This window comes from Herbidospora cretacea (assembly GCF_001570605.1).
Lineage (GTDB): Bacteria > Actinomycetota > Actinomycetes > Streptosporangiales > Streptosporangiaceae > Herbidospora > Herbidospora cretacea.
In genome coordinates this window covers 285220-334857 of sequence record NZ_BBXG01000003.1, presented here as the reverse complement: position 1 = coordinate 334857, position 49638 = coordinate 285220, and the positions used below count along the sequence as shown (strand labels likewise).

44 protein-coding genes are annotated in these 49638 nt (G+C 70.6%); 20 read left to right on the top strand and 24 right to left on the bottom strand.

The features are described from left to right. Positions 1 to 63 precede the first annotated feature (63 nt). The 3 genes from AW270_RS07335 to AW270_RS07325 are packed head-to-tail and all read right to left on the bottom strand — an operon-like array spanning position 64 to position 2359. Positions 64 to 510, bottom strand: a complete 447-nt coding sequence (locus tag AW270_RS07335; protein ID WP_061292008.1) for a hypothetical protein — start codon at positions 508 to 510, stop codon at positions 64 to 66. Between the two features lie 2 nt (positions 511 to 512). Continuing rightward, positions 513 to 1625: an ATP-dependent DNA ligase gene (locus AW270_RS07330; protein WP_245674600.1), complete on the bottom strand. Its 1113-nt coding sequence runs from the start codon at positions 1623 to 1625 to the stop codon at positions 513 to 515. Further along, complete coding sequence (locus AW270_RS07325) at positions 1622 to 2359, bottom strand: pyrimidine reductase family protein (RefSeq protein ID WP_061292006.1); 738 nt, start codon at positions 2357 to 2359, stop codon at positions 1622 to 1624. Before AW270_RS07325 ends, AW270_RS07330 begins: the two co-directional genes overlap by 4 nt. 128 nt (positions 2360 to 2487) lie before the next feature. On the opposite strand from AW270_RS07325, the gene AW270_RS07320 reads away from it, so the two are divergent. Further along, positions 2488 to 2889, top strand: a complete 402-nt coding sequence (locus AW270_RS07320; protein WP_061292416.1) for a hypothetical protein — start codon at positions 2488 to 2490, stop codon at positions 2887 to 2889. Here the strand turns inward: AW270_RS07320 and glgX are convergent. Continuing rightward, positions 2886 to 5009: a glycogen debranching protein GlgX gene (gene glgX, locus AW270_RS07315; protein ID WP_061292004.1), complete on the bottom strand. Its 2124-nt coding sequence runs from the start codon at positions 5007 to 5009 to the stop codon at positions 2886 to 2888. The genes AW270_RS07320 and glgX overlap by 4 nt on opposite strands. A 103-nt stretch (positions 5010 to 5112) precedes the next feature. Further along, entirely contained in the window at positions 5113 to 6108 is a 996-nt protein-coding gene (gene ligD / locus AW270_RS07310; RefSeq protein WP_061292003.1) for a non-homologous end-joining DNA ligase, read from the bottom strand. Between the two features lie 84 nt (positions 6109 to 6192). Between ligD and msrB the strand changes: the two genes are divergently transcribed. Beyond that, positions 6193 to 6603, top strand: a complete 411-nt coding sequence (gene msrB, locus AW270_RS07305; RefSeq protein WP_061292001.1) for a peptide-methionine (R)-S-oxide reductase MsrB — start codon at positions 6193 to 6195, stop codon at positions 6601 to 6603. Here the strand turns inward: msrB and AW270_RS38545 are convergent. Genes AW270_RS38545 through hemG form a run of 3 tightly spaced genes read right to left on the bottom strand, consistent with a single transcriptional unit; the run spans position 6578 to position 9281 of the window. Further along, a complete protein-coding gene (locus AW270_RS38545) occupies positions 6578 to 7138 on the bottom strand; it encodes a hypothetical protein (protein ID WP_157521747.1) in 561 nt (186 codons plus the stop codon). The two genes, msrB and AW270_RS38545, sit on opposite strands and share 26 nt — an antisense overlap. A 39-nt stretch (positions 7139 to 7177) precedes the next feature. Continuing rightward, positions 7178 to 7879 carry a hydrogen peroxide-dependent heme synthase gene (gene hemQ, locus AW270_RS07295; RefSeq protein WP_061291997.1) on the bottom strand — a complete coding sequence of 234 codons (702 nt, stop codon included), beginning with the start codon at positions 7877 to 7879 and terminating at the stop codon, positions 7178 to 7180. After that, on the bottom strand, positions 7845 to 9281 hold the full coding sequence (gene hemG, locus AW270_RS07290) for a protoporphyrinogen oxidase (protein WP_063819123.1): 1437 nt from the start codon (positions 9279 to 9281) through the stop codon (positions 7845 to 7847). Before hemG ends, hemQ begins: the two co-directional genes overlap by 35 nt. A gap of 70 nt (positions 9282 to 9351) precedes the next feature. Here hemG and AW270_RS07285 point away from each other — a divergent pair, with 70 nt between their 5' ends. Further along, on the top strand, positions 9352 to 10326 hold the full coding sequence (locus AW270_RS07285; protein ID WP_169807268.1) for a DUF4349 domain-containing protein: 975 nt from the start codon (positions 9352 to 9354) through the stop codon (positions 10324 to 10326). Here AW270_RS07285 and AW270_RS07280 read toward each other — a convergent pair. Both AW270_RS07280 and hemE read right to left on the bottom strand, forming a co-directional pair. Further along, on the bottom strand, positions 10309 to 11070 hold the full coding sequence (locus AW270_RS07280) for a hypothetical protein (RefSeq protein ID WP_061291992.1): 762 nt from the start codon (positions 11068 to 11070) through the stop codon (positions 10309 to 10311). The genes AW270_RS07285 and AW270_RS07280 overlap by 18 nt on opposite strands. A 10-nt stretch (positions 11071 to 11080) precedes the next feature. Beyond that, positions 11081 to 12118, bottom strand: coding sequence for a uroporphyrinogen decarboxylase (gene hemE, locus AW270_RS07275; protein ID WP_061291990.1), 1038 nt, complete (start codon positions 12116 to 12118; stop codon positions 11081 to 11083). A 546-nt stretch (positions 12119 to 12664) separates the two neighbouring features. Here hemE and AW270_RS07265 point away from each other — a divergent pair. Together AW270_RS07265 and AW270_RS07260 are read left to right on the top strand one after the other, a co-directional pair. Further along, complete coding sequence (locus tag AW270_RS07265) at positions 12665 to 13267, top strand: DUF3000 domain-containing protein (RefSeq protein WP_061292414.1); 603 nt, start codon at positions 12665 to 12667, stop codon at positions 13265 to 13267. Beyond that, a complete protein-coding gene (locus AW270_RS07260) occupies positions 13264 to 14490 on the top strand; it encodes an HRDC domain-containing protein (protein ID WP_061291986.1) in 1227 nt (408 codons plus the stop codon). Before AW270_RS07265 ends, AW270_RS07260 begins: the two co-directional genes overlap by 4 nt. A gap of 326 nt (positions 14491 to 14816) precedes the next feature. On the opposite strand, the gene AW270_RS38540 is transcribed toward AW270_RS07260, so the two are convergent. Both AW270_RS38540 and AW270_RS07255 read right to left on the bottom strand, forming a co-directional pair. After that, positions 14817 to 15413 (bottom strand): hypothetical protein, encoded by a 597-nt coding sequence (locus AW270_RS38540; protein ID WP_157521746.1) that lies wholly within the window; start codon positions 15411 to 15413, stop codon positions 14817 to 14819. 194 nt (positions 15414 to 15607) lie between these two features. Further along, on the bottom strand, positions 15608 to 17155 hold the full coding sequence (locus AW270_RS07255; protein ID WP_061291984.1) for an alpha-amylase family glycosyl hydrolase: 1548 nt from the start codon (positions 17153 to 17155) through the stop codon (positions 15608 to 15610). 79 nt (positions 17156 to 17234) lie between these two features. On the opposite strand from AW270_RS07255, the gene AW270_RS07250 reads away from it, so the two are divergent. From AW270_RS07250 to AW270_RS07240, 3 genes are read left to right on the top strand one after another with little or no spacing between them, the layout of a single operon-like run. Beyond that, a complete protein-coding gene (locus tag AW270_RS07250; RefSeq protein ID WP_061291982.1) occupies positions 17235 to 18371 on the top strand; it encodes a Gfo/Idh/MocA family protein in 1137 nt (378 codons plus the stop codon). Next, complete coding sequence (locus tag AW270_RS07245; protein ID WP_082801368.1) at positions 18368 to 19417, top strand: DUF993 family protein; 1050 nt, start codon at positions 18368 to 18370, stop codon at positions 19415 to 19417. The genes AW270_RS07250 and AW270_RS07245 overlap by 4 nt, the downstream gene beginning before the upstream one ends. Further along, positions 19414 to 20244 carry a sugar phosphate isomerase/epimerase family protein gene (locus tag AW270_RS07240; RefSeq protein ID WP_061291980.1) on the top strand — a complete coding sequence of 277 codons (831 nt, stop codon included), beginning with the start codon at positions 19414 to 19416 and terminating at the stop codon, positions 20242 to 20244. The genes AW270_RS07245 and AW270_RS07240 overlap by 4 nt, the downstream gene beginning before the upstream one ends. Here AW270_RS07240 and AW270_RS07235 read toward each other — a convergent pair. After that, positions 20195 to 20914: a sugar phosphate isomerase/epimerase family protein gene (locus AW270_RS07235; protein ID WP_061291978.1), complete on the bottom strand. Its 720-nt coding sequence runs from the start codon at positions 20912 to 20914 to the stop codon at positions 20195 to 20197. The genes AW270_RS07240 and AW270_RS07235 overlap by 50 nt on opposite strands. Next, a complete protein-coding gene (locus tag AW270_RS07230; RefSeq protein ID WP_061291976.1) occupies positions 20911 to 21891 on the bottom strand; it encodes a LacI family DNA-binding transcriptional regulator in 981 nt (326 codons plus the stop codon). The genes AW270_RS07235 and AW270_RS07230 overlap by 4 nt, the downstream gene beginning before the upstream one ends. Before the next feature lie 103 nt (positions 21892 to 21994). On the opposite strand from AW270_RS07230, the gene AW270_RS07225 reads away from it, so the two are divergent. The 4 genes from AW270_RS07225 to AW270_RS07210 are packed head-to-tail and all read left to right on the top strand — an operon-like array spanning position 21995 to position 26422. Then, complete coding sequence (locus tag AW270_RS07225) at positions 21995 to 23194, top strand: thiolase family protein (protein ID WP_061291974.1); 1200 nt, start codon at positions 21995 to 21997, stop codon at positions 23192 to 23194. Beyond that, entirely contained in the window at positions 23161 to 25182 is a 2022-nt protein-coding gene (locus tag AW270_RS07220; protein ID WP_061291972.1) for a 3-hydroxyacyl-CoA dehydrogenase NAD-binding domain-containing protein, read from the top strand. The genes AW270_RS07225 and AW270_RS07220 overlap by 34 nt, the downstream gene beginning before the upstream one ends. A gap of 11 nt (positions 25183 to 25193) precedes the next feature. After that, positions 25194 to 25796: a LysE family translocator gene (locus AW270_RS07215; protein WP_061291970.1), complete on the top strand. Its 603-nt coding sequence runs from the start codon at positions 25194 to 25196 to the stop codon at positions 25794 to 25796. A gap of 20 nt (positions 25797 to 25816) precedes the next feature. After that, positions 25817 to 26422 carry a DedA family protein gene (locus AW270_RS07210; RefSeq protein WP_061291969.1) on the top strand — a complete coding sequence of 202 codons (606 nt, stop codon included), beginning with the start codon at positions 25817 to 25819 and terminating at the stop codon, positions 26420 to 26422. Here AW270_RS07210 and dxs read toward each other — a convergent pair. Continuing rightward, entirely contained in the window at positions 26419 to 28296 is a 1878-nt protein-coding gene (gene dxs, locus AW270_RS07205; protein WP_061291967.1) for a 1-deoxy-D-xylulose-5-phosphate synthase, read from the bottom strand. The two genes, AW270_RS07210 and dxs, sit on opposite strands and share 4 nt — an antisense overlap. Positions 28297 to 28420: 124 nt before the next feature. Here dxs and AW270_RS07200 point away from each other — a divergent pair, with 124 nt between their 5' ends. The 4 genes from AW270_RS07200 to AW270_RS07185 all read left to right on the top strand — a co-directional run bounded on the left by AW270_RS07200 (position 28421) and on the right by AW270_RS07185 (position 32168). Then, positions 28421 to 29194: a neutral zinc metallopeptidase gene (locus AW270_RS07200; protein ID WP_157521745.1), complete on the top strand. Its 774-nt coding sequence runs from the start codon at positions 28421 to 28423 to the stop codon at positions 29192 to 29194. A 99-nt stretch (positions 29195 to 29293) separates the two neighbouring features. Next, entirely contained in the window at positions 29294 to 30142 is an 849-nt protein-coding gene (locus AW270_RS07195; protein ID WP_061291961.1) for a neutral zinc metallopeptidase, read from the top strand. Between the two features lie 51 nt (positions 30143 to 30193). Further along, the gene (locus AW270_RS07190; protein ID WP_061291959.1) at positions 30194 to 30673 is read left to right on the top strand and encodes a MarR family winged helix-turn-helix transcriptional regulator; all 480 of its coding nucleotides are present in this window, start codon (positions 30194 to 30196) and stop codon (positions 30671 to 30673) included. A 73-nt stretch (positions 30674 to 30746) separates the two neighbouring features. Next, positions 30747 to 32168: an MFS transporter gene (locus AW270_RS07185; protein ID WP_245674598.1), complete on the top strand. Its 1422-nt coding sequence runs from the start codon at positions 30747 to 30749 to the stop codon at positions 32166 to 32168. On the opposite strand, the gene AW270_RS07180 is transcribed toward AW270_RS07185, so the two are convergent. From AW270_RS07180 to AW270_RS07155, 6 genes are all read right to left on the bottom strand, one after another. Then, positions 32116 to 33336, bottom strand: a complete 1221-nt coding sequence (locus AW270_RS07180; protein WP_061291958.1) for an ROK family transcriptional regulator — start codon at positions 33334 to 33336, stop codon at positions 32116 to 32118. The two genes, AW270_RS07185 and AW270_RS07180, sit on opposite strands and share 53 nt — an antisense overlap. A gap of 43 nt (positions 33337 to 33379) precedes the next feature. Next, the gene (locus AW270_RS07175) at positions 33380 to 34633 is read right to left on the bottom strand and encodes a sugar ABC transporter permease (protein WP_061291956.1); all 1254 of its coding nucleotides are present in this window, start codon (positions 34631 to 34633) and stop codon (positions 33380 to 33382) included. Next, entirely contained in the window at positions 34630 to 35406 is a 777-nt protein-coding gene (locus AW270_RS07170; RefSeq protein WP_061291955.1) for an ATP-binding cassette domain-containing protein, read from the bottom strand. The genes AW270_RS07175 and AW270_RS07170 overlap by 4 nt, the downstream gene beginning before the upstream one ends. A gap of 89 nt (positions 35407 to 35495) precedes the next feature. Next, positions 35496 to 36623: a sugar ABC transporter substrate-binding protein gene (locus tag AW270_RS07165; protein WP_061291953.1), complete on the bottom strand. Its 1128-nt coding sequence runs from the start codon at positions 36621 to 36623 to the stop codon at positions 35496 to 35498. A 301-nt stretch (positions 36624 to 36924) separates the two neighbouring features. Next, positions 36925 to 39663 (bottom strand): aconitate hydratase AcnA, encoded by a 2739-nt coding sequence (gene acnA, locus AW270_RS07160; protein ID WP_061291951.1) that lies wholly within the window; start codon positions 39661 to 39663, stop codon positions 36925 to 36927. Between the two features lie 158 nt (positions 39664 to 39821). After that, positions 39822 to 40538: a metal-dependent hydrolase gene (locus AW270_RS07155; protein WP_245674597.1), complete on the bottom strand. Its 717-nt coding sequence runs from the start codon at positions 40536 to 40538 to the stop codon at positions 39822 to 39824. A gap of 344 nt (positions 40539 to 40882) precedes the next feature. On the opposite strand from AW270_RS07155, the gene AW270_RS07150 reads away from it, so the two are divergent. From AW270_RS07150 to AW270_RS07135, 4 genes are all read left to right on the top strand, one after another. Continuing rightward, positions 40883 to 41608 (top strand): PadR family transcriptional regulator, encoded by a 726-nt coding sequence (locus AW270_RS07150; protein WP_061291947.1) that lies wholly within the window; start codon positions 40883 to 40885, stop codon positions 41606 to 41608. An 11-nt stretch (positions 41609 to 41619) separates the two neighbouring features. Next, positions 41620 to 42099, top strand: coding sequence for a DUF1707 SHOCT-like domain-containing protein (locus AW270_RS07145; RefSeq protein ID WP_082801366.1), 480 nt, complete (start codon positions 41620 to 41622; stop codon positions 42097 to 42099). A 24-nt stretch (positions 42100 to 42123) separates the two neighbouring features. Continuing rightward, on the top strand, positions 42124 to 43209 hold the full coding sequence (locus AW270_RS07140; protein WP_061291943.1) for a HesA/MoeB/ThiF family protein: 1086 nt from the start codon (positions 42124 to 42126) through the stop codon (positions 43207 to 43209). 234 nt (positions 43210 to 43443) lie between these two features. Next, positions 43444 to 44049, top strand: coding sequence for a DUF6879 family protein (locus tag AW270_RS07135; protein ID WP_061291942.1), 606 nt, complete (start codon positions 43444 to 43446; stop codon positions 44047 to 44049). Here the strand turns inward: AW270_RS07135 and AW270_RS07130 are convergent. The 3 genes from AW270_RS07130 to AW270_RS07120 form a co-directional block, all read right to left on the bottom strand. After that, positions 44003 to 45412, bottom strand: coding sequence for a sugar porter family MFS transporter (locus AW270_RS07130; protein ID WP_061291940.1), 1410 nt, complete (start codon positions 45410 to 45412; stop codon positions 44003 to 44005). The genes AW270_RS07135 and AW270_RS07130 overlap by 47 nt on opposite strands. Positions 45413 to 45694: 282 nt before the next feature. Then, positions 45695 to 48154 (bottom strand): polynucleotide kinase-phosphatase, encoded by a 2460-nt coding sequence (locus tag AW270_RS07125; protein ID WP_061291938.1) that lies wholly within the window; start codon positions 48152 to 48154, stop codon positions 45695 to 45697. Beyond that, positions 48151 to 49536 carry a 3' terminal RNA ribose 2'-O-methyltransferase Hen1 gene (locus AW270_RS07120; protein WP_061291936.1) on the bottom strand — a complete coding sequence of 462 codons (1386 nt, stop codon included), beginning with the start codon at positions 49534 to 49536 and terminating at the stop codon, positions 48151 to 48153. The genes AW270_RS07125 and AW270_RS07120 overlap by 4 nt, the downstream gene beginning before the upstream one ends. Positions 49537 to 49638 lie beyond the last annotated feature (102 nt).

Here is a 49638-nt window from a genome sequence, read left to right as displayed (position 1 = left end):
CCCGCACCGCCCCGCTCCGGGCGCTCACCCCCGCTCCCGCACCGCGCCGCGACGACGGACCTCTCACGCCCAGAACCGGAACCGCATGATCTGGCCCTGGACGTCAGGGTCGGCGAACTCCGGTCTCAATGCGTCGCGCACCGACCACCACTCGGCCCGGACGTTCCATTCGGCCCCGGCCCGGCCGAGGTCGAACTCCTCGTAGGTCTCGCCGTCCTCCAGCGTGTAGGCCGACAGCATGCCCGAGACGAGGTGGATACGGCCGGTCCAGCTGCGCTCCGCCGGCTCACCCGGGTCGGCCGACCAGTGTTCGTAACGCAGATGAAAGGGACCTGGGCCGTATTGGAGAAGCAGGATGGCGTTCGGGCCCACGGTCAGCCAGCTGGGCTCCTCCTGCGACCACTCGACCTCCCAGACGCCGGGCTCGTTGCCGCCGTCGCCCACGCCGGTGAGGCCGTAGATGGAGTCGACCGGAATGACGTCGGATAACGCGGAGATCAGTTCCGGCATCGCTACCGCGCCAGGATGTCGTCGAGGTTGTAGGCCACCGGCACCTCCAGCTGCTCGTACGTGCACGACTCGGGGGTCCGGTCGGTGCGCCACCGGCGGAACTGGGCGGTGTGGCGGAACCGGACGCCCTCCATGTGGTCGTAGGCCACCTCGATCACCAGTTCCGGTTTCAGCGGGATGAACGACAGGTCCTTCTTGGCGTTCCACCGCGAGATCGCCCCGGGCAGCCGCTGGCCCTCGGGCCCGCCGCCGACCCCGGCCGAGGCCCACGAGGCCCACTCGCCCCACGGGTGGTCGGCCGGGTCGGTGACCTTGTAGGGGGCCAGCTCGGCCACCAGTTCCTCGCGCCGCTTCATCGGGAACGACGCCGACACCCCGACGTGGTGGAGCTTGCCGTCGTCGCCGTAGAGGCCGAGCAGGAGGGAGCCCACGATCGGCCCCGACTTGTGCTCCCGGTATCCGGCCACCACGACGTCGCAGGTCCGTTCGTGTTTGACCTTGAACATCACGCGTTTGTCCGGCTCGTAGGGCAGGCCGCCCGGTTTGACGATGATCCCGTCGAGCCCGGCCCCCTCGAACATCTCGAACCATTCGAGCGCCTGCTCCTGGTTGACGGTGATCGGCGTCAGCCGGATCGAGCCGCCCGCCTTGGCGGTGACCTCGACCAGGCGTTCGCGCCGCTCGGAGAAAGGCCGGCCGGTCAGGTCGTCGTCGCCGACGGCGAGCAGGTCGAAGGCGATGAACGAGGCGGGCGTCGCCTCGGAGAGCATCTTCACCCGGGACGCGGCCGGGTGGATGCGCTGCTGGAGCGCCTCGAAGTCGAGGACCGGCCCGCGCATCACCACGATCTCGCCGTCGAGCACGCACCGCTCGGGCAGCTCGCGCTTGACCGCCTCGATGACCTCGGGGAAGTAGCGGGTGAAGGGCCGCTCGTTGCGGCTGCCGAGGAACACCTCGTCGCCGTCGCGGAAGACGATGCACCGGAAGCCGTCCCATTTCGGCTCGTAGAACAGGGAGCCGTCCTGTTCGGGCATCTTCTTGACCGCCTTGGCCAGCATCGGCGAGACCGGCGGCCGGACGGGCAGGTTCAGCGCGGCGGGTTCGGGCGAGGTCATCGGTCCCCCTCCTGGTGCGGTTCGCGGACGTAGCGGCAGAACAGGCTGCCCTCCTCCTCCAGCACCCCGGCCAGCGCGAACCGGGTGTGGGAGGCGGTGCCGTTGAGCACCCGGGCGGCGTCGCCGCCGATCATCAGGGGGGAGACGGTCAGGCACATCTCGTCGACCAGCGAGGCCGCCGCGAGCTGAGCGTTGAGCCGCGGGCCGCCCTCGCACAGGATGCGCCCGAGGCCCCGGACCCGCAGCTGGGCGACCGCCTCGGCCAGGTCGACGCGCTGCTCCCCGGCCACGACCACCTCGGCGTGGCGGGCGGCCTCGGCCCGGCGGTCGGCGGGGGCGGACTCGGTGGTGATCACGATCGTGCGGGACTCGGGGGCGCACTCGGTGAACAGCGCGCCGCCCAGGTCGAGGTCGAGCTTGCGGGTGATCACCGCCACCGGCGGCGCGGCCGGACGGCCCTCGCGCAGCGGACGCCACGTGTCACGGGGCTTGGAGGGCCCATAACCCTCGATGCGGACGGTCGCCGCCCCCGCCAGCACGACGTCGGCCAGGCCGCGCAGGACCATGAAGACGCGGCGGTCACCGGGCGAGGACAGGCCCCTGGACAGGCCCTTCAGCCACGCGCCGCCGTCGGCGCTGGCCACCATGTTGAGGCGCAGCCACTCGGCCCGAGGGTAGGCGTAGACCGCCGGGAGGTCGGGATCGTCGGCCGGCTCCGGATGTATCTGGCGCACGACCCCACCCTGTCACAGCCCTCCGACAACGCGGCAGCGTGCCCGGGTGGTAACGGTTTGATGTCAAGCGGTCGCCGATTGTCAGGTTCGGTGTTGGATCGAACCAGATGTGGTCGGAGGGGGTTTTCGTGCCGCTTGTGGTGTTGATCGTGTGGTTGCTCGCCGCGTCGGTCGGTGTCTACCTGCTCTACCTGTGGTTACGCGGCGGGGGGCTGCGCCAGCAGGCCACCAAGGTGACCCGGTTCCCGATGGCGTTGATCTTCAGCCATCCGCTGCTGGCGGTGACCGGGCTGGGGCTGTGGCTGGCCTTCATGCTCACCGGTGTCAGCGCCTACGCCTGGGGGTCGTTCGGCGCGCTGTGCCTGGTGGCGTTCCTGGGGTTCGTCATGTTCACCCGCTGGCTGGGCGGCGGACGCCACGCGCGCGGGGCCGAGAACCGGTTCCCGCTGGTCGCGGTGGGCCTCCACGGCCTGGCGGGGGTCAGCACCTTCGTGCTGGTGCTGCTGACGGCGGCCGAGCTGACCCGCTAGCGGCGGACCGCCCGCAGGACGCGGAACGACCGGGCCGCCACCTCGACGTCGGCGCCGGTGTGGCGGACGTCGGCGGGCGGCTGCCCGTGGGGGACGGCGGCCTCGGTCGCGGTGTCGAACAGGGACTTCCAGCTCACCGCGAAGTCACGCCCCGGGAGGGTGAACGTCAGGTCCTCGTGGTGGGCGTTGATCAGCAGCAGGAACGAGTCGTCGGTGATGCGCTCGCCGCGCGGCCCCGGCTCGCTGATGGCGTCGCCGTTGACGAACACCGCCACGGCCTTGGAGTAGCCGGCGTGCCAGTCGGAGTCGTCCATCTCCTTGCCCGCCGGGGTGAGCCAGACGATGTCGCGGACGCCGTCGGACTGCTCGCGGCCGGAGAAGAACCGGCGGCGGCGGAACGCCGGGTGGTCGCGCCGGAAGGCGGCGATCTCCCGGACGAACGTGAGCAGCTCCGATTCGGTCTCGGCGAGGGACCAGTCGATCCAGGACACCTCGTTGTCCTGGCAGTAGGCGTTGTTGTTGCCGCCCTGGGTGCGGCCGAACTCGTCGCCGGCGGTCAGCATCGGCACGCCCTGCGACAGGAACAGGGTGGCCAGGAAGTTGCGCCGCTGCCGCTGCCGCAGCGCCTTGATCGCCAGGTCGTCGGTGGGGCCCTCGACCCCGCAGTTCCACGAGCGGTTGTCGTCGGAGCCGTCGCGGTTGCCCTCGAGGTTGTCCTCGTTGTGCTTGCGGTCGTAGGAGACCATGTCCTGGAGGGTGAAGCCGTCGTGGGCGGTGACGAAGTTGATGCTGGCGATGGGGCGGCGGCCGGAGGTGGCGTACAGGTCGGAGGAACCGGTGAGCCGGGAGGCGAAGTCGGGGAGCGCGGCGGAGGAGCCGCGCCAGAAGTCGCGGACGGTGTCGCGGTACTTGCCGTTCCACTCGGTCCACAGGGGCGGGAAGTTGCCGACCTGATAACCGCCGGGGCCGACGTCCCACGGCTCGGCGATCAGCTTGACCTGCGAGATCACCGGGTCCTGCTGGATCAGGTCGAAGAAGGCGCTCAGCCGGTCGACGTCGTGGAGCTCGCGGGCCAGGGCCGCCGCGAGGTCGAAGCGGAAGCCGTCGACGTGCATCTCCAGGACCCAGTAACGCAGCGAGTCCATGATCAGCTGGAGCGCGTGAGGGCTGCGCACGTTGAGCGAGTTGCCGCAGCCGGTGTAGTCGAGGTGGTAGCGGCGGTCGGCGTCCTGCAGCCGGTAGTAGGAGTTGTTGTCGATGCCGCGGAAGCCCAGCGTGGGGCCCATGTGGTCGCCCTCGGCGGTGTGGTTGTAGACCACGTCGAGGATGACCTCGATGCCCGCCTCGTGGAGCGACTTGACCATGGCCTTGAACTCCAGCACCTGCTCCCCGCACTGCCCCGACGAGGAGTAGGCGTTGTGGGGGGCCAGGTAGGCCATCGTGTTGTAGCCCCAGTAGTTGGTCAGCCCCCGGGCGACCAGGAAGTGCTCGGGCACGTACTGGTGGATCGGCAGCAGTTCGACGGCGGTGACGCCGATCGACTTCAGGTGCTCGACGACGGCCGGATGGGCCAGCCCCGCGTAGGTGCCCCGCTGCTCCTCCGGGACGGCCGGATGGAGCTTGGTCAGCCCCTTCACGTGGGCCTCGTAGATCACCGTCTGGTGGTAGGGAGTGCGCGGCAGCCGGTCGTTGCCCCAGTCGAAGAAGGGCGACACGACGATGTTCTTCGGCATGTACGGCGCCGAGTCGCCGAGGTTCAGCCGCCGGGGGTCGGCGAAGTCGTAGGAGAACAGCGACTCGTTCCATTTGACCTCGCCCTCGATCGCCTTGGCGTAGGGGTCGAGGAGGAGTTTCGAGGGGTTGCACCGGTGGCCCTGGCGGGGGCTGTGGGGCCCGTGGACCCGATAGCCATAGCGCTGACCAGGCGTGACACCGGGCAGGTAGCCGTGCCAGACGAAGCCGTCCATCTCGGGGAGGTCGACGCGCGTCTCGGTGCCGGCCTCGTCGAAAAGGCACAGCTCGACCCGCTCGGCCACTTCGCTGAACATCGAGAAATTGGTGCCCACTCCATCCCAGGTGGCACCGAGCGGATAAGGCTCTCCAGGCCAGACTTCGCGCATGCAGGTCCTATTCTCGCATCCCGGGATTTTCCCTACCCGTTCATTCGATTTAACACAGGCAGGAGCCCCGCCCAACAGCAGCCGTAGGGGTCACATGAATGGATCAACGGTCGCGGTCCTTCGACGGCTGCACCCGTTTCGGCTCTCCGGGCATCTTGGGATAGTTGGGCGGATAGGGCATGTCGCCCCGGCCGTCCTTCTCGTAGACCTCCAGCAGGCCGGTCAGGTCGCACGCCACCTCGTCGATGCCCTCGTGAGGGTCGCCGATCTTCGCGAACCGGGCCGGCATGGTCTTCATGGTGAAGTCGGCGGGGTCGCACGACTCCAGCTCCTCCCAGGTCACCGGGGCCGAGACCTGCCCGTCGGGCCGCGCCCGCACCGAGTATGCCGCCACGACGGTCCGGTCGAGGGCGTTCTGGTTGAAGTCGATGAAGACGCGCTCGCCGCGCTCCTCCTTCCACCATGCGGTGGTGGCGAGGTCGGGCATCCGCTTCTCGACCTCCCGGGCGAACCCGATCCCGGCATATCTGACCTCGGTGAACGTCCACCTCTGCTGGAGCCGCACGGTGATGTGGATCCCCCGGTTCCCGGACGTCTTGGGGAACCCGGTCAGTCCGAGGTCGGCCAGCACCTCGCGCGCGGCGAAGGCGACCTTCCTGGCCTCGTCGAAGCCGGTGCCGGGCTGGGGGTCGATGTCGATGCGCAGCTCGTCGGGGTGGTGGAGGTCGGGGACCCGGGCCGCCCACGGGTGGAAGTCGATCGTGCCCAGGTTGGCGCACCAGGCGATGCCGGCCACCTCGGTCGGCCGGAACGCGTCGGCGGTGCGGCCGGACGGGAAGTGGACCTCGGCGGTCTCCAGCCAGTCGGGGTGCTTGGGCATCCGCTTCTGGTAGATCGCGTCGGTCTGCACGCCGTCGGGATGCCGCTTGATGTATGTCGGCCGGTCCCGCACCGCGCGCAGAATGCCGTCACCGACACTGAGGTAGTACTCCACCAGGTCGCGCTTGGTCGCGCCGGTGCCCGGGAAGTAGACCTTGTCGGGGTTGGTGACCTTGACGGTCCGTCCCCCGGCCTCTATTTCGATGAACGGCGAAGGCATGTTCGAACCCTACCCACCGGGAAGGTTCCGCCTCTCTCCTGGGTTGAGTCAGGTGAAAACCCGTCCAGAAAAGGCTGGTGGCTGATGAACAAGGTCATGAAGACGGACGCCGAGTGGCGAGTCCAGCTCAACCCCGAGGAGTACCGGGTGTTGCGGCAGGCCGGCACCGAGCGTCCCTTCACCGGGGAGTACGTCGACACCAAGACCGAGGGCGTCTACTCGTGCCGCGCCTGCGGCGCGGAGCTGTTCACCTCGGACAGCAAGTTCGAGTCGCACTGCGGCTGGCCCTCGTTCTACGAGCCCAGCGCGGCCGACCACGTGACCCTGATCGAGGACCGCAGCCTCGGCATGGTGCGGGTCGAGGTGCGCTGCGCGTCGTGCGACTCCCACCTGGGACACGTCTTCCACGGTGAGGGCTACCCGACCCCCACCGACGACCGCTACTGCATCAACTCCGTCGCGCTGAACCTCAGGCCTTCGGCTTCGGGTAAGTGACCCGGCAGTCGTCGTCCTTCGGGCCGAGCACGTTGGCCAGCACCGGGTTGCCGTTGCCCCCGGTGCGGGCCTGCACGAACACCACCCGCTTCGCCACTCCCAGCTCGCCGAGGTACTGCATGCCCCGCTCGCAGAGCCGCAGCGCGGCCGGCGAGTTGTCCTTGGACTCGGGGAGATCGGTGTAGATCCGCAGGTAGGTGCCGCTGGTGCGGATGTCGGTGATGTGCCGGTGGGTCTCGTCGTCCCAGCGGTCGTCGAAGTAGGCGAGCGCCTCCTTGTCGGAGAACTCCGTCTCCTTGCGCTTGGCCGGCTTCTCCTCTTCCTTCTCCGCGGGCGGCGGTCCCGGCACCGCCGGGACGGCCGCCTCCGTCGTGGGGACCTCGATCGATGCGATCCGCACGGGAGCCTGCTCGCCCCGGGCCGCCAGCAGGGGCACCACGACGGCCGTCACCCCGAGCCCCAGGCACGAGACGCCGACGACGACCTCAGCCGCCCGCGACCGAGACCTGCGACGTTTCCCCGTGGATCGTGCCATATTCATCATTTGCCCACGAGTATGCCAAGAACCGGCTTCCTACGGCAGCGCGTTGACGAGTTCGGTCACCGGCTTGCGTGATCCGGTGTAGAAGGGGATCTCGATCCGGGTGTGCTCCCGGGCCTTCGCGCCGCGCAGGTGGCGCATCAGGTCGACGATGCGGTGGAGCTCGTCGGCCTCGAACGCCAGCATCCACTCATAGTCGTTGAGCGCGAAGCAGGCGACCGTGTTGGCCCGCACGTCGGGGTAGTCGCGGGCCATCTGGCCGTGTTCGGCCAGCATCGCCCGGCGCTCGCCGTCGTCGAGCAGATACCACTCCAGCGACCGCACGAACGGGTAGACGCAGACGAAGCCGCGCGGCTCCTCCTCGGCTAGGAACGCCGGGATGTGGGACTTGTTGAACTCGGCCGGGCGGTGCAGCGCCATCGCCGACCAGACCGGCTCGCTGGCCCGCCCGAGGGCGGTGCGGCGGAACCGGGCGTAGGCGTCCTGGAGGTCCTCGGGGGCCGGGGCGTGCCACCAGAACATGAAGTCGGCGTCGGCGCGGAACCCGGCCACGTCGTAGGCGCCGCGGGTCACCACGTCCTTGCCGGCCAGCTGGTCGAGGAGCTCCCGCACCTCTTCGGCCACGGCGTCGCGTTCGGCCGGGAGGCCCTCGCGCAGCCGGAAGACCGACCACATGGTGTAGCGGATCACATTGTTGAGGTCACGCGCCTTGAGCCGCGGGGTGCCGTCCGTCATGCCGCCATTCTGCCCGGGGATCCAGGTGGTCGAGAATCCGGGCGGCCGCCGCGCGGGCGGTCGCCGCCGTCGCCGGGATCCCCACGCCGTCGTACGCCGCCCCGCAGACCGCCAGGCCCGGCACTCCGGCCACCGCCGCGCGGACGCGGGCGACCCGGTCGTTGTGGCCGACGTCGTACTGCGGGAGGGCCCCGCCCCAGCGGGTGACCCGGGTGTCGGCGGGCAGGCCGCGCACCCCGGTGATCTCGGTCATCTCGTTCATGGCCAGGGTGGTCAGCTCGGTGTCGTCCCGCTGGAGGAGGCGCTCCTCGCCGAGCCGGCCGATCGAGCAGCGGACGAAGACGTAGCCGTGGCCGGCCAGGTGGGGCCACTTCACGCTGGAGAAGGTGACGGCCTTGACCGCGCGGCCCTCGACGGGCGGGGTGAGGTAGCCGCTCCCGGCGGGGAGCCCGGGGAAGGCGTCGGCCGGGTAGGCCAGCGTGACGAGGGCCATGCTGGCGTACTCGATCCGGGCGAGCTCGGCGGCGGCCTTGGGGACCTCGCGTTCGAGCAGCCGGGCCGCCGGGGCCGCCGGGACGGCCACCACGACCGCGTCGGCCTCCATGACCCGCTCGTCGCGGGTGGGGCCGGTGACGAGCCGCCAGCCGGCGGGCGTACGGGACAGCTCCCGCACCATCACGCCGGTGCGGACCTCGGCCCCGGACGCGGCGGCCAGCGCCGGCGGGAGGGCGCCCAGGCCGGTCTTCAGCGACGTGAAGACGGGGCCGGGGTTCTTGGGCGCGGCTCCGGCGATGTCGCGGGCGGCCCGCAGCAGCGAGGCCTCCGACCGGGCCGCGGCGGCCACCGCCGGCATGGTCGCCTCCAGCGAGAGACGGTCGGCGGAACCGGCGTAGACGCCGCCGAGCAGCGGCTCGACCAGCCGGTCGACCACCTCGTCGCCCATCCGGGCCCGGATGTAGGAGCCCACCGAGACGTCGGTCGTCACGAGCGTCGCCGGGAGCACCTGGTCGAGCGGCACCCGGGCCAGCCCCGCCGGGGACAGCACCCCCGAGCGGGCCAGCGCCACCAGGTCGGACGGCACGCCCATGACCTGGCCTTTCGGCATCGGCCGCAGCTCGCCCCGGGACAGGATGCTCGCGCTGGTCGTGCCGGGATCGACGAGATCGCCGCCGAGCCCGGCCAGCCTGGCCAGTTCGATGCCCTCGGGGCGGCGGGCCAGCATCGCCTCGGCGCCCGCGTCGACCGGCACCCCGGCCACGTCGGTGGCCACGAGCTTGCCGCCGATCCGGCCCGCGCCGTCGAGCACGGTCACCCGCACGCGGTCGTTCCTCAGGTGCCAGGCGGCGGCCAGACCGGCGATGCCGGCCCCCACGACGACCACGTGAAAACGCTCCATGGGCATCACCCTAAGCCGTGACTGCATCGTGACGCCGAGCCCCAAACCGGTGACGCGCGGGGAACGTCCATTGTTCATGAGCACATTGCGTTCACGCGCGATAGCGCCGCTTCTCCTCGCGGCGTTCTTCCTGACGGCGTGTGGCGGCGAAGGCGAGATGGCCAGTGGTTCGGCCGCCGACGCCCCCGCCCTGTCCGCCGAGTCCGGCGGCGCGCCCGCCGCCGCGCCGGAGGAGAAGCAGGCCACCGAGGCCGAAGGGGGCCAGAAGGCGCCCCCCGACGCGTCCGGAGCCAATGTCGCGATGGCGCCCGCCGACCGGGCGATCATCTACAAGGCCGAGATGACGGTCCGGGCCAAGGACGTGGCCGCCGCTCTCGACCAGGCCAAACGCATGGTCACCGAGGCCGGCGGCTACGTCGCGGAGGAGCGCTCCAACTCCTCCGCGTCCCGCCAGGAGTCCACGATCACCTTCAAGATCCCACCCGCCCAGTACCCGGGCACGCTCGGCCGCCTGGGCAAGGAGCTCGGCACCACGGAGTCGCTGCACCAGGGCACCGAGGACGTCACCGGCGAGGTCGCCGACGTCGCGGCCCGGGTGAAGTCGGCCGAGGCTGCGGTGGCGCAGTTCCGCACGCTGCTGACCAAGGCCGAGAAGATCGGCGAGATCATGGACATCGAGCGGGAGATCCAGGCCCGCACCTCCGACCTGGAGGCCCTCCAGGCCCGGCAGAAGTCGCTCACCGAGCAGACCGGCATGGCCACTTTGACGATCACCCTCGTCGGCCCGTCGGCTCCCCCGGTCCAGCCGCAGGTGGAGGAGACGGGCTTCCTGGCCGGTCTGAAGGCGGGCTGGGACGGCCTGAAGAAGTTCGCCGACGCGCTGTCGACGATCGTCGGCGCGCTGCTGCCGTGGCTGGTCGTGATGGGCGTGCTGTTCCTGATCGCGCTGCCCTTCTGGCGGCGGATGCGGCGGCGGCAGGCGGTGGCGGTGGCTCCCCCGCCCGCCGAGACGCCCCGGCGGCACGACGAATCGCTAGTCGAAAAGGAATGACCTCCAGTGCGGTGGTCCGGCGTCGCGGGAGGCGTACCAGCCCTGTTGGTTGCGGATCCGGGCGTCGGGCCACAGCAGCACCCAGGAGGCGTGGCTCGGCATGAGGTGCCGGTCGGCCGGGTTGTAGACGACGAACTCGCGCGTCCCGAAGGCGTCGAAGAAGAACCTCGGCAGCTCGAACGCCAGGTTGTAGGAGTCGCCGCCCTTGGCGTAGCTGTACCGGGCGACGCCGCGGACCCCCGGGTGGTAGTCGGGCCAGACGGCGTCGAGGGCGTCGGGGTAGACGCCCTGGTCGTCGTGGCTCCGCTCGACGGCGGCGATCATCTCGGCGGCGTGGGCGACGGCGGTGTCCCGGGCGTAGGCGGTCAGCGGGCGGCTGAGCACCGCCTGCCCCGCCAGCGCGACGAGCGGCAGGACCACGAAGTAGACCGGCGAGGGCCGCCGCGCGAGCACGGCCGTCCACAGAGCGAGCGCCCCCAGCCCCAGCAGCGGCCCCGACTCGGCCACGGCGGCCGCCGAGACCGCCAGCGCGGTGACCGCCAGGGCGGCCGCCTGGGCGGCCCGCCAGAACCGGTTGCGCGGCCAGAGCAGCAGCGGCACCGAGGTGACCACGGCGAGCAGGCCCACTCCCCCGAAGATCTGCGCCAGCGTCGACAGCGGCAGCGCCAGCGGGTCGTAGCCGCCGGGGAGATACGGCGAGGCGATCAGCAGGAGGAGCGACGCCGAGAGTAAGACCGCCCGCATGGAAGCAGGCTCAGCGGGCGCTGATCTCGTGGACGAAGTCGGTCAGCCGGGCCACCTGGCCGGGGTCGGTCGAGGGCAGCACGCCGTGGCCGAGGTTGAACACGTGGCCCTCGGCGGCGCGCCCGGCCTCGACGACCGCGCGGGCCCGCTTCTCGACGACCTCCCACGGCGCCAGCAGGACCGCCGGGTCGAGGTTGCCCTGCAGCGCCCTGCCCGCGCCGACGCGCCGCGCCGCCTCGTCGAGCGGCACCCGCCAGTCGACCCCGACGACGTCGGCCCCGGCCTCGCCCATGATCGGCAGCAGCTCGCCGGTGCCGACCCCGAAATGGATGCGCGGCACGCCGAGCTCTTCGAGCCCGGCGAAGATCCTGCTCGTGTACGGCAGCACGAACTCGCGGTAGTCGCCGGGCGCCACCGCCCCGACCCACGAGTCGAACAGCTGGAGCGCCGAGGCGCCCGCGTCGGCCTGGACCTTGAGCCAGGCCAGCGTGATGACGGTCAGCCGGTCCATGAGGGAGTGCCACAGGTCCGGCGCGCCGTACATCATGGCCTTGGTGTGGTCGTGGTTCTTCGAGGGCCCGCCCTCGATCAGGTAGGACGCGAGGGTGAACGGCCCGCCGGCGAACCCGATCAGCGGAGTCGCGCCGAGCTCCCTGGTCAGCTCGGTGACCGCCTCGGTGATGTAGGGGACGTCGACCGGCTCCAGCGGGCGCAGCCGCTCGATCGCGGCCGCGTCGCGGATCGGGTCGGCGACCACGGGGCCCACGCCGGGCTTGATGTCGATGTCGATCCCGATGGCCTTGAGCGGCACCACGATGTCGCTGAAGAAGACGGCCGCGTCGACGCCGTAGCGGCGGACCGGCTGCATCGTGATCTCCACGACCAGGTCGGGGGTCGCGCACGCGGCGAGCATCTCGGTGCCCTCGCGGACCTTGCGGTATTCGGGCAGCGAGCGACCGGCCTGACGCATGAACCAGACGGGCGTGTGGGGCACTGGCTGGCGGCGGCAGGCCAGCAGGAAAGGCGACTCGGCCAGCTGGGGATTCACCCGTCCAGAGTCCCACGTTCACAGGCCGGTCCGTGCCACGACCCCGGGTACAGGACCACCCAATGATCGGTATCGTTGGGCCCTCGCGACACCCCGGTCAAACGCCCCGCGAGCGCCGCTCTAGGCAAAGTGTTCGCCAAATGGGGCTCCGGCATCGATTCCAATACCACTTTCGAGACACGCCGAGCGCGATGCGGGGTTTTGTCGGCGCGACGTGCCACCGTCGGACGCACCGGTTCCGATGAAAGGGCGATGACTTCGATGTGGAGTTCCCCCGAACACCGCACTGAGCGGTGTGCCTCCTGCGACGCCGAGCGCCAGTTCACTCAGCCGCCCTGCGACGAGGGCCACGAGGTGTGCCCCGAGTGGTCGTGCGTGAACTGCGGGAGCGCGCTGTTCTTCGGGGAGGGTTCGCCACACGAGCAGGAGCCGGCGCCCGGCCGGCCGCGTCTCGCCCTTGCGGTGGCGGCGGCTTGATCACCACCGATGACCGCGACGACCTCCCCCCTGCTCCGTCTCGTCCCACGACCCGCCTGCGCGCCCGTCATGTCCACCGGTGACCGCCCGGGGCCGCCCGAGGCGTTCGCCCGTGCCCTGGCGACGCTGCGTCCGGCGACCGTACGCCCCGAGATCGAGCTTGAGGACATCCCGGCTCCGCAGCGGCTGGCCCCCTATTCGGGCGCCGTGGGCGCGTCGGTCTACCGCGACGACGACGAACTGGCCATGGGCCGGCTCATCATGCTGTTCGACCCCGACGGCCAGCGCGGCTGGGAGGGCCCGTTCCGGCTGGTCGCCTACGTCCGCGCCGACATGGAGCCGGAGATCACCTCCGACCCCCTGCTCGGCCCGGTGGCGTGGAGCTGGCTGACCGACGCGCTGGAGACCCACGGCGCGGGCTTCGCCGCCGCGGGAGGTACGGTTACGAGAGCGGTGTCGGAGGGTTTCGGGAACAAGGACAACGATCCCGTCACGACTGAGCTGGAACTGCGCGCGTCATGGTCGCCGCTCGACGAGGATCTTTCCGCGCACGTCGCCGCCTGGTGCGACCTGATGTGCATCGCCGCGGGGATTCCCCCCCTGCCACCCGACGTCACGGCCCTGCGGCCGAGACGCACCGAAGAAGAGACAGACCGGAAGACCAGTACGTGACCGATGAGACAGCCGTTCAGCCTCTGCTGGAACCACGCGAAGGGATTCCGCCCGTCATAGCGGAGGCCGCCGACCTCGCGGCGGCCGTAGACGCGTTCGCGGGCGGGACCGGCCCGGTGGCCGTCGACGCCGAGAGGGCGTCCGGCTACCGCTACAGCGGCCGGGCCTACCTCGTGCAGCTCCGGCGGGCGGGCAGTGGGAGCGCGCTCATCGACCCGATCGCCTGCCCCGACCTGTCCGGCCTCGACGCCGCGCTGTCCGGCGCCGAGGTCGTGCTCCACGCCGCCACCCAGGACCTGCCCTGCCTGGCCGAGATCGGTTTCCGCCCGCGACGCCTGTTCGACACTGAGCTGGCCGGCCGGCTGCTCGGCTACGAACGCGTCGGCCTCGGCACCATGGTCGAGGTCGTCCTGGGCTTCGGCCTGGTGAAGGGCCACTCGGCCGCCGACTGGTCGACCCGCCCGCTCCCCGAGGACTGGCTCCGCTACGCCGCCCTCGACGTCGAGGTCCTGATCGAGCTGCGCGACGCCCTCCACGCCGAGCTGACCGAGACCGGCAAGCTCGACTGGGCGCTGGAGGAGTTCGCCGCCATCCTCACCGCCCCCTCGGCTCCCCCGCGCACCGACCCGTGGCGGCGCACCAGCGGCATCCACCGCGTCCGCGCGCTGCGCGGCCTGGCGGTCGTGCGCGAGCTGTGGACCCTCCGCGACTCCCTGGCCCGGGAGACCGACCTCGCCCCGGGCCGCGTGCTGCCCGACTCGGCGATCGTCCAGGCGGCCCTCGACCAGCCCCGCACGACCAAGGCGCTGACCGAGATCCCGCCGTTCACCGGCCGCAGCGCCCGCCGCCACCTGCGCGAATGGCTCGCCGCCATCACCCGCGGCCGCACGATGCCCGAGAGCGAGCTCCCCCAGCCTCTCGGCCCCGGCGACGGCCCGCCCCCGGCCAACCGCTGGGCCGACCGCGACCCGGCCGCCGCCAAACGCCTGGCCGCCGCCCGCGCGGTCGTCGCCGCCCTGGCCGACGAACACCGCATGCCGACCGAGAACCTCCTCCAGCCCGACGCGGTCCGCCGGCTGACCTGGGAGCCCCCGGAAGACCTCGACGAGGAGGCCCTGGCCGAGCGCCTGCGGGCACTGGGCGCCCGCGAGTGGCAGATCAGCCTGGCGGCCCACCCGATGTCCCGAGCGCTCCAACGCCTTGAGACTAAAGGCGAGATCTAGGACCTGTTTCTTGGATGGGGTGCGGAGCCAAATGACGGCGTTGCGACAGTGACCGTGCCGACAAAAATGTAACCGCGTTCGTCATAGCGGGTGGCCATGCCCGTCCTCAGTGGACCGATTGTTTCTGGTCAGCAAAGTCGAGGATCGCGTGTCGGATCTCTTGATGGCGCAGGTGGGAGCAGTCGGCTTAGGACTGTGGTTCCATCGTGCACCCGAAAGCCACCGACCGGCACAGCGATGCCAGCCATTCCCTTGCCGACCTCTGAAAGACTTCACTACAGAGACACCTGAAGCCTCCCTTTCGTTGCGATATTCCGAGGCCCGGTTCAGGTAACCTTCAAGCTAAAACCGAATCGCTTCGTCTGTACTTTCTTCCCGGCCGAATTCTCCGCCTCCGCGTACACGTCCCTATTAGAGAAATATTGCACGCACCCCGCCGGACGCGCTGCGATAACAACGTTATAGGAAACGATGAGCTGGTCGGGAGCGGTGGAAGCGACGGGTGACGGTGCAGTGGTCGAAGGGTTCCGCGCCGCCGGACCGCCAACCAGCCCAGGGCCAGACTTGGTCGCTATCCCATTGGCATCGACGCATGTCGCCGATGAGTTCACCACCCATATAGACACAGAGCGCAGTCCACTTTCCTTGTCGACCGCCCCGGCTATCAGAGTGATAGTGCCAGGCTTCACGATTCTGTCGAGGTCACAGCAGTCTGGAGTGATCGTTTCCGGACTGGACTGCGACGGGGCCCCAGGCTGCACCGGGATGTTGTGCGCGTCGAGCCCGAGCGTGGGCGGCGTGACATCAGGCGTGGCCGGGTTGACTTGATTCGGGCATGCGGCAATAAACGGCACCACAAGCAATAAAGCTAGGACGCGCATTATCTTCAAGGTCACCGAAATACCCTTCGCCTGTAATCGCACCTTCTGTAAGAGTGTTTTTCACACCACCCGAGGTCAAGCCTCCCTGGGGGCCACAACCCCATGGCCGCGACTTTGCCCATATCGACAGTCACTGGAATTCTGGCCATATGGAAACGCTCGCCCCTGGAGACAACTCCGGAGGCGAGCGCAGCGTTCGAAGGCACGGCCCCAGCAGCGGGACACCGTCGAGCGGGCTATGAGCGGAGCCACACCGCCGTGTCCTGGGGCAGGCCGCCGTCCAGCGGGCCGCTCGACAGGACGACCTCGCCGGTCAGCGGGACCGTCGCCGCGCCCAGGTTGACCACGCAGGTGAACCCGTCGCCCCGGCTGAAGGCGATCACCTCGTCGCCTTGGTCGAGCCAGGTGAACGCGCCCCCGCGCGGGCGGGCGGCGATGGCGCGCTTGTAGAGGTTCAAGGTCGAGCCGGGGTCGGACCGCTGGGCCTCCACGGTGAGCGGGGCCCAGGTGGTCGGCTGGGGCAGCCAGGTCGACTCCCCTTCGGTGAAGCCGTAGGGCTTGGCCGTACCGGACCAGGGGATGGGGACGCGGCAGCCGTCGCGGCCGAGGCGGGCGCCGGCGGTGCGGTGGAAGACGGGGTCGTCGCGGAAGTTGTCGGCGATGTCGATGACCTCGGGGAGGCCGAGCTCCTCGCCCTGGTAGACGTAGGCCGAGCCGGGGAGGGCGAGCAGCAGCAGCGCCGCCGCGCGGGCCCGGCGGGTGCCCAGGTCCAGGTCGACGTCGAGGTCGCGGGTGGCCAGCGGGCCGCCGCCGTAGCGGGTGACGGGGCGCACCACGTCGTGGTTGCTGATCACCCAGGGGGCGACGACGTCGGACTCGGCGGCCAGGCCGATCGAGGTCGTGATGGTGTGCTTGAGGGCCGCGGCGTCCCAGGCGGTCTGGAACAGGAAGAAGTTGAAGGCCTGCGGCATGCCGCCGGGGCGGAAGTAGGGCTCCAGGTGGGTGATCTCGGTGCCCCAGAACTCGCCCACCGCCGTGCGCTCGCCGGGGAAGACGTCGGGCGGGTAGGAGTCGAGGATGGCCCGCCACGAGGCGTAGTGGCCGATGAGCTCGGGCCGGTGGAACCACGGCGAGGGCCGGTCGGACGGGGCCGGGTCGGCCACGTCGGGCAGCGAGGGGTCCTTGAACAGGCCGTGGGCCACGTCGACCCGCAGCCCGGCCACGCCCCGGTCGAGCCAGAACCGGATGACCTTCTCGAACATCGCCGGGACGGCCGGGTTCTGCCAGTTGAAGTCGGGCTGGGAGGAGTCGAACAGGTGCAGGTACCACTGGCCGTCCTCGACCTGCGTCCAGGCCGGGCCGCCGAAGATCGACTGCCAGTTGTTGGGCTTGTCGCGGAACATGAACAGGTCGCGCTCGGGGCTGCCCCGGCCGGCCTCCAGGGCGGCCTGGAAGGCGGGGTGGGCCGAGGAGCAGTGGTTGGGCACGATGTCGACGATCACCCGGATGCCGCGCTCGGCCGCCGCCGCGACGAAGGCGTCGAAGTCGGCCAGGGTGCCGAAGCGGGGGTCGACGTCGCAGTAGTCGGCCACGTCGTAGCCGCCGTCGGCCAGGGGCGAGGGGTAGAAGGGCGAGAACCAGACGGCCTCGACGCCGAGGTCGGCCAGATAGGGCAGCCGGGCGAGCGCCCCGGCGAAGTCGCCGGTGCCGTCGCCGTCGCCGTCGGCGAAGCTGCGCGGGTAGACCTGGTAAACGACTGCGTCACGCCACCACTGACTCAACACGTACTCCCTTTTGGCTGGTCGTTTGCCTAGTTAATCAGGTACCGTGCGGAAAGCGCTTTCCAGTCACGAGGAGCAACACATGACCGAGCTCGGCGTGGTGATGAACGGGGTCACCGGGCGGATGGGATACCGGCAGCATCTGGTGCGGTCGGTGCTGGCGATCAACGCCGGGGGCGGGGTGACCCTCGCCGACGGGAGGCGGGTGCGGCTGCGGCCGGTCCTGGTCGGCCGCAGCGAGGCCAAGCTCCAGGACCTCGCGGCGCGGCACGACATCGCCGACTGGACCACCGACCTCGACACGGCCCTGTCCGACGCGGCCAACACGATCTACTTCGACGCCCAGATCACCCAGGCGCGGGTCGCCGCGACCCGGAAGGCCATCGCGGCGGGCAAGCACGTCTACTGCGAGAAGCCGACCGCCGAGACCTCCGCCGAGGCCCTCGACCTGGCGCGGGAGGCCGAGACGGCGGGGGTCAAGAACGGCGTCGTCCAGGACAAACTGTTCCTGCCGGGCCTGCTGAAGCTGAAGCGGCTGATCGACGGCGGTTTCTTCGGGCGGATCCTGTCCGTCCGCGGCGAGTTCGGCTACTGGGTGTTCGAGGGCGACTGGCAGGCCGCCCAGCGCCCGTCGTGGAACTACCGCGCCGACGACGGCGGCGGGATCACGCTCGACATGTTCCCCCACTGGGCCTATGTGCTGGAGAACCTGTTCGGCCCGGTGAACTCCGTGTACGCCCACGTCACGACCCACATCCCGGAGCGCTGGGACGAGCGCGGCCAGGCCTACAAGGCGACCGCCGACGACGCCGCGTACGCGATCTTCGAACTCGGCGGCGGCGCGGTCGCGCAGATCAACTCGTCGTGGGCGGTCCGGGTGAACCGCGACGAGCTGGTGGAGTTCCAGGTCGACGGCACCCACGGCAGCGCGGTCGCCGGGCTGCGCAACTGCCGCGTACAGCACCGGAGCGCCACTCCCAAGCCGGTCTGGAACCCCGACCTGCCCGCCACGGCCGACTTCCGCGACGGCTGGCAGGAGGTCCCCGACAACACCGAGTTCGACAACGGCTTCAAGGTCCAGTGGGAGCGGTTCGTCCGCCACGTGGCCGACGACGAGCCGTTCCCCTACACCCTGCGCTCGGGCGCGCGCGGGGTCCTGCTCGCCGAGCTCGGCCTGCGCTCGGCGGCCGAGGGCCGCAGGGTCGCGGTGACCTCGTGAAGAGCTTCAAGAGCCGGGTCGTGTACGCCGCCGCGCACGTCGTGGCCGACCCCCTCGCCGACAACACCCCCGGCAGACCGGCCGCGGTCGACTGGGAGGCCACGCTGCGGTTCCGCCGCCACCTGTGGTCCCACGGGTTCCGCGTCGCCGACGCCATGGACACCGCCCAGCGCAACGCCGGTCTCGACTGGGCCGCGACCCGTGAGCTGATCAGGCTGAGCGCGGCCGAGGCCCCCGGCCTGGTGGCGTGCGGCGCCGGGACCGACCAGCTGACCGGCCCCCACGACCTGGCCGGCGTCCTCGACGCCTACCTGGAGCAGATCGCCACCGTCCAGGAGGCCGGCGCCGGGGTGATCATCATGGCGTCCCGCCAGCTCGCGGCGCTCGCGCGGCACCCGGAGGACTACCACACGGTCTACGGCCGCCTGCTGGCCGAGGTCGACCGCCCGGCGATCCTCCACTGGCTCGGCGAGATGTTCGACCCGAACCTGGCGGGCTACTGGGGTTCCGCCGACATCGAGAAGGCGACCGCCGAGTTCCTGACCCTGGTCAGGGAGAACGCCGGCAGGATCGAGGGCGTGAAGGTCTCGCTCCTCGACGAGGACCACGAGATCGCCCTGCGGGCCGCGCTCCCCGAGGGGGTGCGTCTCTACACCGGCGACGACTTCAACTATCCGTCGCTGATCAAGTCGGGCTCCCACGCGCTGCTCGGCATCTTCGACGCCATCGCCCCCGCCGCCTCGGCCGCGCTCACCGCCCTCGACGACGGCGACCTGGCGGCGTACGACCGCATCATGGCCCCGACCGTCGACCTGTCCAGGAAGATCTTCGAGGCCCCCACCTTCCACTACAAGACCGGCCTGGTCTTCCTGGCCTGGCTCAACGGCCACCAGGACGCCTTCGTCATGATCAACGGCGCCCAGGCGGCCCGGTCGCTCCCCCACCTGATCGAGGTCCACCGCCTGGCCGAGCGCGCCGGCCTGATCGCCGACCCCGACCTCGCCGCCGCCCGCCTGCGGTCGCTGAAGGCGGTGTACGGCCGGTGACGCTGTCCCTGAACCAGTGGACCACCAGGCGCTGGACCGTCCGCGAGGCCGTGGACGGCTGCGCCCGGCACGGCGTCGAGGCCATCGGCCTGTGGCGGCAGAACGTCGCCGAGCAGGGCCTGGCCGAGTCGGTGAGGCTCGTTCGCGACGCGGGCCTGCGCGTCTCCTCCCTCTGCCGGGGCGGCTTCCTGACCGGCGGCGACGCCCTCGACGACAACCGCCGCGCCATCGACGAGGCGGCGGCGCTGAACGCCTCCTGCCTGGTCATGGTCGTCGGCGGCCTCCCGGGCGTGGTCCCCGGCGAACCCCTGGGGGAGATCTCCAGGGACCTCCCCGCCGCGCGGGCCAGGGTCGCGGAGTCCCTCCAGGTCCTCGCCCCCTACGCCGCCGAGGCCGGGGTACGTCTGGCGCTCGAACCCCTCCACCCCGTCTACTGCGCCGACCGGGCCGTCCTCAGCACCCTGAAGCAGGCCAACGACCTGGCCGAGCCCTTCGGCAACGTCGGGGTGGTCGTCGACACCTTCCACGTGTGGTGGGACCCGGAGGTCCTCGCCGAGATCGCCCGCGCCAAGATCTTCAGCTACCAGGTCTGCGACTTCCTGGTCCCGCTCCCGGCCGACGTCCTGCTGGGCCGGGGCATGATGGGCGACGGCGTGATCGACTTCGGCCCGCTGACCGAGGCGGTCCGCAAGGCCGGGTACGACGGCGACATCGAGGTCGAGATCTTCAACGCCGACGTCTGGGCGAGGGACCCCGACGAGGTCATGGCGGAGATGGTCAGCCGCTACGCGCGATGGATCGAACCCACTCCCGGGCTCCCGGGATGACCTCCTCCAGCGGCTCGACATCGGGATGCCAGGCCTTCTCCCACTCCAGGGAAACCCATCCCGGATAGCCGCGCAGCAGGCCGGCGACGACGTCCAGCGGCACCTCCCCCAGCCCCATCGGCCGGGGCGTGGTGCCGGCGGCGTCCTTGATCTGGACGTACGCGAGATGCCCCCGGAGCGCCTCGAAGGTGGCGGCCGGGTCTTCGCCGTTCCGCCAGGGATGGAGGACGTCCCAGATCGCCCCGGCGGCGTCGGGCCTGGCGAACCGGTCGAGGAGCGCCCCCACGGCGGCCCCGGTCGGCATGTGGTCGTGGGTCTCGACCAGCACGCGGGCCCGCGTCTCCCCCGCGACCGCCTCCAGCCGCCGCAGCGCGGCCTCGACGTCCCGCCCGCCGGGGAACACCCGGACCCCGAGCGCCCCGAACCGGTCGGCGAGCGCGAGCTGCTCCCGCAGGGCGGCGACCACGGCGTCGTCGGGCCCGGGTTCGGCGATCCTGACGTATCCGCAGACGGCGACCACCTCCAGACCGGCCTCCCTGGGGTCGCGGTCCAGCGGCATGTCCTCGTGCAGCCGCAGTTCGAGCCCGTCGACGTGATGGCGCACGGCCACCTCGACCGCCTCGGACAGCGACGCCCCCGGCAGCCCGAGGGTGCTGATCGCGAATCTCATCGCGCCCGCACGCTCTCTCTGATCACGACCTCGCCCTCGACGTGCACCACCGACGGGCCGGCGTCCCCGGAGAGGGCCAGTTCCACCGCGCGCGCCCCGATCTCGGCCAGCGGCAGCCGCACGGTCGTCAGGGCCGGGACCAGGTCGCGCAGGGTCGCGATGTCGTCGAAGCCCGCGAGGGAGAGGTCGTCGGGCACCCGCAGGCCCCGGTCGCGGAACGCCGCGAGCGCGCCCACCGCCATCACGTCGTTGACCGCGAACACGCAGGTCACGCCAGGGTTGATGGACGCCGCTGCGGCGTAGCCGCCGTCGCGGTCGAAGGGGCCGTGGATGATCTGCGGGGAGAGACCGGGGAGCGCCGCCGCGAACCCTTCGCAGCGGTCGGCCGCGGTGATCAGCCGGGGCGGCCCGGCGAGGATCGCGAACTCCCGGTGCCCCATCGCCTTCAGCGCCTCGGCCAGCGCGGCGGCGCCCGAGCGGTTGGCCACGGCGACGGTGTCCGTACCGAGAAGATCCTGGCCGATGACCGCGACCCGGCCGCCCCCGGCCCGGTAGCGCTCCAGCTCGGTCCGCAGCGCGGCGGCGGAGGGGTCGTCCACCCGCGACCCGGCGAGGATCACCGCCCGCGCCCGCTGCGCCCCGAGCGAGGACACGTAGGCGATCTCCTTCACGGGATCGCGGTGGGTCGTCCCCACCATGACCACCATCCCGTGTGCCTCCGCCGCCCGCACCGCCCCGTCGGCGATGGCCGCGAAATAGGGGTCGACCAGGTCGTGGACGACCAGCCCGATCACGTTCCCCGCCCCACGGGCGAGCGTCTGCGCCGCCACGTTGGTGCGGTAGCCCAGTTCGGCCGCCGCCTGCTCCACCCTCTCCCGGAGCCCCGCCCCGACCTGCCGGGCGCTGCCGTTGAGCACCCGCGAGGCGGTCGCGAGGGACACCCCGGCATGGCGTGCGACGTCTTCCAGCGTGACCACGAGCTGACACCCTTCCGGAAAGCGATTTCCCAGTATGCCGCACCACCGGCTAGTTACTCACGAGTAGCATTGGGGTGTCAGCCCACGCACATAGGGAGATACCGTGCCCGCGTCACGTGAAGTCGTCTTCGTCGACGGCGTTCGCACGCCGTTCGGCAAGTCGGGGCCCAAGGGCCTCTACGCCGAGACCAGGGCGGACGATCTGGTCGTCCGCGTCATTCGCGAACTGCTGCGCCGCAATCCGTCGCTGCCGCCCGAGCGGGTCGACGAGGTCGCCATCGCGGCCACCACCCAGATCGGCGACCAGGGTCTCACCATCGGCCGGTCGGCCTCGATCCTGGCCGGGCTGCCCAAGACCGTTCCCGGTTACGCCGTCGACCGCATGTGCGCGGGGGCGATGACGGCCGTGACGACCGTCGCGGGCGGGATCTCCTTCGGGGCCTACGACGTCGCCATCGCGGGCGGCGTCGAGCACATGGGCCGCCACCCGATGGGCGAGGGGGTCGACCCCAACCCCCGGTTCCTGTCCGAGGGGCTGGTCGACGCCTCCGCCCTGGTCATGGGCATGACGGCGGAGAACCTGCACGACCGCTACCCGACGATCACCAAGCAGCGGGCCGACGCCTACGCCGTGCTGTCGCAGGAGCGGGCCGCCAAGGCCTACGCCGACGGGGTGATCCAGCCCGACCTGGTGCCGATGGCCACCCGCAAGGCCGCCGAGGGCTGGGGGCTGGCGACGGCCGACGAGGCCATGCGGCCCGGCACCTCCATGGACGGGCTGGCCACGCTGAAGACGCCCTTCCGGCCCCACGGCAACGTGACGGCGGGCAACGCCTCCGGCATCAACGACGGCGCGACCGGCTGCGTCCTCGCCGCCGAAGACGTGGCGGCCGAGCTGGGGCTGACCCCCCGGATGCGGCTGGTCTCCTACGCCTTCGCCGGGGTCGACCCCGAGCTGATGGGCGTCGGGCCGATCCCCTCGACCGAGCGGGCCCTGCGGCTGGCCGGGCTGACCATCGGGGACATCGGCCTGATCGAGATCAACGAGGCCTTCGCCGTGCAGGTGCTGGCCTTCCTGGAGCACTTCGGCATCGCCGACGACGACGCCCGGGTCAACCCCTACGGCGGCGCCATCGCCTACGGCCACCCGCTCGCCTCCAGCGGCGTGCGGCTGATGACGCAGCTGTCGCGGGGCCTGGCCGAGCGCCCCGGCGTCCGCTACGGCATCACCACCATGTGCGTCGGCCTGGGCATGGGCGGCACCGTCGTATGGGAGAACCTCACCAAGGAGAACGGCGCATGAGCGAACTCGTCACCCACGCCCTGGTCCGTGACGTGGAACTCCCCTACGGCGCGGGCACGATGGCGCTGATCACCCTCGACAACGGCGAGGACCACACCAAGCCGAACACCTTCGGCGAGGGCGGCCTCAACGAGCTGAAGAACGCGCTCGACGCGATCGCCGAGCGCACCGACCTGACCGCCGTCGGGGTCACCGGCAAGCCGTTCATCTTCGCGGTGGGGGCCGACCTCAAGGAGGCGGGCTCCATCTCGTCCCGGGAGCAGGCCCACCTGGTGGGGCAGCTCGGCCACAGCGTGTTCCGGCGGCTCGGCGAGCTGGGCGTCCCGTCGTTCGCGTTCGTGAACGGCGCCGCGATGGGCGGCGGGCTGGAGCTGGCGCTCCACTGCGCGTACCGGACGATCTCCTCCGGCGTCCCGGCGGTCGCCTTCCCCGAGTGCTTCCTCGGGCTGGTGCCGGGCTGGGGCGGGACCTACCTGACGCCCCGGCTGATCGGGCCGGAGAAGGCGGTCAGGCTGATCGTCGAGAACCCGCTGTCGCAGAACCGCATGATCAAGGGGCCGGAGGCCTACGGGCTCGGCCTCGCCGACGCGATGTTCGAGCCGGCCGACTTCCTGGAGGAGTCGCTGCGCTGGGCCGCCAGGGTGGTCAACGGCGACGTCGTGGTCGACCGGGCCGACCACGAGGCGGCCGACTGGACGCCCGTGATCGAGCAGGCCCGCGGCCTGGTGGACCTCAAGCTGCGGGGGGCCGCGCCGGCTCCGTACCGGGCTCTGGAGCTCATCGGGAAGGCCCGCACGAGCGACCGCGACACCGGTTTCGCGGCCGAGGACGACGCGCTGGCCGATCTCATCATGAGCGACGAGCTGCGGGCCGGCCTCTACGCCTTCGACCTGACCCAGCGGCGGGCCAAGAAGCCCGCCGGGGTGCCGCAGGTGCCGGGCCGGGCGGTCACCAAGATCGGCGTGGTCGGCGCGGGGCTGATGGCCTCGCAGTTCGCGCTGCTGTTCGCGCGGCGGCTGCAGGTGCCGGTCGTGCTGACCGACCTCGACCAGGAGCGCGTCGACAAGGGCGTCGGCTACGTGCACCAGGAGGTCGACAAGCTCCAGGCCAAGGGGCGGATCACCGCCGACCAGGCCACCCGGCTGAAGAAGCTGGTCACCGGGTCGCTGACCAAGGAGGCGTTCGCCGACGCCGACTTCGTCATCGAGGCGGTGTTCGAGGACCTGAAGGTGAAGCAGACGGTGTTCGCCGAGGTCGAGGAGGTCGTCTCCGACACCTGCGTGCTGGCGACCAACACCTCGTCCCTGTCGGTCACCGAGATGGCCTCCCAGCTCCGCCACCCCGAGCGGGTCGTCGGGTTCCACTTCTTCAACCCGGTCGCGGTCATGCCGCTGCTGGAGATCGTGCGCGGCGACCAGACCGACGACGCGACCGTCGCGACCGCGTTCACCGTGGCCAAGACGCTGCGCAAGTCGGCCGTGCTGGTCAAGGACGCGCCCGCGTTCGTGGTGAACCGGCTGCTCACCCGGTTCATGGGAGAGGTGCTGGCCGCGGTCGACACCGGCACCGCCGCCGACGTGGCCGACCACGCGCTCGATGAACTCGGCCTGCCGATGACCCCGTTCACGCTGCTGCAACTGGTCGGACCGGCGGTCGCGCTGCACGTCGCCGAGACGATGAACACCGCCTACCCCGACCGGTTCCCGGTCTCGGCGGCCCTGGCCACGATGGTCTCCACCGGCGGCGACATGCTCCACCCGGGGCCGGGCGAGGTGTCGAACGCGCGGCAGGTGCGCGAGCGGGCGCTGCGCGGGCTGGCCGAGGAGATCCGCATCATGCTCGACGAGGGCGTCGTCTCCGCGCCGCAGGACATCGACCTGTGCCTGATCCTCGGCGCGGGCTGGCCGTTCCACCTGGGCGGCATCACGCCCTACCTCGACCGGACGGGCATCTCGGAGGCGGTCAACGGAGCCCGGTTCCTCCCCTAGGCTCCCGTGATGTGCGGGAACTGCTGCTCGGAATCGGCCTCGGCCTCGGCGCCGGGGTCGCGCCGGGCGCGCTGCTCGGCCTGGTCATCACCGCGAGTCTCCGCGGGGGTTTCCCGGCCGGGCTGCGCATGGCGTGCGTCCCGCTGCTGTCGGACCTGCCCGTCGTGGTGCTGTCGATCGTGCTCGCGGGCGCGCTCCCGTCCCCTCTGCTGCGGGGTCTGTCCGTGGCCGGGGGCCTGTACGTGGTCTACCTCGGCGCCGAGGCCTTCCTGGCGGCCCGCACGGCCACCCCGCCGACGCCCGGCGAGAAGGTGCCGTCGCAGGTCGGCAGGGGCGTGCTGGTCAACCTGCTGAACCCCCACCCGTGGCTGTTCTGGATCACCGTGGGCGGCCCGCTGGTCGTGGCCGCCTGGGAGTCGGGTCCCGGCCGCGCCGCCGCGTTCATGATCGGCTTCTATCTGCTGCTCGTCGGCGCGAAGGTGGTCCTGGCCGCGCTCGTCTCCGCCGGACGGCACCGCCTCAGCCCGCGCGCCTACCGGACGACCCTGGCGGCGAGCGGCCTGCTGCTGGCCGCCGCCGGGGTCTGGCTGGTCGTCCAGGGCGTGACCGGATAGCCGCTGGGCAGAAGGACGGGATGTTCGACGCCGTGGACCAGATCCTCGAATGGCTGACCACCCAGAGCCCCGTTCTCGTCGCCCTCGTCATCCTCCTGTACGTCGCCCTGGAAGGCCTGCTGCTCGTCGGCGTGATCGTCCCGGGAGACCTGTCCCTGATCATCGCCGGGACGACGGTCGACAGCGTCGCGGAGGGCCCGCTGGTCGTCGCGGGCGGGCTGGGCGGGGTCGCGATCAGCGCGTTCTCCGGCCACTGGATCGGCAGCCACTTCGGCCCCCGCGTCCGCGCGAGCAGGGTGGGCCGCTGGGTCGGCGAGCCGAAGTGGAAACAGGCCGAGGAGGTGCTCCAGGGCAGCGGCTGGCTGATCTCGCTGACCTATTTCGTCCCTGGCCTGAACGCCCTGACCCCCGTTCTGGCCGGGATCCTCGGCATGCCGCGCCGCCGGTTCGGCTTCTGGGCCATGCTCGGCGGCGCGATCTGGGTCGTCGGCTACGTGACGATCGGCGCGCTCGCCGGTGAGGCGGCCCGCCAGAACGAGGGGCTGATCATGCCGATCGCGGCCGGCGTCGCGGTGGTCGCGGCCACGATCGGCTTCGTGATGAAGAAGGTCGTCAACCGCCGTTAGAAGTCGACGGCGGCCCGGCGGCGCAGGGCGTCGGACAGCTCGCCCGCCAGGTCGATCGCGGTGAGCCCCGCGTCGGCCATGATCTTCGGGCGCTTGGCGTGGTCGAGGAACTCCTGCGCCAGGCCGAAGTTGCGCACCGGCACGTCGATGTCGTGGTCGCGCAGCAGCCGCGAGACGGCGTCGCCGACCGCGCCGACGCGGCCGTTGTCCTCGACGACCGCGACCAGCTTGTGGGCCGACGCCAGCAGGGTCAGCGACTCGTCGAGCGGCTTGACCCAGCGCGGGTCGACCACCGTGGCGGAGACGCCCTGGGCGGCCAGCAGCCCGGCGGCGTCGAGGCACATCTCGGCCATCGGGCCGACCGCGACGATCAGCACGTCGGGCTCGCCCTCGCCCTCGTGGAGCAGCTCCATCGAGCCGATCTCACCGATCGCCTCGACCTCCTTGACCAGGCCGCCCTTGGGGAAACGCACCACCGTCGGGCCGTCGGTGACGTCGAGGGCCTCGCCGAACAGCTCGCGCAGCCGCACCGCGTCGCGCGGCACCGCGACCTGGAGGCCGGGCACGACCTGGAGGATCGACAGGTCCCACATGCCGTTGTGGCTCGCGCCGTCGTCGCCGGTCACCCCGGCCCGGTCGAGAACCACGGTCACCGGGAGGCGGTGGAGCGCGACGTCCATCAGCAGCTGGTCGAAGGCGCGGTTGAGGAACGTCGCGTAGACCGCGACCACCGGCTTCAGGCCGCCGACGCACAGGCCCGCCGCGCTGGTCAGGGCGTGTTGCTCGGCGATGCCGACGTCGAAGATGCGGTCGGGGTAGAGGGCGGCGAAGTCGGCCAGGCCGGTCGGGTGGAGCATCGCGGCGGTGATGGCGACCACGTCGGGGCGCTCGGCGCCGACGCGGACCATCTCGTCGCTGAACACGTTGGTCCAGCCGAGCTGCTTGGGGCGCTCCTCGCCGGTGACGATGTCGAAGGGCTGGGGCGCGTGGAAGCAGTCTTCGTCGTGGTTCTCGGCCGGTTCGTAGCCCTGGCCCTTCTTCGTCACGACGTGGACGATGACCGGGCCGCCGTAGGCCTTGGCCTTGCGGAGCGCGGCCTCCATGGCGGGCTCGTCGTGGCCGTCGATCGGGCCGACGTATTTGATGCCGAGGTCCTCGAACATGACCTGGGGGGCCAGGACGTCCTTGAGGCCCTTCTTGATGCCGTGGAGGGTGTCGTAGAGGACCGGCACGTTGCCGAACTTGTCCTTGACGAACTCCAGGACCTGCTCGTAGCTCTGGGTGACCCGGAGCTTGGACAGGTGGGTGGCCAGGCCGCCGATCGTCGGGGAGTAGGAGCGGCCGTTGTCGTTGACCACGATGACCAGCGGCAGGTCCTTGGTCAGCGCGATGTTGTTGAGGGCCTCCCAGGCCATGCCCCCGGTGAGGGCGCCGTCGCCGATCACCGCGACGACCGTGCGGTCGCTGCCGGTCAGGCGGAACGCCTTGGCGATGCCGTCGCCCCAGGACAGGGCGGTGGAGGCGTGGGAGTTCTCCACGATGTCGTGGACCGACTCGGCGCGGCTCGGGTAGCCCGACAGGCCGCCCTCCTGGCGCAGGCCGTCGAACTGGTCGGCGCGGCCGGTCAGCATCTTGTGGACATAGGACTGGTGGCCGGTGTCCCAGACGATCCGGTCGTGGGGCGAGTCGAAGACCCGGTGGAGGGCGATGGTCAGCTCGACCACTCCCAGGTTGGGACCGAGGTGGCCGCCCGCCTTCGAATTCGCGACGGAGCGGACCAGCAGGTCACGGATCTCCTCGGCGAGCCGGGGCAGCTCGCTCGCGTCGAGTGCTTTGAGGTCGGTCGGTCCGCTCAGGGACTCCAGAAGGCCCACTGCGATTCCTTTCCCGTTCGCCGTCGAACAGTAGGAGTGTAGTTCGACTGTGCCCGGCTTCCGCTTTCAAGGCCTGGAGAATCCCTTTACGGGTGGTTGACTTGTCCCGTACTCTCCTGGATTCGTGCGAAAAATCATTTCCTTACTGGTCGCGGGCATGCTCGCGCCTCTCCTGGCGCCCGGAACGGTCCACGCACGGCCTGTTCCGACCGGCCTGTCCGCTCTGACGAAGAACCCGATCTACACGACCGGCAAGCTGCCGGTCCGGTCGTGTCCCGAATATGCCGAGGAGATCCCCGACTACCTCACCGCGGAGAACTACCTCCGCGAGGGCGCTGAGTGCCTCGACGCCACGTGGACCTCCTACTTCAAGAAGGCCAAGCTCCCGTTCCGCACGCCGAGCATGGAGTTCATCAACAAGTCCTCGGTCAAGACCCGCGCCTGCGGCAAGATGGACGGCTTCTGGGGCGGCGCCTACTGCCAGGACACCCAGGGCATCGTGGTCATGGTCGACGGCTGGATGCTCGAGTACGAGGGCACGCCCTTCCTCTTCTACGTGCTGGCCCACGAGTACGGCCACCACGTCCAGCACCGTGCGGGGATCGTCAAGGCCCACGACAAGCTGGCCCCCAAGGACACCCAGAAGGCCTACCGCTGGGACGCCCGCCTCGAACTCCAGGCCGACTGCCTGTCGGGGGCGTTCCTGCGCAGCATCTGGACCTCCACCGGGCGCGACTCCTACGACTGGAAGGAGTTGCTGACCTACATCAAGGAGGACATGGGCGACCCCGTGCACGGCACCGGCAAGAGCCGGGCGGCCTGGACGGACAGGGGCTTCAAGGCCGGTTCGCCGAGCGCCTGCAACACCTACAAGGCCCCGGCCTCACAGGTGGCCTGACCTGCGGTGAGGCGGTCATCCCCGGGGGGTGACCGCCGTAAATATCCGTATTTACCCGACTTTACTCGCCAATAAGACCTGCAATATGGTCTGCAGACCATGCGAATTCCCCTGATCGCACTGGCCTCCGGCGCGCTCTCCGTCCTCTTCGTGACGGGCTCCGCCGCTCAGGCCGCACCCTCTCCCCCGCCCCTGGCCGCCGCCCCGTCGACGCAGGCCGCACCGGCCCCGTTGGCCGCGCCCGCCGCCGCGCGGCGCGGGTTCCCCACCGTGCTGACGAAGAACCGGCTCTACCGGTCGGGCGCCGTCGACTCCTTCACCTGCTCGCCGGGCACGCCACGCAAGGGCAGCGCGAACTCCCTGAAGGCGTACCTGCTCCAGGTCGCGCGCTGCGTCAACGCCATGTACGCCCGGCAGTTCCGGGTGGCCGGCCTCAGCTACCGGGTGCCGAAGATCGTGATCCGCGCCAGCGGCACCAGGACGCCGTGCGGCAAGCTCACCAACACCTACACCGCGCACTACTGCCCCTCGTCGCAGACCATCTACCAGTTCCTGCCGAAGTCCCAGATCCGCGACCCGTGGGGCCTGACGCTGGCCAAGACCATGGCCCACGAGATCGGCCACCACGCGCAGCAGCGGGCCGGGATCGTCCCGAGCTTCAACCGGCTGTACGCGCAGGCGCGCACCAAGACGGCCCGCGACTACCTGAGCCACCGGGTCGAGCAGCAGGCCGAGTGCATGGCCGGAGTCTTCCTCGGCGCGGTGCAGGAGAGCCTGCCGGTCGTGTTCGAGGAGTGGGACCAGGTCGTCGACTGGGCCGCCAAGCACGCCTCAGACACCGTCCACGGCAAGGGCCGCAACCAGGCCTTCTGGCTGGAGCGCGGCTTCGACTCGCAGTCCTTCCAGGCCTGCAACACCTGGACCGCCTCCAACGCCCGCGTGGCCTAGTCCTCCCGTAACAGACGATCCGGTACGGGAGCGGCTGACTATCCTGATGCGATGGCGCCCTCCCGTACCGAACCGGACCTGTCGTTCCTGCTCGACCACACCAGCCATGTGCTGCGGACCCGGATGGCGGCGGCGCTGGCCGAGATCGGGCTGACCGCCCGGATGCACTGCGTGCTCGTCCACGCCGTCGAGGAGGAGCGCACCCAGGCCCAGCTCGCCGAGATCGGCGACATGGACAAGACCACGATGGTGGTCACGGTCGACGCCCTGGAGCAGGCCGGCCTGGCCGAGCGCCGGCCGTCGAGCACCGACCGCCGGGCGCGCATCATCGCGGTGACCGAGAAGGGCGCCGAGGCCGCCCGCGACAGCATGCGGATCGCCGACCGCGTCCACCGCGAGGTGCTCGAAGCGCTCCCCGGCGACGACGCGCGGACGCTCGTGCGCCTGCTCACCCGCCTGACCGAAGGCCTTCTGGCCACCCCCGTCGAAGCCCCGCAGAACGCCCGGCGGGCCCGCCAGCGCGTCAATTAGGTCCGTTGAGGATCGTCTACAACAAAACTATCTGCTACGGTCGCTTCTGTTCCCCCTCGAACAGGAGACGACCGTGTCCCGTTGGCTCGCGTTGGCGGTTCTGTCCGCCGCCATGCTGATGACCATCCTCGACGGCAGCATCGTGACCGTGGCGCTGCCCGCCATCCAGCACGACCTCGGCTTCTCCCCGGCCGACCTGAGCTGGACCGTCAACGCCTACCTCATCCCCTTCGGCGGGCTGCTGCTGCTGTCCGGGCGGCTGGGCGACCTGATCGGGCGCAAACGCGTGTTCCTGGCCGGGAACGCCGTGTTCGTCGCGGCGTCGCTGCTGGCGGGGCTGGCCGGCAGCCCGGGACTGCTCATCGCCGCCCGGTTCCTCCAGGGCGCCGGCAGCGCGCTGGCCTCCTCGGTGGTGCTCGGCATCCTGGTGACGCTGTTCACCGAACCGGGCGAACGTGCCAGGGCGATCGGCGTGTTCAGCTTCACCGGCGCGGCGGGGGCCTCCATCGGCCAGGTCCTCGGCGGGGTGCTCACCGACGCGCTCGACTGGCACTGGATCTTCTTCATCAACGTGCCGATCGGGCTGGCCACGATCCTGCTGGCGGTCAGGGCGCTGCCCGCCGAGCGCGGCGCGGGCCTGTCGGCCGGGGCCGACGTCGCCGGGGCGGCGCTGGTCACCGGCGGGCTGATGCTGGGCGTCTACACCGTGGTCGGGATCGAAGGGCGCGGCGGCGGGGAGAGCCTCGTCCTCGGGGCGGTGGCGCTGCTGCTGCTGGCCGGGTTCTTCGTGCGCCAGGCGACCGCGCGCACCCCGCTCATGCCGCTGCGGATCCTCCGGTCCCGCAACGTGTCGGGCGCCAACCTGGTGCAGATCCTCGCGCTGTCGGCGATGTTCGCCTTCCAGATCCTGGTCGCCCTCTACATGCAGCGGGTCCTCGGGTACGGCGCCCTCGCCACCGGGCTGGCCATGCTGCCCGCGGCGGTGGCCATCGGCGGGGTGTCGCTGTTCGTCTCGGCGCGGCTCAACGACCGGTTCGGGGCCCGTGCGGTGCTGCTCGCCGGGCTGGTGCTGCTGGCCGCCGCGATGGGGTGGCTGACCCGGGTGCCGGTCGACGCCGACTACGTCACCGACCTGCTGCCGGTGATGCTGCTCATCGCCGGGGGCGGGCTGGTGCTGCCCGCCCTGACGAACCTCGGCATGTCCGACGCCCGGGAGGACGACGCCGGGCTGGCCTCGGGCCTGTTCAACACCACGCAGCAGATCGGCATGGCGCTCGGCGTGGCGGTGCTGTCGACGCTGGCGGCCGGGCGGACCGACGACCTGCTGGGCGAGGGGGCGTCCGGGCCCGCCGCGCTGACCGGCGGATATCAGCTCGCGTTCACGGTGTCGGCGGGCCTGCTCGCGGTGGCCTTCGCGGTCGCCTTCGCGGTGCTGCGCCCGGTCAGCCGCTCATCCGCGCGAGGACCTCGAGCGGGTCGGCGAGTACTTTCGTGAAGGCCAGCTCGGCGGCCCCGACCAGCGTCGCGTCGTCGCCGAGCTCCGAGGTGCGCAGCCGCAGGGTCTCCCGCAGCGCGGGGTGGGTGGCCAGGTTGAGGCGGCTGCGGACCTGCGCGGCCGAGCCGAGATAGATCTCGCGCAGCGTGCCGCCGAAGATGACGACCTCGGGGTTGAAGACGTTCACCAGGTTGGCGACGCCGATGCCGAGCCAGTCGCCCACGCGGTGGAGCGCGTCCTGAGCGATTATGTCGCCGCGGTCGGCCGCCTCGACGACCGCGTGGATGCCGTCGCGGCCACGCCCGGCCGCGAGCCGGTGGATGCCGGAGCTGCCGGCGTGCTCCAGCAGCGCCCGCTCCCCCACCTCGGCCTCCAGGCAGCCGTGGGAACCGCAGCCGCAGGCCCGGCCGCCGGGGTTGACCACCATGTGGCCGACCTCGCCGCCGTAGCCGGCCGCGCCGCCGAGGAGCTGGCCGTTGACCACGATGCCGCCGCCGATGCCGACGTCGCCGTGCATGTAGACGAGGTCGCGGCAGCCGGTGCCGGTGCCCCGGGTGTGTTCGGCCAGGGCGCCCAGGTTGGCGTCGTTGCCGACGGCGACCGGCAGGCCGAGCGCCAGCTTCTTGGACAGCTCCTCACCGAACGGGCCGTCCTCCATCTCCAGGTTGGGGCTGAAGCGGACCAGGCCGTCGGACTTGCGCACCGCGCCGCAGAACGCCGCCGCCGCGCCGACGCAGACGGTGTCGGCCCTGGTCTTGCGGTGCATCTGGCGGGCGAACCCGGCCAGCGTGGCGACCGACTCGCCGAGATCGAACGCGCCGCGCGGGCGCACCGCCCAGCGCCGGTCGAGGATGACCCCGCCCAAGCCGACGCGGGCGGCGACCAACCGGTCGACGCCCACGTCGAAGGCGAGCACGTAGACCCGCGAGGACTCGGGCCGGACCACCAGCGACGGGCGGCCGGCCCGGCCGGTCTCCCTGGGCAGTTCCTCGCGCACCAGCCCGGCCGCGGTGAGGTCGGCCGTCAGCGCCATGATGGTGCTGCGGTTCAGCCCCATCCGGCTGGTCAGTTCGGCACGCGAGGTCGGACCGCCGAGGTGGACGTGGCGCAGCAGGGTGCCGAGGTTGTGCCTGCGGATCTCCTCCTGAGAGGGACCTGCGCGCAGCATGCGTCCTGCCTCTGGTGCCGGGGGGTCGTCGTTCGCGCCCACCCTATCGGCGGCCGGAAGCCGACGCCCGCTTACGGGACAGGGCGTCCACACCCGCCGCGAGCAGCAGCACCGCGCCGGTGACCACGTACTTCACGCTGGAGCTGTAACCCATCAGGCCCATGCCGTTGATGACGACCGCGACGACCGCGCCGCCGAGGATCGCGTCGAGGGCCCGGCCCTTGCCGCCGAACAGCGACGTGCCGCCGATGACGGCCGCGCCGACCGCGAACAGCAGCACGTTGCTGCCGCCCGTGTTCGGGTCGACCGAGTTGGCCCGCGAGGCCGCGATGATGCCGCCGACGGAGGCCATGAAGGAACAGATGACGAACGCGGAGATCTTGATCCGGTCGACGTTGATGCCGGCCCGGCGGGCCGCCTCGGCGTTGCCGCCGACGGCGTAGATGTGCCGGCCGAAACGGGTGCGGCGCAGCACGAACGTCCACACCAGCAGCAGCACCAGGATGATCGGCACCACGACCGGCACACCCGTCAGGGAGATGACGCCGGGGTTGCGGCTGCGCTCCAGGTTCAGCACGTACACCGCGAAGCCCGACGCGACGGCGAGGGCGCCGACGCGGACGGCGATCAGCGACAGCGGGTCGGTGACCAGGCCGCGGCCCGCCCTGCGGCGGTTGTTGAGCAGCTGGAGCCCGGCGTAGGCGAGCACGCCGACGACCACGAGCGCCCAGCCGAGCCACGGGTACATGTTCTCGTTGGCGATGGCCAGGATGACCGAGTCGCGGATCGAGATGTTGGTGCCCTCGTCGAGCAGGATCAGCACGACGCCCTGGAAGGCCAGGAACGCCGCCAGCGTCACGACGAACGACGGGATGCCGAGCTTGGCCACCAGCCAGCCGATGATCAGGCCGATCACGACGCCGACCACCATCGCGGCCAGCACCGAGGCGTACCAGGGCCACCCCTCGTTGGTGAGGAGCACGCCCAGGAAGGCCGCGCAGACCCCTGAGGCGAAGCCCGCCGACAGGTCGATCTCGCCCAGCAGCAGGACGAACACCAGGCCCATCGCGATGACGGTGACGCCCGCGCCCTGGGTGAACAGGTTGGCGAAGTTCACCGGCGACAGGAAGACCGGCGAGAGGATCGCGAAGACCGTGCACAGCACGATGAGCCCGATGACCGCCGGGAGGGCGCCGAGTTCACCTCCGCGCACCCGCTCCACGTAGTCGCGGACCTGCTGGTTCAGCCCGGCGGACGGCGCGACGGCCTTCTCCTCCGGGGCGGTTGTGGTGGTCATGCGGTCGCTTCCTTGCCGTTCTGCAGGCCGAGCTCCCCGCTGCGCCCGGCCGTGATGAGCTCCACGATCTGGGAGTGGGTGACGTCGGAGGTCTTCACCTGGGCGGCCATGCGGCCGAGGTACAACGCGGCGATCCGGTCGGAGACCGCGAAGACGTCGTTCATGTTGTGCGAGATGAGCACGACGGCCAGGCCCTTGTCGGCCAGGCGGCGGACCAGCTCCAGGACCTGCGCGGTCTGCGCGACGCCCAGGGCGGCGGTGGGCTCGTCGAGGATGACGACCTTGCTGTTCCACAACACGGCCTTGGCGATCGCGACGGTCTGCCGCTGGCCGCCGGACAGGCTGGAGACGTGCTGGCGGAGTGACTTGACCGTCCGGACCGACAGGCCCAGCAGGGTCTTGGCCGCCATCTCCTCCATCGTGTCCTCGTCCAGCACCAGCCCGCGCTTGCGCTCGCGGCCGAGGAACATGTTCTGGACGATGTCGAGGTTGTCGCAGAGGGCGAGGTCCTGATAGACGATCTCCACGCCCATCGACGCCGCGTCACGGGGGCCGCTGACGTGGACCTGCTTGCCTTCGAAGTAGTACTCGCCCGAGTCGAAGGGGTGGATGCCGCCGATGCATTTGACGAGGGTGGACTTACCGGCGCCGTTGTCGCCGACAAGAGCGGTCACCTCACCGGGATACACCGAAAAGGCGACATCGTGAAGGACCTGCACAGGGCCGAAGCTCTTGTCGATTCCGCGCAGTTCCAGGACGGGTGCCGTGGACACGATGGGCTACTCCTGGTTCCAGAGAGAGGGGTACGGCCCACGCCCCGGGTCGTGGGGAAAGGGGGCGTGGGCCGTACCCGCGGAATTTCCTAGCTGATTCCGGCCTCGGTGCACAGGGCGGCGAAGTCGCCCGTGCAGAGCTCTTCCTTCGTGACGTAGCCGTCGGCGACGACGTCCTTCACGTTCTCCTTGTAGATGGCGACCGGGGTCAGCAGCACGGCCGGGACGTCGGCGTTGGTCTCGGTGTCCTTGACGGTGCCGGTGGCGGCGGGCTTCTCACCCTTGGCCAGCGCGATGGCCAGCTGCGCGGTGGCGTCGGCCTCCTGCTTGACGGCCTTGTAGACGGTCATGCACTGGTCGCCGGCGAGGATGTTCTGCAGGCCCTGCGCGGTGGCGTCCTGGCCGGTGACCGGGACCTTGCCGTTGAGGTTGTTCTTCTTCAGCACCGCGATGGCGGCGTTGCCGAGGCCGTCGTTCGCGGCGAGCACGCCGGCGATCTTCGACTCCTTGGTGAGCTGCTGCTCGAACAGGGTGCCGGCCTGGGCGTTGTCCCAGTCGGGAACCGAGTCCTCCGGGCCCTTGACGTAGTCGCCCGAGTCGAACTTCGGCTTGAGGACGCTGTCGTAACCCTCCTTGAAGAGGGTGGCGTTGTTGTCGGTCGGCGAGCCGTTCAGGTAGGAGATGATCGGCTTCTCGGCCTTGGCGTCGGTGAGGCACTTCGACAGGCCCTCGCCCTGGAGCTTGCCCACGGCGGTGTTGTCGAAGGAGACGTAGTAGTCGGCGTTGCCGCCGAGGGTGAGGCGGTCGTAGTCGATGGTGGCGATGCCCTGGGCCTTCGCCTTGTCGAGAACGGCCTTGCCGGTGCCCGAGTCGAGGTTGACGATCGCCAGCACGGTCACGCCGCCGGTGATCATCTGGTCGGCGATGGTCTGGAACTGGGTCTTGTCACCCTGCGCGTTCTGGATGTCGTAGGCCACGCCGGCGGCCTTGAACGCCTCTTCGAGGTACTTGCGGTCGGCGGTCTCCCACCGGGCGGAGGACTTGCTGTCGGGGAGGATGACGCCGATCTTGCCAGCGGGGGCGGCGGCGGACGTCGCGGGCGCGGCGCCGGTGGTCGCCGGGGCGGCTTCCGTGCCCTCGTCACCCCCGCCACACGCGGTGAGACCGAGGGAAAGGGCCGCGAATGCGGCGCCGATGCTGAGGATCCCCTTGCGCATGATGCGTGGGTCCTTTCTGGCCGGGGGTCTATCTGGGGGGTGTGCATCACCTAATGGGTGAATGTTGTTTGAGACAACGTAAGCCCAAGACAACGTGGGAGAAAGACACAGGACGGTAACGTTTGTTGTCTGGGGTAACAATGAAGAAACGTACCCGCAAAGAAGCTGGTCGCCCACCCAAGGCCAGGTAAAAACCAAGGTCAGCCCAAGAACAGGGCCTCTGACCGCCAAGACGGCCGTGAAACGCGAAAGCCGCCCCGGTCCTTCGACCGGGGCGGCTCTCTCTCGTGGAACCGAGGGGCTACTTCGCCAGAAGCGACCGCAGCACGTACTGCATGATGCCGCCGTGGCGGTAGTAGTCGGCCTCGCCGGGGGTGTCGATCCGGACGATGGCCTCGAACTGCTTGTCGCCCGCGCGGACGCTCACGGTCGCCGGGGTGTGGCCCTGGTTGAGCTCCTCGACGCCGGTGATCTCGAAGGTCTCCTCACCGGTCAGGCCGAGCGACGCGGCGGTCTCCCCCTCGGGGAACTGCAGCGGCAGCACGCCCATGCCGATCAGGTTCGAGCGGTGGATGCGCTCGTAGGACTCGGCGATGACCGCCCGCACGCCGAGCAGGGCGGTGCCCTTGGCGGCCCAGTCGCGCGAGGAGCCCGAGCCGTATTCCTTGCCCGCCAGGACCACCAGCGGGGTGCCCGCGGCCTGGTAGTTGACCGAGGCGTCGTAGATGAAGGCCTGCGGGCCGCCGTCCTGGGTGAAGTCGCGGGTGTAGCCGCCCTCCACGCCGTTGAGCAGCAGGTTCTTCAGCCGGATGTTGGCGAAGGTGCCGCGGATCATGACCTCGTGGTTGCCGCGGCGCGAGCCGTAGCTGTTGAAGTCACGGACCTCGACGCCGTTCTCCTTGAGGTAGTCGGCGGCGGGGGTGCCGACCTTGATCGAACCGGCCGGCGAGATGTGGTCGGTGGTGACCGAGTCGCCCAGCACCGCCAGCACCCGGGCGCCGGCGATGTCGCTGACCGGCTCGGGCTCGGCGGGCATGCCCTCGAAGTAGGGGGCCTTGCGCACGTAGGTCGAGGACGGGTCCCACTCGAAGGTGTTGCCGGTCGGGATCGGCAGCGACTGCCAGTGGTCGTCGCCCTTGAAGACGTCGGCGTAGTCGCGCAGGAACATGTCCTGGCCGATCGAGTCGGCGACGACGCGGGAGACCTCTTCGGGCTCGGGCCAGATGTCGGCGAGGTAGACCGGCTTGCCGTCGGAGCCCGTGCCGAGCGGCTCGTTGTTCAGGTCGAGGTCCATCGTGCCCGCGAGCGCGTAGGCGACCACCAGCGGCGGCGAGGCCAGGTAGTTCATCTTCACGTCGGGGTTGATGCGGCCCTCGAAGTTGCGGTTGCCCGACAGCACGGCCGTCACGGCCAGGTCGCCCGCCTGGATCGCGGCCGAGATCTCCTCGGGCAGCGGGCCCGAGTTGCCGATGCAGGTGGTGCAGCCGTAGCCGACCAGGTTGAACCCGATCTTGTCGAGGTAGGGCTGGAGGCCCGACCGCTCGAAGTAGCCGGTCACGACCTGGGAGCCGGGGGCCAGCGAGGTCTTCACCCACGGCTTGCGGGTCAGGCCCTTCTCCACCGCGTTGCGGGCGAGCAGGGCCGCGCCGAGCATCACGTAGGGGTTGGACGTGTTGGTGCACGAGGTGATCGCGGCGATGGTCACCACGCCGTGGTCGATCTCGAAGCTGGTGCCGTCGGCCAGGGTGACAGGGACCGCCTTGTGGGGGCGGGGGGCGCCGGCGCGGGCGTTGGAGGCGGGCGCGTCGGAGGCGGGGAAGGACTCCTCGACGGCCTCGTCGACCCCGTCGCCGTCGAAGTCGGTGACGTAGGCGCGCACGTCGCGGCGCCAGATCTCCTTCGACTCGGTCAGCGCGATGCGGTCCTGCGGGCGCTTGGGCCCGGCGATCGACGGCACCACGGTGGACAGGTCGAGCTCGATGTACTCGGAGAAGGCGGGCTCGGCCTGGGGGTCGAGCCAGAGGCCCTGCTCCTTGGCGTAGGCCTCGACCAGGGCGATCTGCTCGGCGGTGCGGCCGGTCAGCGTCAGGTAGTTGATCGTCTCCTGGTCGATCGGGAAGATCGCGCAGGTGGAGCCGAACTCGGGGCTCATGTTGCCGATCGTGGCCCGGTTGGCCAGCGGCACCGAGGAGACGCCCTCGCCGTAGAACTCGACGAACTTGCCGACCACGCCGTGCTTGCGCAGGATCTCGGTGATGGTGAGCACCAGGTCGGTGGCGGTCGCCCCGGCCGGGAGCTTGCCGGTCAGCTTGAAGCCGACCACGCGCGGGATGAGCATCGAGATCGGCTGGCCGAGCATCGCGGCCTCGGCCTCGATGCCGCCGACGCCCCAGCCCAGCACGCCGATGCCGTTCTCCATCGTGGTGTGGGAGTCGGTGCCGACGCACGTGTCGGGGTAGGCCTTGCCGTCGCGGATCATGACCACGCGGGCGAGGTGCTCGATGTTGACCTGGTGGACGATGCCGGTGCCCGGGGGCACGACCTTGAACTCGTCGAAGGCGGTCTGGCCCCAGCGGAGGAACTGGTAGCGCTCGTGGTTGCGCTCGTACTCCTTCTCGACGTTGCGCTGGAAGGAGTCGGGGCCGCCGAAGAAGTCGACGATCACCGAGTGGTCGATGACCATCTCGGCGGGCGCGAGCGGGTTGATCCGGTCGGCGTCGCCGCCGAGGTCGCGCACGGCCTCGCGCATGGTGGCCAGGTCGACCACGCAGGGGACGCCGGTGAAGTCCTGCATGATCACGCGGGCCGGGGTGAACTGGATCTCCACGCTCGGCGCGGCCGTCGGGTCCCACTGGCCGAGGGCGTTGATGTGGGCCTCGGTGATGTTGGCACCGTCTTCGGTGCGCAGGAGGTTCTCCAGCAGGATCTTCAGGCTGTACGGGAGGCGCGCCGACCCTTCGACCCTGTCCAGCCGGTAGATCTCGTACGACGCGTCACCCACGCGCAGTGTGTCACGGGCGCCGAAGCTGTTCGCGGACACGAAGTCTCGCCTCCCCAAAGGTTTCTGTTGACAACTCGCCCGGCCATCCTCCCGTACGCACAGGAGGGGTTGATCGGTCAGGCTCACCTAACCTTGGGCGAATATCTCTTGATATCAAGATATCGCATTCTCGCGCGGGCATGCTCACACGGGCACGCTCACACGGGCATGAGCCGCAGGAAGAGGAGAGCGAGCACCGCCACCGAGAGCGCCGGGGCGAGGATCTTGGTCTCGAACTTCTTCCCGGTCTTGAGGCCCCAGTCCCACGGCAGCAGCCACTTGTGCTTGAGCGGCCAGAGCACCGGGCACCCCCGCTCGGTCAGGCAGTCGCCCGCCACGTGGACCAGACACCCGATCCCGATCGCGAACCCCAGCCAGGCGTAGCTCACCCCCAGCCCCCAGAAGGCGGCGAAGATCCCGGCGGTCAGCACGATGTTCACCACCGCCGACGCGATCTTGTTCCCCGGCACCCCGATCCCCACGGCCCGCAGGGCGAGCCCGATCGACAGCACCACGAGGATGTCCTGCCCGACGGTGAACCGCGTCGCGAGAAGGTGGGCCCCCACCCCCATGAGGATCGCGAACAGCAGCGAGTGGGTCGCCTTGCGGTGTCCCCCGCTGATGAAGTTGACCCCCTTGCTCAGCAGCCAGGTGGCGGGCCCGAAGGTCTGCGCGATGGTCGCGCTGGGGTGATCGAGGTCCGGCAGCATGGCCGCCCCGGCGCAGATCAGCGCCCCCGCGATGAGCTCGGCCGGCGACATCACCGTGGCGAAGGCCAGGGTCGGCTGGAAGTCGAGCACCCCGGGTAACGCGGACAGGCCGGGCGCGATGCCCAGCCAGACGATCGCCCCGGTCAGCGCATGGGAATGCCCCATCATGTCGTGATCACGACACGGCAGCGTACGGCAAAGCACCGACAAACTTCACCGCGCCATGCCAGACCCGTCTGCGGCCGCGAGCCCGGACTTCCCGGGGAAACGCAAGACGGGATCGCTCCGCTCCAAGAGCACCCCCCAGCCCTCTCAGCGCGGAACAATCCCGTCTCTGCCCAATGTAACGGAGCGGTCTCAGTACCTGTTCCCGGACATCCCATCTTTTTTCGTGACTTGAGTCACTTGTTCCTTTTGCTTGCTGTCGACATGTTCGCGATATATCTTTGAAGCATCGCGTAACACTCTGCGTTCGCGCTTTGAATCCGCCCAATCAGACAGGAGATCCAATGACCAACGCACACACCGCAGGGGGCCCCTGGGCCCATCCACACGAGTTCCACCGGGAGATCCGCAACCTCAAGGCCGCGCTCAAGGCGAACCTGCGCGGCTTCGCCGCCACCTGGGAGACCCCCGGCGGCGGCCCCCACGACCACCGGCACCGCGGCCACCGCGGGCGGGGCGGTCCGTGGGGAGGGGGTGGGCCGGGGTTCGGTCCGGGCGGGCCGTTCGGGCCGGGGTTCCCGTTCGGGCCGCGCGGGTTCGGGCGGGGGCGCAAGGCCAAGCGCGGTGACGTCCGCGCCGCCATCCTGGCGCTGCTGTCGGAGGAGCCGCGCAACGGCTACCAGATCATCCAGGAGATCGCCGAGCGGTCGCAGGGCGGCTGGAAGCCCAGTCCCGGCGCGGTCTACCCGGCGCTCCAGCAGCTCACCGACGAGGGGCTGGTCCGGGCCGAGGAGAACGACGGCCGCAAGACCTTCACCCTCACCGACGCCGGCCGCGCCTACATCGCCGAGCACCAGGACGAGGTCCGCGCCCCGTGGGAGGAGATGACTCCCGACATCGGGGACAACGTCCACGAACTGTTTGATTTGTCACGCCAGGCCGCGTCCGCTTTGTTCCAAATCGCGCAGACTGGAAGTGAGAGCCAGGTCCGTCAGGCCAAGAAGATCCTGGCCGAGACCCGGCGCAAGCTGTATCAGGTCCTGGCCGACGGCGACGCCGACGAGGAGTAGGGGACCCCGTCATGACCGCTGACCGCGTTCGACCCGCCGACATGCGCGTCGGCGACAAGGAGCGGGACGAGGTGACCGCCTTCCTGCACGACGCGTTCGCGCAGGGGCGGATCACCCGCGAGGAGCTCGACGAGCGCCTCGACGTCACGCTCGCCGCCAAGACGGCAGGCGACCTGGGGGCGGTGCTCGCCGACCTGCCCGGCGGCCAGGGCGTGGGGGCGCCCGTGGCGCCCCGGGTCCAGGTCCCTCAGGGCATCGACATGGGCAACTGGGGATACCACCTGGCCCGTCCCCCGCGACCGGCCGCCGTCCACGGCCGGGGCCGGGGGCCCGGACCGGCGCCGTTCGTGCCCTTGATCGTCGTGGCGTTGATAGCGATGATCCTTACGGGTGCGGTGTTCACGGTGTTCAAGATCCTGTTCCTCGTGTGGATCATCTCTCTGGTCGTGGGGGCGGCCGGCCGGCACGGACGCCGTACCCGCGTCAGATAGGGCTGCACCCCGGGGGAGGCGAGAGTGCGGTTCCCGCGGGTCAAGGCGGAGCACCGCCCGTTCCGCACCATGGACGGCACCGTGCGCATCGGCGGCGAGATCTACGGTCTCGCCGCCGAGATCGACGATCCCGGGGGATGGGTCTGGGCGGCGCTGTGCCTGCTCGACGGCCGGCGCGGCCCGCAGGAGGTGGCCGCCCGCCTGGTCCTGATGTTCCCCGGGCTCGGCGCGGCCGAGGCGCGCGGCGTCGTCGACGACCTGCTCGCCTCCGGCTACCTGGAGGAGGCCGCCGCCGCTCCCCCGCCGCGCGGGCTGACCGCCCGCGAACTCGACCGCTACAGCCGCAACCAGGCCTTCTTCCGGGGCGTCGACCTGGTTCCCGGCCACAGCGCGTGGGAGACCCAGCTCGCGCTCAAGCAGGCCCGGGTGGTCGTGGTGGGCCTCGGCGGCACCGGCAGCCACGCCGCCTGGTCGCTGGCCGCGATCGGGGTCGGCCGGCTCCACTGCGTCGACCCCGACCTGGTCGAACTGTCCAACCTGAACCGCCAGCTCCTCTACAGCGAGGCCGATGTCGGCCGGCCGAAGGCGGCGCTGGCCCAGGCCCGGCTGAGCCGGATCAACAGCGACATCGTGGTCACCTCGGCCCGCCACCGCGTCACCTGCGAGGCCGACCTGCGCTCGCTCGTGCGCGGTTACGACGCCCTCGCCCTCTGCGCCGACGAGCCCAGGGGTGAGGGCATCCGCGTCTGGGCCAGCCGCGCCTGCGCGGCGGCGGGGGTGCCGTGGGCGGGCGGCGGCTACAACGGCCCTCTCGTCACCGTCGGCGTCTTCGACCCGCCCAACGGCGCCTGTTACGAATGCGTCGCGGCGGCCGAGCAGACCCGGCGGGCCGAGGGCGGCGTCCCCGATCTGGGCGGCGGCCCCGGCGTGACCGGCGCCTCGGCCGGGATCTCCGGCCATCTGGTGGCGCAGGCGATCATCTCGCTGGTCACGGGCGTGCCGGAGGTGCCGCCGGGATACGTCCACGGCGTGAACCTGCTCTCGCCCGACCACCACGTCTACGCCCGCCACCCGGCCCGCCCGGGATGCGCGACCTGCTTTGGGCCTTGACGCCCGGGACGATCGCCTTACGATCACCTCGTGTCGGGGAACCGGGACGGAAGGTAATGGGATGAAGCAGTCGCAAAACGACACAACACCCACTACGCCCGTCAGACGGCAGATCACCATTCGCCGCCTGGGGCACAACGAGACCGCTGTCTGCAGCAATTCGTACGGGAACTGACCACCACCAACGCGGGCCGGCGAGAGGCGCGGATCGCCGACCCGGCCGATGGAGGATGAGTGCGGGAGATCGTGCAGGGCGCCCCCGGGGTCGTGCTCGACCGGCAGGCGTACACGACCGAGTTCTACGGCGTCTACCGGGAGATGGAGGGGGTGCTGTGGAAGCTCGAACGGGCGCAGCACTTTCATGAGCCCTACAGTCCGAGCTGGGTGGCCTGGGCCGACGGCGACTGGAACGGGGCCATGAAGCTCATCGAGGAGTCGGCCGGGGAGATCGCCGCCGACGTGGTCGACTCGGTGGAGCTGCGGCGGCTGCGGATCGCCGAGCAGCCGCTGTCGGCGTACCTGCAATGGGAGTTTCAGGTGCTCAGGGCGCGGGCGGGGGTCGGCGAGCGCACCCGCGTGCTGGACGTCGCGGCGGTGCGGCACCTGGAGCGCCACGGGCCGCTCCCGGAGATCCTGATCCTGTCCCGCGAGCTGATGTACGAGGTCCTCTACGACGACATCGGCGCCCACGTCGGAGGGCGGCGGATCGTCCAGAAGGACGTCATCGCGACCTGCCTGTCGGACCTGGAGAGCCTCTACGACCAGGCCGAAGACCTGACCGGGTGGCTGGCGGCTAACCCATCTCCTCCAGCGTTCGGCCCTTCGTCTCGGTCACGATGAAGACCACGAACAGGTACGACAGGGCGGCGAACACGGCGTAGAAGAGGTAGGTGAGCGCCAGGTTCCAGTCGGCCAGCGGCGGGAACGTCACGGTGATCAGCCAGTTGGCCAGCCACTGCGCCGACGCCGCCACCGACAGGGCCGCCGCCCTGATCCGGCCGGGGAACATCTCGCCGAGCAGCACCCAGACGATGACCCCCCACGACAGCGCGAAGAACAGCACGAACGCGTTGGCCGCGATCAGCGCGGCGGCGCCCTGCACGACCGGGAGCTGCACGACCCCGTTGACGCTGAAGCTGTAGCTGAACGACCACGACGCCACCGCCAGCGCGATCGCCATGCCGGCCGACCCGACCAGCAGCAGCGGGCGGCGGCCGACCTTGTCGACCAGGGCCATGGCGATGAACGTGCCGACGATGTTGATGATCGCGCTGGAGAAGCTGATGAGCAGCGAGTCGGACTGGTTGATGCCGACCGACTGCCAGAGCACCGACGAGTAGTAGAAGATCACGTTGATGCCGACGAACTGCTGGAAGACCGACAGGATGACCCCGGTCCACACGATCGGCAGCAGCCCGAGGCGTGGCCCCCCCAGGTCGCTGAAGCGGGGGCGGCGGCGGGTGAGCAGCACGCTCCTGATCTCCGCCACCCGGGCGTCGAGGTCGACGTGCTCCCCCTCGATGTCGCGCAGCACCTCGCGGGCCTGCCGGTCGCGCCCGACCGAGACCAGGAAGCGGGGCGACTCGGGGATGACGCTGGCGAAGACGAGGAAGATCAGAGCGGGCACCAGGCAGGCGCCGAGCATCCACTGCCAGGCCTGCAGGGGCCCGAGGGTGTTGTTGACCTCGCCGCCCGCCCACAGGTTGATGGCGAAGTTCACCAGCTGGGAGACGGCGATGCCGAGCACGATCGCGAGCTGCTGGAACGACCCGAGCCGCCCCCTATAGGCGGGCGGGGCGACCTCGGCGATGTAGGCGGGCCCGAGGACCGAGGCCATCCCGATCGCGGCGCCGGCCAGCACCCGCCAGAACGCCAGGTCCCAGATCGCGAACGGCAGCGCCTGCCCGACGGAGCTGACCGCGAAGATGAGCGCGGCCAGCCGCATGGTCTTGGTGCGGCCCCACCGGTCGGCGAGGGTCCCGGCGAACCAGGCGCCGACGGCCGACCCGAGCAGCGCGATGGCCACCACGACGCCGATGGTGAACGGGCCCACGTTGAAGTGACGCTGGATGCCCACGACCGCGCCGTTGATCACCGCGCTGTCGTAGCCGAACAGGAAGCCACCGATGGCGCCGGCGGCCGCGATGAACGTGACATAGCCGAGACGCTCCTGCCGGTGCGCGGCTACCGCTGGACCCCCCATGTCCCCTTAGTGCCCTCAATCACGACAAGTAGCGCCACGGCTACACTAAGGGGTCATTACCGGATGCGGACGCGACTTTTCAGGCACACGGTGCAGTGCTGCACCACGACATTGCCGATGCGCTCGGTGTCCTGCCAGTCATGACGCAGGTGAAACCAGGGTTTTCGCGTTCCACGTATATTCATGAGTGATCGCAACTTCACGCTCTGTCGTCTGCCCCGATGTTAGGCCTTCCGTAGTGACCCTGGGGGTGACGTTGGTGTCGCTCCGGTGAAACCCCGCTCACAACCTGGGGTCGACCGGCTCACACTCCAGAGCGAGCACGGAGAAGACCGCCTCGTGGACGCGGTGGAGCGGCTCGCCGGCCGCCAGTCGCGAGAGCGCCTCGACTCCCAGGCTATGCTCCCGCAGCGCCAGCGACCGCTTCCGTCCGAGGAAACGTCTGCGCAGGTCGTCGAGCGATTCCAGGTAGTCGGGGCCGTAGATGATGCGCAGGTATTCGGGTCCGCGCACCTTGATCCCGGGCTGCACCCTGTTACCGGCCGGGGCGACCGGTTTGACGACCATCCCCTCGCCTCCTGCGGCGGTCAGGCCGGTCCACCAGCGGGTCGCCGCGGCGCGCTGGTCGTCGTCGTCCAGGTCGACGTAGGTGTGCCGGGTGGCCGCGATCAGCGGATGCCCGATCGCGGCCAGGTGATCGAGGTGCCAATCGTGGGATCGGGTCACGGCGGTGGCGCCCTCGGCGCAGGCGAGGATCTGGAACGGCGCGAAACGCAGACCGGAAATACCGGAAACGGGCCCGCAGTAACGGGCATAGGCCTCGCGGAACCGGGCAGCGTTGGCGTGGCGGCGCCGGGTGCGGTCCAGTATCGAACCCACATCCAGACCGCGCCCGGCCGCCGCTTCCAGTGCCGCCACCGCGACCGGCAGCGCGGCCGAGGCGGCGGCGCCGACCGAGGCGTACTGGCTGCGGATCAGGTCGCCGGCCTTGGCCGACCAGGGCAGCAGCTCGCCGTCGAGCACCAGCCACGGGGTGTCGAGCGTGGCGAAGAGCGGGTCGAAGGCCTCGCGGAGCGCGTGGACGAACTCCTCCTGCCTCTCGCCGAAGAACGGGCGGCCGGTGCGGGTGAAGACCGTGCCGAGGCCCTCGATCCCGAACTTCGCGAGCGCCTCCTCCGGCGTCCTGGCCAGCACGGCGACCGCGCGCGAGCCCATGTGCTTCTCCTCGCACACGACCCGTTTCACCCCGGCGGCGGCGAACTCGGCGAACGCCTCGTCGGGGTGTTCGAGGTGACCGTCCCTCCTGGACGTCTCCGGCGGGGCCATCGTCGGCGGCAGGTAGACCAGCCAGCGCGGGTCGACCGCGAACCGGCTCATGATCTCCAGGGCGGCGGTGGCGTTCTCCTCCCGGATCTTGACCGTGCCGGTCGAGGTCTCGACGTAGCGGTCGCCGGTGACGTCGCCGATGTCCAGGACGTCGGGCTCGCGGCCCCGCGAGGTCAGCGGGCGGGCCGGCTCGTACCAGACCCGCTCGGCCGGGACCGAGACGATCTCCTTCTCCGGGTAGCGCAGGGCGGTCAGGCGTCCGCCGAAGACGACGCCGGTGTCCAGGCAGATCGTGTTGTTGACCCATTCGGCGTGGGTGGTGGGGGTGTGGCCGTACACGACCATGGCCTTGCCCCGGTACTGCTCGGCCCAGGGGTAGCGGACCGGGAGGCCGTATTCGTCGGTCTCGCCGGTGGTGTCGCCGTAGAGGGCGAACGACCTGACCCGGCCCGAGGCGCGGCCGTGGTATGCCTCCTTGAGACCGGCGTGCGCGACGACGAGCCTGCCGCCGTCGAGCCGGTAGTGGCTGATCAGGCCGTCCATGAAGGCCCTGGCCCGCTGGGTGAACGCCTCGTCTTCGAGCGCGAACTGCTCCAGCGACTTCTCCAGGCCGTGGGCGACCCGGACCTTGCGGCCGTTGAGGGCGCGCACCAGCTTCTGCTCGTGGTTGCCCGAGACGCACAGCGCGGTGCCGCGCTCGACCATGCCCATGACCCGGCGCAGCACCGCCGGGCTGTCGGGGCCCCGGTCGACGAGGTCGCCGACGAACACGGCCGTCCGGTTCTCCGGGTGGACGCCGTCGTCGTAGCCGAGCCTGGCCAGCAGGGTCTCCAACTCGGAGGCGCAGCCGTGCACGTCGCCGATGACGTCGAACGGGCCGGTCAGGTCGGTCCTGTCGGTCCACGCCCTCTCGTAGCCGATCACGGCGTTCTCGATGTCGTCGCCGCGCAGCACGTGGACGCGGCGGAACCCGTCGCGGGAGATCTTCGACAGCGACTGCCGCAGGTCATTGCGCTGCCTGCGGATGACGTGGGCGCCGAAGTCGCGGTCGGGCCGGAAGGCGTTGCGGGCCACCGCCACCTCCTCGGGCACGTCGAGCACGATCGCGTCGCACAGCACGTCGTGGCTCTTGGCCAGGGCGATGAGCGACTGCCGGGCCTTCCACTGGACGTTGGTCGCGTCGACCACGGTCAGCAGGCCGCGCCGCAGGCGCACGCCGACGATGTGGTGCAGCAGGTCGAAGGCCTCAGGCGTGGCCGACTGGTCGTTCTCGTCGTCGGCGACCAGGCCCCGGCAGTAGTCGGAGGAGACGACCTGGGTGGGCTTGAAGTGCTTGGCGGCGAACGTCGACTTGCCGCTGCCGGACACCCCGACGAGCACGACCAGCGACAGGGCCGGAACGCTGATCTCGGTCATGCCTGGGTCTCCTTCGTGAAGACGGCCATCTGGGTGGGCGGGCCGACCTCGGGGTCGTCGTCGCCGACGGGGCGGAACTCCACGTCGTAGCCGTACCGTCCGGCGACGCCGTCCGCCCAGGCGCGGAACTCGGCGCGGGTCCACTCGAAGCGGTGGTCGGGGTGGCGCAGGCCGGTCAGGTTCTCGTAGCGCGGGTTGTACTCGGCGTTGGGGGTGGTGACCAGCACGTGCCGGGGCTGGGCGGTGCCGAAGACGACCCGTTCCATGGCCGGGAGGCGGGGCGGGTCGAGGTGCTCGACGACCTCCATCAGGACGGCGGCGTCATATCCGGCGAACCGGGCGTCGGTGTAGGTGACCGAGCCCTGGAAGAGCTCCACGCGCTCGCGGGTCCGGCTGCCCATGCGGTCGAGCTTGAGCCGCCGGGCGGCGATCATGAGCGTGTGGGCCGAGACGTCCACCCCGGTGATCTTCTGTACGCCCTCGTCGAGCAGCGCCAGGATCAGCTGCCCCGAGCCGCAGCCGAGGTCGATGACGGTCCGCGCCCCCAGCTCCCCGACCGCCGCCGTCACGGCGTCCCGGCGCAGCGTGTTGAGGGGGACCCGGACCTCCTCCTCGGCCGGGGGCTCCAGCGTCTCCTCGTCGTCGTCGCCCACTTCGGCCAGCCGGGCGAAGGCGGCCCTGGTCAGCGCGGTCCGCCGGTTGAGGAACCGCTTCGTGATCAGGGTCAGGTCGGGGTGGGCGGCCAGCCAGCCCTCCCCCGCGCGGATGAGCTTGTCGACCTCGTCCTCGGCGATCCAGTAGTGCTTGGCGTCGTCGAGGACCGGCAGCAGGACGTAGAGGTGGTTGAGCGCGTCCGCGAGCCGTTGCTCACCCTTCAGCGTGAGGGTGACATAGCGCGACTCTCCCCATTCGGGGAAGGCCGGGTCGAGCGGGATCGGCTCGGCGGTGACGTCCCAGCCCATCGGCTCGAAGAGCCTTCTGGCCAGTCCGGGCCCGCCCCGGCACGGCAGCGCGGGGAGGGTGATCTCCAGCGGGATGGCGGTCTCCGCCAGCTCGGGGCGCGCGTTGCAGCGGCCCGACCTGGCGGTCCGGAACACGTCGGCCATGGCGGTGGACAGCAGGGAGGAGGCGGCGTAGGGGCGGTCGTTGACGTACTGGCCGAGACTGAACTCGGGGGTCGCCTTGCCGCGGGTGCGCGCGAGGCGTACCGCGTCGACCTCCAGCAGCAGCGCGGCCGTGCATCTCTCGTCGGTGGCCTCGGGATAGAAGACGTGCGCGACCCCGAACGCCCGTGGGAACTCCTGCACCCGGCCGGGATGCTTGTGCAGCAGGAAGCCGAGATCGGTGGCCGGCGCACGGGTGGTCGAGATAGTCAGCAGCACAGGCAGAAGTGTGCCCTGGCGAAATGCCGGGAGCGACCGGGTTTCCCCTAGATCACTTCCGACTTCTCTCCTGTACGACCAGAGCACACCGAGGGTGGGCCT

Bases quoted from the DNA above. Each gene is read 5' to 3' on its own strand.
- AW270_RS07285 (WP_169807268.1), top strand. From the start codon at position 9,352: ATGAGCACATTGCGTTCACGCGCGATAGCGCCGCTTCTCCTCGCGGCG.
- AW270_RS07130 (WP_061291940.1), bottom strand. From the start codon at position 45,412: ATGGGGGGTCCAGCGGTAGCCGCGCACCGGCAGGAGCGTCTCGGCTAT.
- hemQ (WP_061291997.1), bottom strand. From the start codon at position 7,879: ATGACGGACGGCACCCCGCGGCTCAAGGCGCGTGACCTCAACAATGTG.
- AW270_RS07175 (WP_061291956.1), bottom strand. From the start codon at position 34,633: ATGACCACCACAACCGCCCCGGAGGAGAAGGCCGTCGCGCCGTCCGCC.
- AW270_RS07190 (WP_061291959.1), top strand. From the start codon at position 30,194: ATGGCGCCCTCCCGTACCGAACCGGACCTGTCGTTCCTGCTCGACCAC.
- AW270_RS07280 (WP_061291992.1), bottom strand. From the start codon at position 11,070: ATGCGGGCGGTCTTACTCTCGGCGTCGCTCCTCCTGCTGATCGCCTCG.
- hemG (WP_063819123.1), bottom strand. From the start codon at position 9,281: ATGCCCATGGAGCGTTTTCACGTGGTCGTCGTGGGGGCCGGCATCGCC.
- AW270_RS07195 (WP_061291961.1), top strand. From the start codon at position 29,294: ATGCGAATTCCCCTGATCGCACTGGCCTCCGGCGCGCTCTCCGTCCTC.
- AW270_RS07125 (WP_061291938.1), bottom strand. From the start codon at position 48,154: ATGACCGAGATCAGCGTTCCGGCCCTGTCGCTGGTCGTGCTCGTCGGG.
- AW270_RS07250 (WP_061291982.1), top strand. From the start codon at position 17,235: ATGACCGAGCTCGGCGTGGTGATGAACGGGGTCACCGGGCGGATGGGA.
- AW270_RS07180 (WP_061291958.1), bottom strand. From the start codon at position 33,336: ATGCTGCGCGCAGGTCCCTCTCAGGAGGAGATCCGCAGGCACAACCTC.
- AW270_RS07155 (WP_245674597.1), bottom strand. From the start codon at position 40,538: ATGGGGCATTCCCATGCGCTGACCGGGGCGATCGTCTGGCTGGGCATC.
- AW270_RS07235 (WP_061291978.1), bottom strand. From the start codon at position 20,914: ATGAGATTCGCGATCAGCACCCTCGGGCTGCCGGGGGCGTCGCTGTCC.
- AW270_RS07145 (WP_082801366.1), top strand. From the start codon at position 41,620: ATGACCGCTGACCGCGTTCGACCCGCCGACATGCGCGTCGGCGACAAG.
- AW270_RS38545 (WP_157521747.1), bottom strand. From the start codon at position 7,138: ATGGCACGATCCACGGGGAAACGTCGCAGGTCTCGGTCGCGGGCGGCT.
- AW270_RS07335 (WP_061292008.1), bottom strand. From the start codon at position 510: ATGCCGGAACTGATCTCCGCGTTATCCGACGTCATTCCGGTCGACTCC.
- glgX (WP_061292004.1), bottom strand. From the start codon at position 5,009: ATGCGCGAAGTCTGGCCTGGAGAGCCTTATCCGCTCGGTGCCACCTGG.
- ligD (WP_061292003.1), bottom strand. From the start codon at position 6,108: ATGCCTTCGCCGTTCATCGAAATAGAGGCCGGGGGACGGACCGTCAAG.
- msrB (WP_061292001.1), top strand. From the start codon at position 6,193: ATGAACAAGGTCATGAAGACGGACGCCGAGTGGCGAGTCCAGCTCAAC.
- AW270_RS07165 (WP_061291953.1), bottom strand. From the start codon at position 36,623: ATGCGCAAGGGGATCCTCAGCATCGGCGCCGCATTCGCGGCCCTTTCC.
- AW270_RS07220 (WP_061291972.1), top strand. From the start codon at position 23,161: ATGGGAGAACCTCACCAAGGAGAACGGCGCATGAGCGAACTCGTCACC.
- AW270_RS07265 (WP_061292414.1), top strand. From the start codon at position 12,665: ATGTCCACCGGTGACCGCCCGGGGCCGCCCGAGGCGTTCGCCCGTGCC.
- AW270_RS07330 (WP_245674600.1), bottom strand. From the start codon at position 1,625: ATGACCTCGCCCGAACCCGCCGCGCTGAACCTGCCCGTCCGGCCGCCG.
- AW270_RS07210 (WP_061291969.1), top strand. From the start codon at position 25,817: ATGTTCGACGCCGTGGACCAGATCCTCGAATGGCTGACCACCCAGAGC.
- AW270_RS07150 (WP_061291947.1), top strand. From the start codon at position 40,883: ATGACCAACGCACACACCGCAGGGGGCCCCTGGGCCCATCCACACGAG.